The 52,782-nt window shown below is 67.6% G+C and carries 48 protein-coding genes, 2 rRNA genes and 2 pseudogenes (2 of these 52 cut by a window edge); 30 read left to right on the forward strand and 22 right to left on the reverse strand.

Annotation, left to right across the window (positions count from 1 at the left end; translation table 11 throughout):
* Positions 1–500 carry the 5' portion of a GntR family transcriptional regulator gene (locus FBY21_RS09990; protein ID WP_074967623.1) on the reverse strand. It extends 160 nt beyond the left edge of the window, so 500 of the gene's 660 nt are visible here — the first part of the coding sequence; the start codon lies at positions 498–500; its stop codon lies off the left edge, out of view.
* 259 nt (positions 501–759) lie between these two features.
* Here FBY21_RS09990 and FBY21_RS09995 point away from each other — a divergent pair, with 259 nt between their 5' ends.
* The 6 genes from FBY21_RS09995 to guaD all read left to right on the forward strand — a co-directional run bounded on the left by FBY21_RS09995 (position 760) and on the right by guaD (position 8,367).
* Positions 760–1,896, forward strand: a complete 1,137-nt coding sequence (locus FBY21_RS09995) for an alkane 1-monooxygenase (RefSeq protein ID WP_044412809.1) — start codon at positions 760–762, stop codon at positions 1,894–1,896.
* A gap of 223 nt (positions 1,897–2,119) precedes the next feature.
* A complete protein-coding gene (gene xdhA / locus FBY21_RS10000) occupies positions 2,120–3,574 on the forward strand; it encodes a xanthine dehydrogenase small subunit (protein WP_044409069.1) in 1,455 nt (484 codons plus the stop codon).
* Positions 3,567–5,960, forward strand: coding sequence for a xanthine dehydrogenase molybdopterin binding subunit (gene xdhB / locus FBY21_RS10005; protein WP_142010741.1), 2,394 nt, complete (start codon positions 3,567–3,569; stop codon positions 5,958–5,960). The genes xdhA and xdhB overlap by 8 nt, the downstream gene beginning before the upstream one ends.
* Before the next feature lie 20 nt (positions 5,961–5,980).
* Complete coding sequence (locus tag FBY21_RS29410) at positions 5,981–6,118, forward strand: hypothetical protein (protein WP_160158591.1); 138 nt, start codon at positions 5,981–5,983, stop codon at positions 6,116–6,118.
* Positions 6,115–6,963 (forward strand): xanthine dehydrogenase accessory protein XdhC, encoded by an 849-nt coding sequence (gene xdhC / locus FBY21_RS10010; RefSeq protein ID WP_142010743.1) that lies wholly within the window; start codon positions 6,115–6,117, stop codon positions 6,961–6,963. The genes FBY21_RS29410 and xdhC overlap by 4 nt, the downstream gene beginning before the upstream one ends.
* 102 nt (positions 6,964–7,065) lie before the next feature.
* Positions 7,066–8,367: a guanine deaminase gene (guaD, locus tag FBY21_RS10015; RefSeq protein ID WP_142010746.1), complete on the forward strand. Its 1,302-nt coding sequence runs from the start codon at positions 7,066–7,068 to the stop codon at positions 8,365–8,367.
* A 67-nt stretch (positions 8,368–8,434) separates the two neighbouring features.
* Here the strand turns inward: guaD and FBY21_RS10020 are convergent, their stop codons facing one another.
* On the reverse strand, positions 8,435–10,111 hold the full coding sequence (locus tag FBY21_RS10020) for a DEAD/DEAH box helicase (RefSeq protein ID WP_044409057.1): 1,677 nt from the start codon (positions 10,109–10,111) through the stop codon (positions 8,435–8,437).
* Between the two features lie 352 nt (positions 10,112–10,463).
* Here FBY21_RS10020 and FBY21_RS10025 point away from each other — a divergent pair, with 352 nt between their 5' ends.
* The 3 genes from FBY21_RS10025 to FBY21_RS10035 all read left to right on the forward strand — a co-directional run bounded on the left by FBY21_RS10025 (position 10,464) and on the right by FBY21_RS10035 (position 12,781).
* Complete coding sequence (locus FBY21_RS10025) at positions 10,464–11,255, forward strand: crotonase/enoyl-CoA hydratase family protein (RefSeq protein ID WP_044409054.1); 792 nt, start codon at positions 10,464–10,466, stop codon at positions 11,253–11,255.
* Positions 11,152–11,961 carry an alpha/beta fold hydrolase gene (locus FBY21_RS10030; protein ID WP_142010749.1) on the forward strand — a complete coding sequence of 270 codons (810 nt, stop codon included), beginning with the start codon at positions 11,152–11,154 and terminating at the stop codon, positions 11,959–11,961. The genes FBY21_RS10025 and FBY21_RS10030 overlap by 104 nt, the downstream gene beginning before the upstream one ends.
* Positions 11,962–12,046: 85 nt before the next feature.
* Positions 12,047–12,781: a substrate-binding periplasmic protein gene (locus tag FBY21_RS10035; protein ID WP_253543699.1), complete on the forward strand. Its 735-nt coding sequence runs from the start codon at positions 12,047–12,049 to the stop codon at positions 12,779–12,781.
* A 28-nt stretch (positions 12,782–12,809) separates the two neighbouring features.
* On the opposite strand, the gene FBY21_RS10040 is transcribed toward FBY21_RS10035, so the two are convergent.
* Complete coding sequence (locus tag FBY21_RS10040; protein ID WP_174244726.1) at positions 12,810–14,024, reverse strand: PilT/PilU family type 4a pilus ATPase; 1,215 nt, start codon at positions 14,022–14,024, stop codon at positions 12,810–12,812.
* 143 nt (positions 14,025–14,167) lie between these two features.
* On the opposite strand from FBY21_RS10040, the gene FBY21_RS10045 reads away from it, so the two are divergent.
* The 7 genes and pseudogenes from FBY21_RS10045 (at position 14,168) to FBY21_RS10070 (ending at position 19,696) form a co-directional block, all read left to right on the forward strand.
* Entirely contained in the window at positions 14,168–14,446 is a 279-nt protein-coding gene (locus tag FBY21_RS10045; protein ID WP_044409048.1) for a peptidylprolyl isomerase, read from the forward strand.
* Positions 14,447–14,648: 202 nt separating this feature from the next.
* Positions 14,649–15,308: pseudogene (locus FBY21_RS30250) on the forward strand (PAS domain-containing protein); the annotation flags it as partial.
* Positions 15,309–15,428: 120 nt separating this feature from the next.
* A pseudogene (locus FBY21_RS30255) lies at positions 15,429–15,869 on the forward strand (methyl-accepting chemotaxis protein); the annotation flags it as partial.
* A 147-nt stretch (positions 15,870–16,016) separates the two neighbouring features.
* On the forward strand, positions 16,017–17,510 hold the full coding sequence (locus FBY21_RS10055) for an ArnT family glycosyltransferase (RefSeq protein ID WP_142010753.1): 1,494 nt from the start codon (positions 16,017–16,019) through the stop codon (positions 17,508–17,510).
* On the forward strand, positions 17,503–18,504 hold the full coding sequence (locus FBY21_RS10060) for a glycosyltransferase family 2 protein (protein WP_142010755.1): 1,002 nt from the start codon (positions 17,503–17,505) through the stop codon (positions 18,502–18,504). Before FBY21_RS10055 ends, FBY21_RS10060 begins: the two co-directional genes overlap by 8 nt.
* Positions 18,501–18,890, forward strand: a complete 390-nt coding sequence (locus tag FBY21_RS10065; RefSeq protein WP_142010757.1) for a GtrA family protein — start codon at positions 18,501–18,503, stop codon at positions 18,888–18,890. Before FBY21_RS10060 ends, FBY21_RS10065 begins: the two co-directional genes overlap by 4 nt.
* Positions 18,887–19,696: a ChbG/HpnK family deacetylase gene (locus tag FBY21_RS10070; protein WP_142010759.1), complete on the forward strand. Its 810-nt coding sequence runs from the start codon at positions 18,887–18,889 to the stop codon at positions 19,694–19,696. Before FBY21_RS10065 ends, FBY21_RS10070 begins: the two co-directional genes overlap by 4 nt.
* A gap of 9 nt (positions 19,697–19,705) precedes the next feature.
* Here the strand turns inward: FBY21_RS10070 and FBY21_RS10075 are convergent, their stop codons facing one another.
* Positions 19,706–20,671: a FecR domain-containing protein gene (locus FBY21_RS10075; protein ID WP_142010761.1), complete on the reverse strand. Its 966-nt coding sequence runs from the start codon at positions 20,669–20,671 to the stop codon at positions 19,706–19,708.
* Positions 20,664–21,203 (reverse strand): sigma-70 family RNA polymerase sigma factor, encoded by a 540-nt coding sequence (locus tag FBY21_RS10080; RefSeq protein ID WP_107329571.1) that lies wholly within the window; start codon positions 21,201–21,203, stop codon positions 20,664–20,666. Before FBY21_RS10080 ends, FBY21_RS10075 begins: the two co-directional genes overlap by 8 nt.
* A gap of 177 nt (positions 21,204–21,380) precedes the next feature.
* Here FBY21_RS10080 and FBY21_RS10085 point away from each other — a divergent pair, with 177 nt between their 5' ends.
* Entirely contained in the window at positions 21,381–24,305 is a 2,925-nt protein-coding gene (locus FBY21_RS10085; protein WP_253543701.1) for a TonB-dependent receptor, read from the forward strand.
* Between the two features lie 14 nt (positions 24,306–24,319).
* Here FBY21_RS10085 and FBY21_RS10090 read toward each other — a convergent pair whose 3' ends face one another.
* Both FBY21_RS10090 and FBY21_RS10095 read right to left on the reverse strand, forming a co-directional pair.
* Positions 24,320–25,831, reverse strand: a complete 1,512-nt coding sequence (locus tag FBY21_RS10090) for a diguanylate cyclase (RefSeq protein ID WP_142010764.1) — start codon at positions 25,829–25,831, stop codon at positions 24,320–24,322.
* A gap of 161 nt (positions 25,832–25,992) precedes the next feature.
* On the reverse strand, positions 25,993–26,907 hold the full coding sequence (locus tag FBY21_RS10095; RefSeq protein WP_044409016.1) for a LysR family transcriptional regulator: 915 nt from the start codon (positions 26,905–26,907) through the stop codon (positions 25,993–25,995).
* Between the two features lie 96 nt (positions 26,908–27,003).
* On the opposite strand from FBY21_RS10095, the gene FBY21_RS10100 reads away from it, so the two are divergent.
* Positions 27,004–28,011 (forward strand): sodium-dependent bicarbonate transport family permease, encoded by a 1,008-nt coding sequence (locus FBY21_RS10100; protein ID WP_142010766.1) that lies wholly within the window; start codon positions 27,004–27,006, stop codon positions 28,009–28,011.
* A 63-nt stretch (positions 28,012–28,074) separates the two neighbouring features.
* Here the strand turns inward: FBY21_RS10100 and FBY21_RS10105 are convergent, their stop codons facing one another.
* The 3 genes from FBY21_RS10105 to FBY21_RS10115 form a co-directional block, all read right to left on the reverse strand.
* Positions 28,075–29,664 carry an ABC-F family ATPase gene (locus FBY21_RS10105; protein ID WP_044409009.1) on the reverse strand — a complete coding sequence of 530 codons (1,590 nt, stop codon included), beginning with the start codon at positions 29,662–29,664 and terminating at the stop codon, positions 28,075–28,077.
* 185 nt (positions 29,665–29,849) lie between these two features.
* Positions 29,850–30,458: an FMN-dependent NADH-azoreductase gene (locus FBY21_RS10110; RefSeq protein WP_107329567.1), complete on the reverse strand. Its 609-nt coding sequence runs from the start codon at positions 30,456–30,458 to the stop codon at positions 29,850–29,852.
* A 121-nt stretch (positions 30,459–30,579) separates the two neighbouring features.
* Positions 30,580–31,593 (reverse strand): alpha/beta hydrolase family protein, encoded by a 1,014-nt coding sequence (locus FBY21_RS10115; protein ID WP_044409076.1) that lies wholly within the window; start codon positions 31,591–31,593, stop codon positions 30,580–30,582.
* Positions 31,594–31,865: 272 nt separating this feature from the next.
* Between FBY21_RS10115 and FBY21_RS10120 the strand changes: the two genes are divergently transcribed.
* The 4 genes from FBY21_RS10120 to FBY21_RS10135 all read left to right on the forward strand — a co-directional run bounded on the left by FBY21_RS10120 (position 31,866) and on the right by FBY21_RS10135 (position 34,805).
* Entirely contained in the window at positions 31,866–32,774 is a 909-nt protein-coding gene (locus FBY21_RS10120; RefSeq protein WP_044409004.1) for a LysR substrate-binding domain-containing protein, read from the forward strand.
* An 82-nt stretch (positions 32,775–32,856) separates the two neighbouring features.
* A complete protein-coding gene (locus FBY21_RS10125; protein WP_142010771.1) occupies positions 32,857–34,044 on the forward strand; it encodes an MFS transporter in 1,188 nt (395 codons plus the stop codon).
* 18 nt (positions 34,045–34,062) lie between these two features.
* Positions 34,063–34,410 (forward strand): MmcQ/YjbR family DNA-binding protein, encoded by a 348-nt coding sequence (locus FBY21_RS10130; RefSeq protein WP_142010773.1) that lies wholly within the window; start codon positions 34,063–34,065, stop codon positions 34,408–34,410.
* Between the two features lie 86 nt (positions 34,411–34,496).
* A complete protein-coding gene (locus FBY21_RS10135; RefSeq protein WP_142010776.1) occupies positions 34,497–34,805 on the forward strand; it encodes a DUF2834 domain-containing protein in 309 nt (102 codons plus the stop codon).
* On the opposite strand, the gene FBY21_RS10140 is transcribed toward FBY21_RS10135, so the two are convergent.
* Complete coding sequence (locus FBY21_RS10140; protein WP_142010779.1) at positions 34,796–35,761, reverse strand: alpha/beta fold hydrolase; 966 nt, start codon at positions 35,759–35,761, stop codon at positions 34,796–34,798. The two genes, FBY21_RS10135 and FBY21_RS10140, sit on opposite strands and share 10 nt — an antisense overlap.
* 89 nt (positions 35,762–35,850) lie before the next feature.
* Complete coding sequence (locus FBY21_RS10145) at positions 35,851–36,681, reverse strand: undecaprenyl-diphosphate phosphatase (RefSeq protein WP_142010781.1); 831 nt, start codon at positions 36,679–36,681, stop codon at positions 35,851–35,853.
* 235 nt (positions 36,682–36,916) lie between these two features.
* On the opposite strand from FBY21_RS10145, the gene FBY21_RS10150 reads away from it, so the two are divergent.
* The 3 genes from FBY21_RS10150 (at position 36,917) to FBY21_RS10160 (ending at position 39,715) form a co-directional block, all read left to right on the forward strand.
* Positions 36,917–38,548 (forward strand): methyl-accepting chemotaxis protein, encoded by a 1,632-nt coding sequence (locus FBY21_RS10150; protein WP_142010783.1) that lies wholly within the window; start codon positions 36,917–36,919, stop codon positions 38,546–38,548.
* Between the two features lie 82 nt (positions 38,549–38,630).
* A complete protein-coding gene (gene pnuC / locus FBY21_RS10155; RefSeq protein ID WP_044408981.1) occupies positions 38,631–39,194 on the forward strand; it encodes a nicotinamide riboside transporter PnuC in 564 nt (187 codons plus the stop codon).
* The gene (locus FBY21_RS10160; RefSeq protein WP_142010786.1) at positions 39,191–39,715 is read left to right on the forward strand and encodes an AAA family ATPase; all 525 of its coding nucleotides are present in this window, start codon (positions 39,191–39,193) and stop codon (positions 39,713–39,715) included. The genes pnuC and FBY21_RS10160 overlap by 4 nt, the downstream gene beginning before the upstream one ends.
* On the opposite strand, the gene FBY21_RS10165 is transcribed toward FBY21_RS10160, so the two are convergent.
* The 5 genes from FBY21_RS10165 to FBY21_RS10185 all read right to left on the reverse strand — a co-directional run bounded on the left by FBY21_RS10165 (position 39,695) and on the right by FBY21_RS10185 (position 42,843).
* Positions 39,695–40,171, reverse strand: a complete 477-nt coding sequence (locus FBY21_RS10165; protein WP_044408976.1) for a DUF3429 domain-containing protein — start codon at positions 40,169–40,171, stop codon at positions 39,695–39,697. The two genes, FBY21_RS10160 and FBY21_RS10165, sit on opposite strands and share 21 nt — an antisense overlap.
* Before the next feature lie 65 nt (positions 40,172–40,236).
* The gene (locus tag FBY21_RS10170; RefSeq protein WP_142010788.1) at positions 40,237–41,556 is read right to left on the reverse strand and encodes a sensor histidine kinase; all 1,320 of its coding nucleotides are present in this window, start codon (positions 41,554–41,556) and stop codon (positions 40,237–40,239) included.
* Positions 41,553–42,221 carry a response regulator transcription factor gene (locus FBY21_RS10175; RefSeq protein WP_044408967.1) on the reverse strand — a complete coding sequence of 223 codons (669 nt, stop codon included), beginning with the start codon at positions 42,219–42,221 and terminating at the stop codon, positions 41,553–41,555. The genes FBY21_RS10170 and FBY21_RS10175 overlap by 4 nt, the downstream gene beginning before the upstream one ends.
* Positions 42,221–42,535, reverse strand: coding sequence for a PepSY domain-containing protein (locus FBY21_RS10180; protein ID WP_044408964.1), 315 nt, complete (start codon positions 42,533–42,535; stop codon positions 42,221–42,223). Before FBY21_RS10180 ends, FBY21_RS10175 begins: the two co-directional genes overlap by 1 nt.
* A complete protein-coding gene (locus tag FBY21_RS10185; RefSeq protein WP_069562585.1) occupies positions 42,535–42,843 on the reverse strand; it encodes a PepSY domain-containing protein in 309 nt (102 codons plus the stop codon). The genes FBY21_RS10180 and FBY21_RS10185 overlap by 1 nt, the downstream gene beginning before the upstream one ends.
* A 201-nt stretch (positions 42,844–43,044) precedes the next feature.
* Here FBY21_RS10185 and FBY21_RS10190 point away from each other — a divergent pair, with 201 nt between their 5' ends.
* Genes FBY21_RS10190 through FBY21_RS10200 form a run of 3 tightly spaced genes read left to right on the forward strand, consistent with a single transcriptional unit; the run spans position 43,045 to position 45,293 of the window.
* On the forward strand, positions 43,045–44,124 hold the full coding sequence (locus FBY21_RS10190) for a patatin-like phospholipase family protein (RefSeq protein ID WP_142010791.1): 1,080 nt from the start codon (positions 43,045–43,047) through the stop codon (positions 44,122–44,124).
* Between the two features lie 25 nt (positions 44,125–44,149).
* Positions 44,150–45,076: a hypothetical protein gene (locus FBY21_RS10195; RefSeq protein WP_044408956.1), complete on the forward strand. Its 927-nt coding sequence runs from the start codon at positions 44,150–44,152 to the stop codon at positions 45,074–45,076.
* The gene (locus tag FBY21_RS10200) at positions 45,036–45,293 is read left to right on the forward strand and encodes a DUF5329 family protein (protein ID WP_253543703.1); all 258 of its coding nucleotides are present in this window, start codon (positions 45,036–45,038) and stop codon (positions 45,291–45,293) included. The genes FBY21_RS10195 and FBY21_RS10200 overlap by 41 nt, the downstream gene beginning before the upstream one ends.
* 11 nt (positions 45,294–45,304) lie before the next feature.
* Here FBY21_RS10200 and FBY21_RS10205 read toward each other — a convergent pair whose 3' ends face one another.
* Genes FBY21_RS10205 through hmpA form a run of 3 tightly spaced genes read right to left on the reverse strand, consistent with a single transcriptional unit; the run spans position 45,305 to position 47,957 of the window.
* The gene (locus FBY21_RS10205) at positions 45,305–46,495 is read right to left on the reverse strand and encodes an NnrS family protein (protein WP_142010793.1); all 1,191 of its coding nucleotides are present in this window, start codon (positions 46,493–46,495) and stop codon (positions 45,305–45,307) included.
* Positions 46,482–46,727 (reverse strand): transmembrane sensor/regulator PpyR, encoded by a 246-nt coding sequence (locus FBY21_RS10210; protein WP_142010795.1) that lies wholly within the window; start codon positions 46,725–46,727, stop codon positions 46,482–46,484. The genes FBY21_RS10205 and FBY21_RS10210 overlap by 14 nt, the downstream gene beginning before the upstream one ends.
* Positions 46,728–46,775: 48 nt before the next feature.
* Positions 46,776–47,957: an NO-inducible flavohemoprotein gene (gene hmpA, locus FBY21_RS10215; RefSeq protein WP_142010797.1), complete on the reverse strand. Its 1,182-nt coding sequence runs from the start codon at positions 47,955–47,957 to the stop codon at positions 46,776–46,778.
* A gap of 148 nt (positions 47,958–48,105) precedes the next feature.
* On the opposite strand from hmpA, the gene norR reads away from it, so the two are divergent.
* Together norR and queD are read left to right on the forward strand one after the other, a co-directional pair.
* The gene (norR, locus tag FBY21_RS10220; protein WP_142010801.1) at positions 48,106–49,662 is read left to right on the forward strand and encodes a nitric oxide reductase transcriptional regulator NorR; all 1,557 of its coding nucleotides are present in this window, start codon (positions 48,106–48,108) and stop codon (positions 49,660–49,662) included.
* Positions 49,663–49,751: 89 nt separating this feature from the next.
* Positions 49,752–50,108: a 6-carboxytetrahydropterin synthase QueD gene (queD, locus tag FBY21_RS10225; protein WP_044408942.1), complete on the forward strand. Its 357-nt coding sequence runs from the start codon at positions 49,752–49,754 to the stop codon at positions 50,106–50,108.
* Positions 50,109–50,365: 257 nt separating this feature from the next.
* Here the strand turns inward: queD and rrf are convergent.
* Both rrf and FBY21_RS10235 read right to left on the reverse strand, forming a co-directional pair.
* Positions 50,366–50,481: ribosomal RNA gene (gene rrf, locus FBY21_RS10230) — 5S ribosomal RNA — on the reverse strand.
* A gap of 122 nt (positions 50,482–50,603) precedes the next feature.
* A 23S ribosomal RNA gene (locus tag FBY21_RS10235) occupies positions 50,604–52,782 on the reverse strand (it continues 713 nt past the right edge of the window).

A 52,782-nucleotide genomic window follows, 5' to 3' on the forward strand; every position in this document is an offset into this window, starting at 1 on the left:
GCCAGGTGGTAGGTGCGGCTGATGGCCGGCAGCAGGTTCTCCACCGTCTCCTCCAGGTAGGGGTTGTCGGCGAAGGCATAGGCCGCGCGCATGATGCTGAAGCTGGAATCGACGAAGCCGCTGATGTCGTGGTCCTGCAGGTTCTGTTCCAGGCGCTGCTGGATGGCCAGGAAAGGCGCGAGGTCCTCTTCGCTCTTCCAGCGCTGGGCAACGGCACAGCCCAGCAGGATGTACATCTCCATCATCAGTGCGTAGAGGCTCTGCACATGGTGCGGGGTGAGCTCGGACACCTGGGCGCCACGGTGCGGCAGGATGGTGATCAGGTGGCGGCGCTGGAGGATCAGCAGCGCTTCGCGCACCGACCCGCGGCTGACGTTGAGGGCCTGGGTGACCTTCTGCTCCTGGATGCGTTCGCGGGCCTTCAGGTCCCCTCGGATGATGCGTTCGGCGAGGTGGTGGGCGATCTGTTCGGCGAGGCTGTCCGGTGCCTTGAACGTCATGGTTTTCCTTCGGTCTTGGCTGTGGGGGTCGATCAGGCGCCCTCGGGGTCCGGCGCAGCGGGCTGGTCGGAAGGGATCATGCACGAGGGATCTGCGCAGGACGCGGCAGGGGGCGAAGTGTAACACAGGGTGTTACCCGTCGAAGGTGACAGACGGCGGGCATTCAGACCTAAAGGTCGGTCGCTCTGCACCGGGTTGGGGCGCAGGATTGTCTGACAATCCTGGAATAACCCACCCACCTGCACGGACGGAGCCCACCATGTTCGAACGCCTGCCCTCCAACTGGATGATCGCCCTGAAGAAGGTCGGCTACTGGATCTGGCTGATCCCCGTGGCCGGCATTCCCATGAGCTACTACTGGTCGCTGGGCAGCGACCACCCCAATGCCTGGCCCTGGCTGGTGATCACCATCGTCTTCGGGGTGATTCCGTTCCTCGACTTCATCGTCGGCCGCGACCCGGCCAACCCCGACGAGTCAGACGACGTGCCGTTCATGGAGGGCCAGGGCTACTACCGCTTCCTCAGCCTGATGACCCTGCCGCTGCTGCTGCTGATGCTGGCCTGGAGCGGCTGGGTGTTCGTCCACCACCCGGACTGGAACTGGGTGGGCAAGCTCGGCTGGGTGCTCTCGGTGGGCACGGTGATGGGCGCCATCGGCATCACCGTCTCCCACGAACTGATCCACAAGGACCCGCTACTGGAGCAGAGCGCTGGCGGCATCCTGCTGGCGGCGGTGTGCTACGCCGGTTTCAAGGTGGAGCACGTGCGCGGCCACCACGTGAACGTCTCCACCCCGGAGGATGCTTCCTCCGCCCGCTTCGGCCAGAGCCTCTACCAGTTCCTGCCCCACGCCTATAAGCACAACTTCCTCAACGCCTGGAACCTGGAGGCCCAGCGCCTCAAGCGCAAGGGGCTGCCGGCGCTGCACTGGCGCAACGAGCTGGTGTGGTGGTACGCCCTGAGCGCCGCGATGCTGGTGGGTTTCACCCTCGCCCTGGGTTGGCTGGGCGGGGTGTTCTTCCTGGTGCAGGCGGCGATGGCCTTTACACTGCTGGAGATCGTCAACTACGTGGAGCACTACGGCCTGCACCGCCGCAAACTGGACAACGGCCGCTATGAACGCACCAGTCCGGCGCATTCCTGGAACAGCAACTTCCTGCTCACCAACCTGTTCCTCTTCCACCTGCAGCGCCATTCGGACCACCACGCCTACGCCAAGCGCCGCTACCAGGTGCTGCGCCATTTCGACGACAGCCCGCAGCTGCCCAACGGCTATGCCGGGATGATCGTCCTGGCGCTGTTCCCGCCGCTGTGGCGCGCCGTGATGGACAAGCGGGTGCGCGCCTATTACGCCGGTGAAGAACACCAGCTGACCGACCAGCAACAGGTCGCCTGACCCCGCCCTTACCCCCTCGTCACCCCCAAGCGCCCCGCCCCAGAGCGGGGCGTTTGCATTCCGGTCTACCCTTGTTCCAGCGCCCCGGCACGGCACTTGCAGTACAGCCCGCATGATTTTCTGACTTTCAGGTCAGAAAAATATTGACCGAAAAGTCAACGGACTCTAAATTCGCGGCCATACGAGCCCTCGTAAACAACAATAAAGTGCCTGGAGGTCTTCCTTGATCCAGTTTCTACTCAACCGGGAGCTGCGCACCGAACATGCGCTCGACCCCAACGTCACGGTGCTGAACTACTTGCGTGAGCACCTGGGCAAGACAGGAACCAAGGAGGGCTGCGCCTCCGGTGATTGCGGCGCCTGCACCGTGGTGGTGGGCGAGGTGGTCGACGACCGCATCCGCTACCGCACCCTCAATGCCTGCCTGACGTTCGTCTCCTCGCTGCACGGCAAGCAGCTCATCACCGTCGAAGACCTCAAGCACAAGGGCCAGCTGCACAGCGTCCAGCAGGCCATGGTGGACTGCCATGGCTCCCAGTGCGGCTTCTGCACACCCGGCTTCGTCATGTCGCTGTTCGCCCTGCAGAAGAGCCGGGCCGCCTCCGGCAGCACCGGCTACGACAAGGCACAGACCCTGGAAGCCCTGGCCGGCAACCTGTGCCGCTGCACCGGCTACCGCCCGATCCTCGATGCCGCCGAGCAGGCCTGCTGCCAGGCACAGCCCGACCAGTTCGACGCCGCCGAAGCCGAGACCCTCGCCCAGCTCAAGGCGATTGCCCCGCGCGACACCGCCGAGCTGAACAGCGGCGACAAGCGCTGCCTGGTGCCGCTGACCATCGGCGACCTGGCCGAACTCTACGTTTCCAACCCGCAGGCCCGCCTGCTGGCCGGCGGCACCGACCTGGCCCTGGAAGTCACCCAGTTCCACCGCGAGCTGCCGGTAATGATCTACGTCGGCCACATCGACGCCATGAAGCGCATCGAGACGGATGCCGACTTCATCGAGATCGGCGCCGCCACCCCGCTGTCCGACTGCTACGAGACCCTGTCCCGCGAGTACCCGGATTTCGGCGAACTGCTGCACCGCTTCGCCTCCCTGCAGATCCGCAACCAGGGCACCCTCGGCGGCAACATCGGCAACGCCTCGCCCATCGGCGACGCGCCGCCGCTGCTGATCGCCCTCGGCGCCGAGATCGTCCTGCGCAAGGGCAACCAGACCCGTACCCTGCCGCTGGACGAATACTTCCTGGACTACAAGGTCACCGCCCGCCAGGAGTCCGAGTTCATCGAGAAGGTGCGCGTGCCCCGCGCCCGCAAGAACCAGGTGTTCCGCGCCTACAAGGTCTCCAAGCGCCTGGACGACGACATCTCTGCCGTCTGCGCCGCCTTCAACCTGGTGATCGAGGACGGCGTGGTGCGCCGCGCCCGCGTCGCCTTCGGCGGCATGGCCGGCATCCCCAAGCGCGCCAGCGCCTGCGAACAGGCCCTGGTCGGCTCCGCCTGGTACCCGGGCACCGTCGAGCGCGCCTGTGAAGCCCTGGCCCAGGACTTCAGCCCCCTCACCGACTTCCGCGCCAGCAAGGAATACCGCCTGCTGGCGGCCCAGAACCTGCTGCGCAAGTGCTTCCTCGAACAGCAATCCCCAGCCGTCGAAACCCGGGTGACCGCCTATGTCTAAGCACCATTTCAAGACCCAGGAAGAACTGGCGGCGCTGTTCCGTGCCGACATCACCACCGGCGTCGGCAAGAGCGTCAAGCACGAGAGCGCGCCCAAGCACGTCACCGGCGAAGCGGTGTACGTCGACGACCGCCTGGAGTTCCCCAACCAGCTGCACGTCTATGCCCGCATGAGCGACCGCGCCCACGCGCGCATCGTCCGCATCGACACCCGCCCCTGCTACGCAATCCCCGGCGTGGCCATCGCCATTACCGCCGAGGACGTGCCCGGGCAACTGGACATCGGCCCGGTGGTAGCCGGTGACCCGCTGCTGGCGGACGGCAAGGTGGAATACGTCGGCCAGGTGGTGCTCGCCGTGGCTGCCGACAGCCTGGAAACCGCACGCAAGGCCGCCATGGCCGCCCTCATCGAGTACGAAGACCTGGAGCCCGTGCTCGACGTGGTCGATGCCTACCGGAAGAAGCACTACGTGCTCGACCCGCACCAGCACAAGCGCGGCGACTCCGCCACCGCCCTGGCCGCTTCGAAACACCGTCTGCAGGGCCACCTGCACATCGGCGGGCAGGAGCACTTCTACCTGGAGACCCAGATCTCCTCGGTGATGCCCGGCGAAGACGGCGGCATGATCGTCTACACCTCCACCCAGAACCCCACCGAAGTGCAGAAGCTGGCGGCCGAAGTGCTGGGCGTGCCGATGAACAAGATCGTCATCGACATGCGCCGCATGGGCGGCGGCTTCGGCGGCAAGGAAACCCAGGCCGCCGGCCCGGCCTGCCTCTGCGCGGTGATCGCCCACCTCACCGGCAGGCCCACCAAGATGCGCCTGCCGCGCATGGAAGACATGAGCATCACCGGCAAGCGCCACCCCTTCTACGTCGAGTACGACATCGGCTTCGACGACCAGGGCCTGCTCACCGGCATCGAACTGCAACTGGCGGGCAACTGCGGCTATTCGCCGGACCTCTCCGGCTCCATCGTCGACCGCGCGATGTTCCACTCGGACAACGCCTACTTCCTCGAACACGCCACCATCAACGGCCTGCGCTGCAAGACCAACACCGCCTCCAACACCGCATACCGCGGCTTCGGCGGCCCCCAGGGGATGGTCGCCATCGAAGAGATCATGGACGTCATCGCCCACCACCTGGGCAAGGACCCGCTGGCGGTGCGCAAGCTCAACTACTACGGCAAGGACGAACGCAACGTCACCCACTACTACCAGACCGTCGAGCACAACCTGCTCGCCGAGATGACCGCCGAGCTGGAAGCCAGCGCCGAGTACGCCCAGCGCCGCGACGCCATCCGCGCCTTCAACGCCCAGAGCCCGGTGCTGAAGAAAGGCCTGGCGATGACGCCGGTGAAGTTCGGCATCAGCTTCACCGCCACCTTCCTCAACCAGGCTGGCGCGCTGATCCACGTCTACACCGACGGCAGCATCCACCTGAACCACGGCGGCACCGAGATGGGCCAGGGCCTCAACACCAAGGTCGCCCAGGTGGTGGCCGAAGTGTTCCAGGTGGACATCGCGCGCATCCAGATCACCGCCACCAACACCGACAAGGTGCCCAACACCTCGCCGACGGCCGCCTCCAGCGGCACCGACCTGAACGGCAAGGCCGCGCAGAACGCCGCCGAGACCATCAAGGGTCGCCTGGTGGACTTCCTCGTCGGGCACTTCAAGGTCACCCCCGAGGACGTGGAGTTCAAGAACAGCCAGGTGCGCGTGCGCGACCAGTACCTCGCCTTCGAAGAGGTCATCCAGCTGGCCTACTTCAACCAGGTCTCGCTCTCCAGCACCGGCTTCTACCGCACGCCGAAGATCTACTACGACCGCGACAAGGCCGCCGGCCGCCCCTTCTACTACTTCGCCTACGGCATGGCCTGCTGCGAAGTGCTGGTGGACACCCTCACCGGCGAGTACAAGATGCTGCGCACCGACATCCTCCACGACGTCGGCGCCTCGCTGAACCCGGCCATCGACATCGGCCAGGTGGAAGGGGCCTTCGTCCAGGGCATGGGCTGGCTGACCACCGAAGAGCTGGTGTGGAACGCCAAAGGCAAGCTGATGACCAGCGGCCCGGCCAGCTACAAGATCCCGGCCATCGCCGACATGCCCATCGACCTGCGGGTGAAGCTGGTGGAGAACCGCAAGAACCCCGAGCAGACGGTGTTCCACTCCAAGGCCGTGGGCGAGCCACCCTTCATGCTCGGCATCGCCGCCTGGTGCGCCATCAAGGACGCCGTGGCCAGCCTCGCCGACTACAAGGCCCACCCGCAGATCGACGCACCGGCCACCCCCGAGCGCGTGCTCTGGGGCGTCGAGCAGATGAAAGCGCTGCAACGCAAGGCCGAGGCCCCCAGCAACGCCCACGTGGAGCCTGCCTGAGGGCAGCCGGGAGGCGACCGATGAACCCACGTCCGACCCTGCACGACACCCCGGCCCGGCCGGCAGCCGCCACCGACACGCCTCGCCCCGGCGAGCGTGACGACTGGCGCCTGTCCCGCTCGCGCCGCCCGCTGCGCAACTGGAGGCTGAGCCGATGAGCTGGATCAACGCCCTTGCCGAGCTGCAGCAGCGCGGCGAACCCAGCGTGCTGGTGACCATCATCGAAGAGCGGGGCTCCACGCCTCGCAACGCCGGCTCGAAGATGGTGGTCACCGCCGAGCGCATCTACGAAACCATCGGCGGCGGCCACCTGGAGTTCAAGGCCATGGCCATCGCCCGGGAGATGCTCGCGAGCGGCAGCCGCGACACCCGCCTGGAGCGCTTCAGCCTGGGCGCCAGCCTCGGCCAGTGCTGCGGCGGCGCCACCGTGCTGCTGTTCGAGCCGATGGACCAGCCCCAGGCGCAGATCGCCCTGTTCGGCGCCGGCCACGTCGGCCGCGCCCTGGCCCCACTGCTCGCCAGCCTGCCGTGCAAGGTGCGCTGGATCGACTCGCGGGAAAGCGAATTCCCCGAGCAGATTCCCACCGGCGTGGAGAAGGTGGTGAACGACGAGGTGGTCGACGAAGTCGACGCCCTGCCCTCCGGCAGCTACTTCATCGTCATGACCCACAACCACCAGCTGGACCTGGAACTGACCACCGCGATCCTCAAGCGCAACGACTTCGCCTACTTCGGCCTCATCGGCTCGCGCACCAAGCGGGTCAAGTTCGAGCACCGCCTGCGCGAGCGCGGCTTCGCCAGCGAAACCGTGCAGCGCATGCGCTGTCCCATGGGGCTGGCAGAGGTCAAGGGCAAGCTGCCGGTGGAGATTGCCATCTCCATCGCCGGTGAGATCATCGCCACCTACAACGCCACCTTCGGACAGAAGGACAATGGCCAGGACGTGAAGAAGGGAGAAACGGTCGCCCGGCTGGTGCCCAGCTCCCGCCGCGAACAGGCCTGACCAGACCACATAACGGAAAGCGGGCGGCCACCCCGGCGCCCGCTTTTCCACGCCCGCGCGAAACGCGGGCCCTCAAGTACCGCATTGACCGACGAGACTGCCATGACCCGCTTGACCGCCTACCGCTCCGCCCTCCTCCACAGCATCGCCGACCCCGCCGAGGTGGGCGTCGAGGCCTCCTACGAATACTTCGAGGACGGCATCCTGCTGGTGGAGGATGGCCGCATCGCCCGCATCGGCCACGCCCGCGACCTGCTGCCCCAGCTCGACGGCGTGGAGATCCGCGAATACCCCGACGCGCTGATCACCCCCGGCTTCATCGACACCCACATCCACTACCCGCAGACCGGCATGATCGCCTCCTACGGCGAGCAGCTGCTGGACTGGCTGAACACCTACACCTTCCCCACCGAGCGCGCCTTCGCCGACCCGGCCCACGCCCGCGAAGTGGCCGACCTGTTCCTCGGCGAGCTGCTGCGCAACGGCACCACCACCGCCCTGGTGTTCGGCACCGTGCACGCCACCTCCGTTGATGCGTTCTTCGAAGCCGCCCAGGCGCTGGACCTGCGCATGATCGCCGGCAAGGTGCTGATGGACCGCAACGCCCCGGACTACCTCACCGATACCGCCGAATCCGGCTATGCCGACAGCAAGGCGCTGATCGAGCGCTGGCACGGCAAGGGCCGCCTGCACTACGCGGTGACCCCGCGCTTCGCCCCCACCAGCACCCCCGAGCAACTGGAGCTGGCCGGCAAGCTCTACGGCGAATACCACGGCCTGTACATGCACACCCACCTCTCCGAGAACAAGGCGGAGATCGAATGGGTCAAGTCGCTGTTCCCCGAGCGCAAGGGCTACCTGGACGTCTACGACCACTACCGGCTGATCGGCGAGCGCTCGGTGTTCGCCCACGGCGTGCACCTGTGCGACGAGGAGTGCCAGCGCCTGGCCGAAACCGGCTCTGCCGTGGCCTTCTGCCCCACCTCCAACCTGTTCCTCGGCAGCGGCCTGTTCGACCTGCAGAAGCTGGAACAGCATGGCGTGCGCGTGGGCCTGGGCACGGACGTCGGCGCCGGCACCAGCTTCTCCCAGCTGCAGTCGCTGAACGAGGCCTACAAGGTCATGCAGTTGCAGGGCAAGAAGCTCGACCCGTTCAAGTCCCTCTACCTCGCCACCCTGGGCGGCGCCCGCGCGCTGTACCTGGACGACCACATCGGCAACTTCCAGGCCGGCAAGGACGCCGACTTCGTCGTCCTCGACTACCAGGCCACCCCGCTCATGGCCTACCGCATGCAGCAGGCCCGCAGCCTGGCGGAGAAGCTGTTCGCACTGACCATCCTCGGCGACGACCGCACCGTGAAGGAAACCTTCGCCGCCGGCCGCTCGGTGCACCAGCGCGCCTGAGGTTTTCGCACACGCAGAAACGCAACGGGGGGCCAAATGGCCCCCCGTTGCGTTGCAGCAGTGCGGATCAGTCTTCGCGGTAGCGACGCAGCTTCAGCGACTTGCCCGCCACGCGGGTGTCCTTCAGCTTGCCCAGCAGGCGATCCAGGCCCTCTTCGGGCAGCTCGATCAGGCTGAAGGTCTCGCGGATCTGGATACGACCGATGGCTTCGCGCGCCAGGCCACCCTCGTTGAGGATGGCGCCCAGCAGGTTCTTCGCGGCGATGCCGTCGCGGGTCCCCAGGGCGGTGCGGCAACGCACGCGGCCTTCGCCGACCGGCAGCGGCGCACGACGCTCGCGGTACTCACCGCGCTCGCCACGCTCACCGTCACGCTCACGGCGCTCGCGGGGCTGGGGAGCACCCGGCACCAGCGGCTGCTCGCGCTCCACGTCCGCCAGGTTCAGCGACTGGCCGTTGGTGGCCTTGCGCAGCAGCGCAGCGGCCAGGGCACGCGGGCTGCAGCCGATGTCGGCGATCAGGCGGTCGAGCAGTTCGCCATGACTGGCCTCGGCGTCGGCCACCAGGGGGGCCAGGCTGTTGGTCAGCTTCCGGATCCGTGCATCCAGTACCTGGGGTGCGGTGGGCAGGCGGACTTCGGCGACCTTCTGGTTGGTCACGCGCTCGATCACCTGCAGCATGCGGCGCTCGCGCGGGGTGACCAGCAGCAGGGCACGGCCCTCACGACCGGCACGGCCGGTACGGCCGATACGGTGCACGTAGGACTCGGGGTCGTACGGCATGTCCACGTTCACCACGTGGGTGATGCGCGGTACGTCGATGCCGCGGGCGGCGACGTCGGTGGCGACAACGATGTCCAGGCGACCGTCCTTGAGGGACTCGATCACGCGCTCACGCTGGTTCTGGGCGATGTCGCCGTTCAGCGCAGCGGCCTTGTAGCCCTTGGCTTCCAGGGCGGAGGCCAGGTCCAGGGTGGCCTGCTTGGTGCGCACGAAGGCGATCAGCGCGTCGAACTCCTCGACTTCCAGCAGGCGCAGCACGGCACCGACCTTCTGGTCGGCGTGGACCATCAGGTGGGCCTGCTCGATGCGGGCCACGGTCTGGGTCTTGGCAGCGATCTTGACGTGCTGCGGCTCTTTCAGATGACGCTCGGCGATCGAACGGATCGACGGCGGCAGGGTGGCGGAGAACAGCACGCTCTGACGGCTTTCCGGCAGGGCCTCGAAGATCACTTCGAGGTCTTCCATGAAGCCGAGCTTGAGCATCTCGTCCGCTTCGTCCAGCACCATCTGCTGCACGGTGGCGAGCATCTTCTCGTCACGGCGCAGGTGGTCGCACAGGCGGCCGGGGGTGGCCACGATCACCTGGGCGCCTTGGCGCAGGGCCTTGAGCTGCGGGCCCATGGGCGCGCCGCCGTAGACGGCCACGACGTTCAGGCCGGGCATCTGCTTGGCATAGGTTTCGAAAGCGGTGGCGACTTGCAGTGCGAGCTCGCGGGTCGGTGCCAGGATCAGCGCCTGCGGCTCACGTTTGGCCGGATCGATACGGGAAAGGATCGGCAGCGCGAAGGCTGCAGTCTTGCCGGTACCGGTCTGGGCCTGGCCGATCATGTCGTGCCCGGCGAGGATCACCGGAATCGACTGGGCCTGGATGGGGGAAGGCTCTTCGTAGCCCACTGCAGCGATGGCAGCGAGAACATTGGGGTGAAGGCCGAGCGCGGCGAATCCGCCGATATCCTGGGTCATGGGTATGCCTCATGTGCATCCGCAAAGACCCAAACCCAAAGCTGCATATGCCGAAAGACCTTGTGGGTCACCCTGGCAGCCTGGGAGAGAATTTGCGAGTTGCTTATTGGTTGGAGTGTTACGTCTAGGGTAGTCCGCGATGCGGACGGTGCAGCTGAAGGCGAATGCCCCGAAAGATGCAGTTCCTGAACGGGGCCCGGTTTAGGGCCGGCGCGCATCATACAGTAAAAGCTGACAAGCGCGCAGCGTTTTTCTCACGCAAAGCGCCAGACGGCTCTGGTCGCATGGACAACGCCACACACAGCGGCTATATCCTCCGAGCCCCCGCCCCTTCCCTCCGAGGACCGCCTCCATGTCCCACGCCCAAACCGGCCGCGTGACCCGCGAACAGCGCGGCCACATTCTGCTGCTCGGCCTCGACCGCCCCGCCAAGCGCAACGCCTTCGACCAGGCGATGCTCGACGACCTGGTGCTGGCCCTGGGGGACTATGAGCGGGACGACGAGGCGCGCTGCGCGCTGGTGTTCGCCCACGGTGAGCACTTCACCGCCGGCCTCGACCTGGCCAACGTGGCCGAGACCTTCCGCAACGGCTGGCAACTGCCCGAGGGCGCCGTCGACCCCTGGGGCACCTTCGGCGGCCCGCGCCTGAGCAAGCCGCTGCTGGTGGCCGTGCAAGGCTACTGCTTCACCATCGGCATCGAACTGATGCTCGCCGCCGATATCAACCTCTGCGCCAGTAACACCCGCTTCGCCCAGATGGAAGTCCAGCGCGGCATCTTCCCCTTCGCCGGTGCCACCCTGCGCCTGCCCCAGGTGGCCGGCTGGGGCAACGCCATGCGCTGGCTGCTCACCGGCGACGAATTCGACGCCCACGAAGCCCTGCGCCTGGGCCTGGTGCAGGAGGTGCTGGCCAGCGAAGAGCTGATGCCCCGCGCCCTCTGGCTGGCCGAGCGGATCGCCGCACAGGCGCCGCTGGGCATCCGCGCCACCCTCGCCTCCGCACGGCAGGTGGTGAACGAGGGCGAACTCGCCGCCGCCCGTGCCCTGCCGGCAGTCGCCCAGCGCCTGCTGGCCTCGGAGGACGCCCAGGAAGGCCTGCAGGCCATGCTGGAACGGCGCCCCGGCGCCTTCAAGGGACGCTAAGGCCATCGCACCGCTGCTGATCCTGCTGCCGGGCCTGGACGGCAGCGGCCTGCTGTTAGAGCCCCTGCTCCAGGCACTCGACGGGCGCCTGGACTGCCAGGTGCTCGGCTACCCGACGGTGGCGCCCCAGGACTACGACAGCCTCGCCGAATGGGCAGAACACCAACTGCCGAAAGACCGGCCCTTCATCCTGCTCGGTGAGTCCTTCTCCGGCCCCGTCGCGTTGAAGCTGGCCCTGCGCCGCCCACCCGGCCTGAGGGCTCTGGTGCTGGCCTGCAGCTTCGCTCATCGCCCTCGTCCGGGCATCGCCCTTCTTTTACCGCTGATCCGCCGGATGCCCCTCGACGCCGTGCCGGGTTGGCTGCTGCGCTTCGCCCTGCTGCGTGCCAACGCGCCCACATCGACCCTGGCGGCCCTGCGCCACAGCCTGTCCCTGGCACCGCCGGCCTGCCTTGCCTCGCGCCTGCACGCCGTCGCCACGGTGGACCTGCGTGCGCGCCTGGGCGAGCTGCAGGTTCCGCTGCTGTACTTGCAGGCCCGGCAGGACCGGTTGGTGCCGGCACGGGCCGCACGGGCAGTAGCCCAGCGCACCCGAGTCTTCGGCCTGGTCCGCCTGGACGGCCCCCATGCGCTGCTGCAAGCCCACCCCCTGGCCTCGGCGGAAGCCATCGTGGCGTTCTCCCGGCTGCACCTGGGTGTGAACTGATCGCTGGGAAGAGATGACCGCCGTCACCCTCCACCCTCCCGGAGCTTTTCTATACTCGCTGCACCACCTCGGACCGGACCGCCCTGTGCCCGCCAAAGCGCCCTGGATCATCGCCCTGCTCTGCCTCGCATTCGGCCTCCAGGCACAGCCACGCCAGGTGGAGCTGTACCTGCCCGATGCACCACCGCTGACCCTGGTCCAGGACGCCAAGGGCCACGGCATCGTCGGCGACGCCACGCTCCTCGCGCTCAAGCGCGCCGGCTACCGGGTGCGCATCCGCGTCGAGCCCTGGGCCCGGGCGCAGAAAACCGTCATGGACGGCCGCGACCTGCTGATCATTCCCCTCTCCCGTACGCCCGAGCGCGAAGCCCATTACACCTGGGTGGCCCCGGTCATGGCGCTGGACCGGGTGTTCTTCAGCCTCGACGAGCCGGTGAAGAGCTTCGAGGAAGCGCGCCAGCGCTACCGGCAGATCGGTGTGGGGCTGGGCACCGCCCAGAGCGACATCCTCCACCGCGAAGGCTTCGCCGACGAACAGATCCGCCACCTTGTGCTGGGCGACAAGCCCGCCCAGCTGTTGCTGATGGGGCGCATCGACGCCTGGTTCACCGGCGTGACCGAAGGGCTCTACATCTGGCCCCAGGTCACCGACCGCAAGCTGCACATGAGCCCGCCCCTGGCCACCACCGACCTCTACATCGCCTGCTCGCGCCAGTGCGACCCGCAGCTGACCGACGCCGTCGCCCACGCCATGCAGGCCCTGCGCGACGAAGGCCGGGTGCAGCGCATCCAGAAGCACTACCTGCCTGGGGTGCAGTGAACGGGAACGCCCTGCCCGCGAGCAGGTGTCAGAAATGCTTGCCCGGATCTTCCGGCGGCGTTTCCTCGGGCAGCTCCTCCAGCTTCAGCTCCAGGCCCCAGCTGGCTGCGTCCTGGGTACGGGTCGCGGCCGGTGGCGGGGTGGGTGCGGCGGCGGGAGCGGGCGTCGGTGCGGGAGCCGGGCCGTCGCGGTAGAGCTTCAGCTTGAGGCGCAGGTTGTTGGCGGAGTCGGCATTCTTGATCGCCTCGTCCTCGCTGATGGCACCTTCCACCACCAGGTCGAACAGCGCCTGGTCGAAGGTCTGCATCCCCAGGGCCTTGGACTTTTCCATGATCTCCTTGATGGAGCTGAAGTCACCGCGCTTGATCAGGTCGCTGATGGTGGAAGTGCCCAGCAGCACCTCCACCGCCGCACGGCGCTTGCCGTCGGAGGTGCGCACCAGGCGCTGGGAGACGAAGGCCTTGAGGTTGTTGCCCAGGTCGTTGAGCAGCTGCGGCCGGCGCTCCTCGGGGAAGAAGTTGATGATGCGGTCCAGCGCCTGGTTGGCGTTGTTCGCATGCAGGGTGGAAATGGCCAGGTGGCCGGTGTCGGCGAAGGCCAGGGCGTGCTCCATGGTCTCGCGGTCGCGGATCTCGCCGATGAGGATCACGTCCGGCGCCTGGCGCAGGGTGTTCTTCAACGCCGCGTGGAAGCTGCGGGTGTCCACCCCCACCTCGCGCTGGTTGATGATGGATTTCTTGTGCCGGTGCACGTACTCCACCGGGTCCTCGATGGTGATGATGTGCCCGCCGCTGTTGCGGTTGCGGTAGTCGATCAGCGCCGCCAGGGAGGTGGACTTGCCGGAGCCGGTGCCGCCGACGAAGAGCACCAGGCCGCGCTTCTCCATCACCACCTTGAGCAGCACCTCGGGCAGCTTGAGGTCCTCGAAGCGGGGGATGTCCAGCTTGATGTTGCGCGCGACGATGGAGACCTCGTTGCGCTGCTTGAAGATGTTGATGCGGAAGCGCCCCACGTTGGGCACCGAGATCGCCAGGTTCATCTCCAGCTCATGGTTGAATTCGACGCGTTGCTCCGGGTCCATGATCGACTCGGCGATACGCGCCACGTCCCCCGGCTTGAGCGGGTCGGCGCTCAGCGGCTTGAGCACGCCGTTGAACTTGGCGCAGGGCGGCGCGCCGGTGGACAGGTAGAGGTCCGAGCCATCCTGGGAGGCAAGGACCTTCAGCATCGAAGGGAGATCCATGGGGCGTGTATCCGTGGGGCGGGACAAGGTAACGGTAGGCGAATTTCGCCAGTGGGCACGGCGCGTGCCGTGAAGGCGACGAACTGTATGGCCCGGCCCGTGGCTGGCACAATGAACGGCTCCACAAACCAAGAGGAAATCCCATGGCCAAGGCCCTTGCCCGCCACATCCTGGTCAAGACCGAGGCGGAAGCCGAACAGATCAAGCAGCGCCTGGCCAAGGGCGAGGACTTCGCCGTGCTGGCGAAGAAGCACTCCATCTGCCCGTCCGGCAAGCGCGGCGGCGACCTGGGCGAAGTGCGCCCCGGACAGATGGTGCGGGTGATCGACCAGGTGATCTTCAAAAAGCCGGTGCGCACCATCCACGGCCCGGTGAAGAGCCAGTTCGGCTATCACCTGGTGCAGGTGTTCTTCAGGGACTGAAACAGTCCTACGCGCACCGTCGAGGCATTCCCCCTCCTCCATCGGCCAGCCCCTCCGGAAGCACCGATGGCCTTCCGCTACCGTGGGCGGCTTTCGAATCTGATAGAGGAAGCCGACCATGTGGTTTGCCAGGAAGAAGCCGGCCGCGCCGCCCGTATCGCTGGGAGAGCTCGAGCTGCGGGCCATCCGCAACGCCATGGCGATGATCGAGTTCAGCCCGGACGGCACTATCCTCGACGCCAACGCCGCGTTCCTCGGTGTCGTGGACTACCAGCTGGACAACGTACTGGGGCGCAACCACAGCCTGTTCTGCACCCCGGAACTGGTGCGCAGCCCGGCCTACGAGGAGTTCTGGCGCCGCCTGCGGGCCGGCGAACACTTCAGCGACCGCTTCATGCGCCTGACCCGCAGCGGTCGCCAGGTGTGGCTGGAGGCCACCTACATGCCGGTGCTGGATGAAGCCGGCCAGACCATCCGCATCCTCAAGGTCGCCACCGACATCACCCGCCAGCTGGAAGCCGAGCACGTCCACGAGAGCTACGTGAACGCCATCAACCACGCCATGGCGGCCATCGAATTCGACCTCGAAGGCAGGGTGGTGGGCGCCAACGCCAACTTCCTCGGCCTGATGGGCTACAGCCTCGACGAGGTGCAGGGCAAGCACCACAGCCTGTTCTGCTGCCCGGACGAAGCCAGCGGCAGCGACTACCAGCACTTCTGGGACCGCCTGCGCCACGGCGAGTACATCTCCGACCGTTTCCGCCGGCTCACCCGCTCCGGCAGCACCATCTGGCTACGCGCCACCTACAGCCCGCTGTACGACTCCACCGGCCGCCCCTACGGCGTGGTCAAGTTCGCCACCGACATCACCCCGCAGATGCTGCGGCGCGACACCGAGGCCGCCGCCGCGCAGCTGGCCCAGGACATCGCCCGGGAAACCGACATCACCGCCGACCGGGGCACCCGCACCGTCGCCGAGACGGTCCAGGTGGTCACCGAGATCGCCGACGACCTGGCCGCCGTGGCCGGGCAGATCGAAGGCCTCAACCAGCAGTCGGAGCAGATCACCAATATCGTCCAGGTGATCCGCTCCATTGCCGACCAGACCAACCTGCTGGCGCTCAACGCCGCCATCGAGGCCGCTCGCGCCGGCGACCAGGGGCGCGGCTTCGCGGTGGTGGCCGACGAGGTCCGCCAACTGGCCTTCCGCACCAGCCAGGCCACGGTGGAGATCAAGGCCGTGGTGCAGCAGAACCAGAGCCTGGCGCACGATGCCGTGACCGGCATGGCCACCACCCAGAGCCGCGCACAGCGTGGCGTGGAGCTGGCCAACCAGGCCGGCACGGTGATCAATGAAATCCGCTCCGAAGCCCAGCGCGTGGTCGACGCCGTGGCCCAGATCGCCCTCTCCTACACCGACTGACAGCCACCTGCGGAGCCCCTCCGGACGGCGCCCGTCAACCCGGGGGGACTCCGATTGTTCGTACAGCAGCCGTACAGCCAATCTCATCTACGCTTGGCTTCGAGCCTGGACGGCTCCAACGGCACCACAGGGAGCGTATCGACCCTCATGCAGACCTCACCGACCATGCGCTGGCAGCGACTCGCGATCCCCGTTCTTCTTCTCCTGTTGCTCCTGCGTCTCATCGCCGCCTGGGCACTCCCCCTCACCGACAAGACCGAAGCCCGCTACGGCGAGATCGCCCGCAAGATGTGGGAGACCGGCGACTGGGTCACCCTGTGGCACGACTACGGCGTGCCCTTCTGGGCCAAGCCGCCGCTGTCCACCTGGCTCTCCGCCGGCAGCATGGACCTGCTCGGCGCCACGGAGCTGGCGGCACGGCTGCCCTCGCTGCTGCTGGCCGTGGCCACCCTGCTGCTGGCGTGCAGCCTGATCCGCCAGCGCAGCGGCCGTGACGCCGCCCTCGCCTGCGCGCTGATCCTCGGCAGCGGGCTGCTGTTCCTCGGCACCGCCGGCACGGTGATGACCGACTCCGCCCTGCTGTTCTGCGTCACCTTCAGCCTGGTGGCCGTCTGGCGTGCCGTGGTCCTCGGCAGCCGGGCCTGGGGCTACCTGCTGTTCGTCGGGCTCGGGCTCGGCCTGCTGGCCAAGGGCCCGCTCGCCGGCGTGCTGGTGGGCATGCCGGTGTTCTTCTGGGTGCTGCTGGGCAACCGCTGGCGTGCCCTCTGGCAGCGCCTTCCCTGGCTTACCGGCCTCCCCCTGATGCTGGCCATCGCACTGCCCTGGTACCTGCTGGCGGAACACCGCACCCCGGGCTTCCTGAACTACTTCATCGTCGGCGAGCACCTCAGCCGCTTCCTCGATGCCGGCTGGAAGGGCGACAAGTACGGCTTCGCCCATGCCACCCCGCGCGGCATGATCTGGCCCTACACCTTCGCCGCGCTGCTGCCCTGGTCGCTGGTCATGCTGGCCTGGCTGGCCCGTCATGGTCGCCAGTTGCCGCGCCTGGTGCGAGACGAGGACGGCTGGGTGCTCTACCTGGCGCTCTGGACGCTGATGACGCCGCTGTTCTTCACCCTCTCCGGCAACATCATCTTCCCCTACCCAATGCCCATGCTGCCGGGCTGCGCCCTGCTGTTCGCCGAGCTCTGGCTGCGCGCCCGGCGCAACCCCGACAGTGGCATCGCCCTGCCCCTGATCGCCGCCATCGGCGCCCTGCTGCTGGCCGCCGTGCTGGCCGTGAACCATTTCCAGGGGGACCGTTACCTGCGCACCCAGAAGGACGTGATCGCTGCCTGGCGTACCCAGCATCCGTCGCCGGCCAGCGCGCTGGTGTACTGGAGCGACAGCCGCGCCTTCTCCGCCGAGTTCTATTCCCACGGCCGCGCCCGTACCACCGAGGACCCGGAGCAGCTGCGCGCCTGGCTGAGCGGCCGCCCCGGCAGCTTCATCGTCTGCGAGGACAAGGACCTGCGCCAGCTGCCGGCGGACATCCGCGCCCGCTTCGAACCCGTGGCGCAGGTGCGCAACGTCGGCAACACCTTCCTGCTGCTGGGCGAAGCCGCCCCCATCCCGGACGCCGAGGACCATCGCCATGACTGATTACCAGGTGCCCCCCTACCTGCTGTCGCTGCGTGCCCAGGAGCGGCCGGCCGATCCGCTGGTCAGCTGCATCCTGCCGGCCTACAACGAGGCGGCCAACATCGTGCCGATGCTGCAGACCCTGCACGCCCTGCTCGACGCCGCCGGCTACCGCCACGAACTGGTGGTGGTGGACGACGGCAGCCGCGACGACACCGTGCAGCAGGTACTCGGCCAACTGGATGCCCTGCCCGTGACGCTGATCCAGCTGTCGCGCAACTTCGGCAAGGAGATCGCTCTGAGTGCCGGCATCGACCAGGCCCGGGGCGACGTGGCGGTGCTGATCGACTGCGACTTCCAGCACCCGCCGGAGCGCGTCCCGGACTTCCTCGAGCAATGGCGCCAGGGCTACGACATGGTCTACAGCGTGCGCGAACACCGCCGTGGCGAGCCCTGGATCAAGCGCCTGTGCACCCACGCCTTCTACCGCCTGACCAACAGCGGCTGCCGGCACAAGATGCCGCCGGACACCCAGGACTTCCGCGTGCTCGACCGCTGCGTGCTGGAGGCCCTGCGCCAGATGCCCGAGCGCAACCGCTTCATGAAGGGCCTGTACCACTGGGTCGGCTTCACCCAGCGGCCGATGATCACCCGCGTGGACGAACGCCGCGCCGGCCAGAGCAGCTTCAACTACCGGCGCCTGCTGGACCTGGGCATCACCGGGCTCACCGCCTTCTCCAACCTGCCCCTGCGCATCTGGACCCTGGTGGGCTGCGCGATCTCGCTGCTCGCCATCGGTTACGCCTTCTGGGAGCTGATCCGCACCCTGCTGTTCGGCAACCCGATCCAGGGCTGGCCGACCCTGGCCGTGGCGGTGTGCTTCCTCGGCGGGGTCCAACTGCTGTCCATCGGCATCCTCGGCGAATACATCGGGCGCATCTTCGACGAGGTCAAGCAGCGCCCCAACTACCTGATCAGCCGCATCAGCGGCCGCGACCGGGAGCCCCGTCCTTGAGCCGCGAGCTGTTCTGGTTCGGCGTGGTCGGCATCAGTGCCCTGCTGGTGCACTTCGCCAGCGTGGCCTGGGTGCTGGTGCCCCTGGGGCTGGCGCCGCTGCTGGCCAACGTGCTGGGCTTCCTGCTGGCCTTCCAGGTCAGCTACTGGGGGCACCGGGTGCAGACCTTTCGCGCCACCGGCGTGCCCCATCGCCAGGCCCTGCCACGCTTCTTCGCCGTCGCCTGCCTGAGCTTCGCGGTCAACGAAGGGCTCTACGCCCTGCTGCTGCAGCACACGGCCCTCGGCTACCGCCCGGCCCTGCTGCTGGTCCTGGTCCTGGTGGCCGGGATGACCTTCGTGCTCGGCAAGCTCTGGGCCTTCCGCCTGCCGGGGCGTGCCGGATGAACAGCCACGCCCGCCCACCCCGCCGGCTGACCCTGTGCGCCGACGACTTCGCCCAGACCGACGCCACCAGCGGCGCCATCCTCGCGCTGCTGGGCGCCGGACGCCTGTCGGCCACCAGCGTGATGAGCCAGTCGCCGCTGTGGCCCGAGCACGCCCGAGCACTCAAGGCCTTCGACGGCCAGGCGGACATCGGCCTGCACTTCAACCTGACCCATCCGTTCGAGCACGGAACCCGTCCACTGCCCTACTGGCTGCTGCTGAGCCAGCTCCGCGCCTTGCCCCGTGCACGGCTGCAGGACCTGGCGCTGGCGCAGATCGACCGCTTCACCGAGCACTTCGGCCGCCTGCCGGACTTCATCGACGGGCACCAGCACGTGCACGCCTTCCCGGTGATCCGCGAGGCGCTGCTGGCGGCCATCGAACAGCGCTGGGAAACCATCGCACCGCCCTACCTGCGCGCGCCGGACCGGCTCGCCCACCCCGGCGACAGCGGGCTCAAGGCGCGGGTGCTGGCCAACGCCTGCCGGGGTTTCCAGCAGCGGGCCAAGGCCCAGGGGCTGCGTACGCCGCCCTGGTTCGCCGGCCTCTATGCCCTGACAGCGGAGGCCGACTTCCCGGGGCTCATGCAGGCCTGGCTGGACGCCTGCCCCGACCGTGGCCTGCTGATGTGCCACCCCGGCCACGGCCCGCGCGCCGCTGACGACCCGATTGCAGACGCCCGGGAACGGGAATACGCCTTCCTCGCCAGCGACGCCTTCATGGAGGCCTGCGCTCAGCGGGACATCCTCCTCACGCGCTTCGGCTGATCCAGCCGCTCAGCGCTGGATGCGCATCCCCTCGCCGACGGCCTCGACCCGTACCCCGTGGCTCTGCGCCAGCATGGCCAGCGCCAGGGGCAGGTCGTCGACGGGGAAGGTGCCGGACACTCGCAGACTCGCCACGGCGGGTGACCAGGCCAGGGGCCGGTCGCTGTAGCGCATCAGCTCCTGCGCCCATTGCGCCAACGGCATGTCCTCCGCCACCAGCAGCCCCTTGCGCCAGGCCAGGGCGGACTCGCGCGCGGCCTCGACGGCACCGAACCGCTCACGGCTGAAACGCACCTGCTGCCCGGCCTGCAGGACCGCCTCGTGCGGCACGGCACCCGGGTGGTCGAGGGTCACCTTCACCGCTCCCTGGTACACGGCGAGCAGGGTCGCGTCCGGGAAGGTGCGGACGCTGAAGCGCGTGCCCAGCGCCTGCATCAGCCCCTGCCCGGTGCGTACCCGCAGCGGCCGGGGCGGCACCTGTCGGTCCACCGCCGTGGTCACGTACAGCTCGCCGCGCTGCAGGTGCAGCAGGCGCTGGTCGGCGCTGAAGCGCACCTGCAGATCCGTGTCGCTGTTCAGCGCCACCTGGGTGCCGTCCTCCAGCCACAGCTCGCGGCGTTCACCCCGGGCCGTGAGGTAGTCGACGCCCGCCCGGCTGCGCTGCCACAGCCACCACCCCAGCGGCGCCGAGCAGGTGGCCAGCAGCAGGCTGCGCAGCACCGTGCGGCGGCTGCTGCCAAGCGGGCGGTCCAGGGCCTGCCGGGCCAGGCCCGGCGGCAACGTGCCCAGGCAATCCAGCAGCCGCTGGGCACGCTCCCAGGCGCGCGCGTGCTCGGGACCGGCGTGCTGCCAGTGCACCAGCTCGGCCTGTTCGGCGGGTGTCAGCGGCCGTTCCTGCATCAGCAGCAGCCAGGACGCGGCCTGTTCCAGCACGGTGGCAGCGATGGGGTCGCCAGGGGGGCGCAGGTCAGGCATCGGGCATCCGGCTCAGGCAGACCAGGTAGCCCTGGTGGATGTACTTCTTCACGGTGGGCAGGGCGATGTTCAGGGCCTCGGCGATGGCCTTCTGCTTCATGCCGTCCAGGGTCGCCATGAGGAACGCCTGGCGCACGGGCGGGCGCAAGGTGTCGAGCAGCGCGTCCACCTCATGCAGCGTTTCCAGGATGACGCTCTGCTGCTCCGGCGAAGGGTGCTCCAGCTCCGGCAGCTGCGACAGCGCCTCCAGCCAGGCCTGCTCCAGGGAATGGCGTCGCCGCCAGCTGACCAGCACGCACTGGGCGATGCGGGTCAGGTAGGCGCGGGGCTGCTGGATGGCACCACTCTGGCTGGCATCGCGGCTCACCAGTACCCGCAGGAACACGTCCTGGGCCAGGTCATCGGCGACACCCCGGCCCCAGGAGCGCAACCGGTAGCTCAGCCAGCTGCGCAGCCAGCCGTGGTGCTCGGTGTACAGCGTGGTCACGGGGCAGCGCTCGGCGCGCAGGATCGGGGATTCGGGGGAAGTCATCGCGGAGGGATCGGCACGGCAGGTCGCAAATGAAAACAATTATCACTAAAATCCGAGCCGCCACAAGCACGGATGAAAACAAGAACGATCCGCATATACCTTTTCCAATCTCGTGCGACAGAGGGAATGACAGCCCGCAGCGAGTGGCGGGCCACACACCCTACGAGCGAGAGAACCATGCCTGCAGTCCACCGGCACCCCGCCGCTTCGCCCATGCCCATCCGCCTCTCCCCGATCAGCCTGGCCGTCGGCTGGGCGTTGATCGGCTGCCTGCTGGCCGGTGTCACTGCCCCGACCGTGCAGGCCACGGAGGCGACCGCGACCCACGACCGGCCGGACAGCGCCCACGACTACGACATCCCGCGCGGGCCGCTGGGTGCCGCGCTGGGTCTGTTCGCCAGCCAGTCCGGGCTGCTGCTGTCCTACGATGCCGACCTGACGCGGGGCCGCACCGCCCCCGCACTCAAGGGGCGCTACAGCGTGGCGGACGCCGCGCGGCGCCTGCTGGCCGGCACGGAGCTGGACCTGCTGCCCGGAGCCGCCGGCACCTATGTCCTGCTGCCCCGGAGCACGCCGCCCGAGGCCGGGCTCGAACTGAACCCGACGATGGTCGGCGCCACCGCCCTGCTCGACGACCCGCAGGAGGCCTATCGGGCGCCACGTTCCTCCGTGCACCTGACGCGGGAGGACCTGGACCGCTTCGGCACCGTCTCGGTGGGCGACATGCTCAAGGGCGTGGCCGGCGTACAGGTGGGCGACAGCCGCAACGGCGGCGCGCTGGACGTCAACATCCGCGGCATCCAGGGGCAGAGCCGGATCGCGGTGCGGGTGGACGGCTCGGAGCAGGCGCTGGATGTCTACCGCGGCTACGGCGGCACCCAGCAGCGCAGCTACATCGACCCGGACCTGCTCAGCAGCGTGACCGTGAACAAGGGCCCCAGCCTGCGCTCCGGGGCCATCGGCGGCGCAGTGGAGATGACCACCCTCGGCGTCGACGACATCCTCGTCGACGGCCAGGACGTGGGCCTGCGCGTGACCGGCAACCTCTGGAACAACGGCGTCGAGCCCGCCGACCGCGATGCCCACTCGCGGACCGAGGACCTCAGCGCCGTCCCCCGCACACAGCGCGGCAACCTGTTCAACTCGGCGGCCGAATCCGGCAGCGCGGCCTTCGCCTTCCACCACGAGCGGGTGGACCTGGTGGCCGCCTACGCCCACCGCAACCAGGGCAACTACTTCGCCGGCAAGCACGGCCAGGACCGCTACCGCCTGTTCGACCGCGAGGGCGACGAGCAGCCCAGCGTGGCCAGCACCTACAACGCCGGTGAAGAGGTGCTCAACTCCTCGGCAGAGACCGAGTCCTACCTGCTCAAAACCACCTGGCGGCTGGACGACGAACAGACCCTGGACCTGGGCTACCGCCGCTTCGACGGGCACATGGGCGAGATCATGCCCTCGGACATCTTCCGTTTCGGCACCGCCGGCATCTACCAGTACCCCACCAGCGACGTGGCAATCGACACCTACACCGCGCGCTACCACTACCTGCCCGCCGACAACCCGCTGCTGGACCTCAACGCCGGCCTGTGGCTGACCGACTCGCAGACCAGCTCCCTCAGCGCCGCCTGGATGGCGCCCGCCTCCCAGCTATACCGCACCGACCGCGCCTGGGCACGGCAGGACGACCGGCGCATCGGCGGCGACCTGAGCAACGTGTCGCGCTTCAGCACCGACCACGGCGACTTCACCCTGGAGCTGGGTGGCGCCTTCCAGGTGGAGGACCTGAAGCCGCAGAAAAGCGTGGTCGTCACCCAGCACGACATCAACGCCAACCGCATGCTGCGGGACGCCTCGCGCCAGGAGTTCAGCTTCAACGGCAAGCTGGAGTACCAGCCCATCGAGGAAGTCACCCTGTGGGGCGGCGGCCGCTACAGCCACTACCGCACCCGCGACAACACCGTGCTCGCCGAGGCCCGCCGGGCAGACCGCGCCATGCGCTGGATCACGGTGGAAAGCCCCACGGGCTGGGGCAGCATGATGTGGTTCCCCGACCAGAACGGGCAGTACACCGCCGCCACCGACCCGCGCCTGAACAACGGCATCGTCTTCGGCAACAGCAACGAGCCGTTCAACGGCGTGCCCTTCGACAGCTTCGGCGCCACCCAGGTGACGGTTTCCCCCGAGGAGGTCAGCAACGTCGTCACCGGCTACGCCTACACCCCGCAGCGCGACAGCCACGGCGGCGGCTTCGCCCCGGCCTTCGGCGTCAACGTCGAGTTCCTGCCGGACACCTTCGCCTACCTCACCTACACCGAAGGCCTGCGCCAGCCCTCGCTGTTCGAGACCAGCCAGGGCACCCAGCAGGTCACCCCGGGCAAGCACCTCAAGCCCGAGCGCTCGCGCAGCTGGGAGCTGGGCCTGAGCGCCCTGCGCAGCGACCTGCTGGCATCAGGCGACACCGCGTCCGCCAAGCTGGCGTTCTTCGACAACGAGATCCGCCACTACATCACCCGCTACTACGACCCGAGCCCGGGCCTCTGGGGGCAGATGACCTTCAGCAACACCGACCGCTACAGCACCCGTGGCCTGGAACTGCAGTCGCACTACGACGCCGGGCGCGTGTTCGCCGACCTCTCGGCCACCTACTACCTGAAGACCGAAACCTGCGACGCCGCCTTCGCCGCCAAGCTGCGCGCCGCCGCCAGCCCCTACCAGCGCACCCAGGACACGCCGGACTGTACCCCGGGCAGCTACATGGGCTCGTACACCAACACCCAGAATCCGCCCAGGTTCTCCACCAACCTGCTGGCCGGCCTGCGCTTCTTCGACGAGACACTGACCCTGGGCGGTCGCATGACCCACACCTCCGGCCCCACCGCGCAGCTGGACAAGCCCTGGCAGACCGGCGCCACCACGCCGCAGATCGACTACCGCGCCGTGACGCTGTACGACCTGTTCCTCACCTACAAGGTGCTGGAGCACGCCGAACTGAACCTGTCGGTGCAGAACCTCAGCGACCGCTACTACCTGGACCCGCTGGCGCAGAGCTTCATGCCGGCCCCGGGGCGCACCTGGCGGCTCGGCGTGCAGGCGCGGTTCTGACACGCGACCCGATGCTAGGCCGGCCCGGCCAGCTCCACGCGGTTGCGGCCAGCGTCCTTGGCCCGGTACAGCGCCTGGTCGGCCGCCTCCACCAGCGCCAGCTCGCCCCCCAGCAACGCCGGGCCCTGCAGGGTCGCCACGCCGATGCTGGCGCTGACCCGGCCCAGCGGGCTGGCACTGTGGGGAATCGCCAGCTCCGCCAGGCGCTCCAGGATGGCCTCGCCCACGGCCTGTGCGCCGGCCAGGTCGGTGCCGGGCAGGATCACCGCCATTTCCTCCCCGCCGTAGCGGGCGGCCTGGTCGCTCGGGCGCCGCACGCACCCCTGCAGGGCCTCGCCCACCGCCTTCAGGCACTCGTCCCCGGCGATGTGCCCGTAGGCGTCGTTGAAGCGCTTGAAGTGATCGATGTCCAGCAACAGCAACGACAGCGGCGTCCGCTCCCGGTAGGCACGCCGCGCCTCGGTGGTGAGGGTCATGTCGAAGCCGCGCCGGTTGGCCAGCCCGGTGAGCGGGTCGCGGGAGGCCAGGGCCTCCAGCCGGGCATTGCTCAGCAGCAGGTCCTCGCGGGTCGCCATGAGCAGCCGCTCGGTGCGGATGCGCCGGCGGATGTCGCGGATCAGCAGGTGCCCGACGATGCCGATGCCCCCCAGCATCGCCGTGGCCACACCCACGGTGAACTGCGTTTCGGTGCGCCAGGCCTGCAGGGTCTCGCCCTTGCCGACGGCCACGGTGGTGACCAGGGGCAGGTGTTCGTTCTTGCGGAAGGCATACAGGCGGTCCACCCCGTCCAGGCTCGACGTGAGTGCCGCCGTGCCCACCGAGTGCCCCACCAGGTACTGGGTGTAGATGGGCGACCCGGAGAAATCGTGGGTCATGTCCTGCTCACGGAACGGGTAGCGCACCAGCATCTGCCCGTTGGTGAAGGTGAGCGCGATGGCCCCCTCGGTGCCCACGTCGATCTTGCCGAACAGCCGGAGGAAGTTCTCCACCCCCAGCGTGACCGCCACCACGCCGGCGAAATGGCCGGGGGCGTCCTCGAAGCGCCGGCTGACGGTGATCACCCAGGCACCGGTGGCGCGGCTGCGGATCGGCGGGCCGATGTGCACCTCGCGGGTCGGGTTGTCGCGGTGGAAGCGGAAGAAGGCCCGGTCACCACTGTTGGCATTGGCCGGGACCTCGCCATTGGAGGACATCAGCCAGTTGCCCGCCGCGTCGTAGATGACGATGCCGTTGAGCTGGCTCATCAGCAGCTGCTGCTGGTCCGCCAGGGCATGCAGGCGCTTCATCTGCTCCGGCCCGGTGCCCTCCGCCTCCAGACGCTCCATGAAACCCAGCAGCAGCGTCGAACTCTGCCGGACGATGCCTTCGGCGTAGGTGTCCAGCGCCTGGGTCAGGTTTAGGCTGTGCACGTAGGCTTCATGCAGGGTGCGCTCGCGCGAGGCCCAGACCTTCCAGCCGACCAGGGCGATGAGCGAGACCACGATGATGGCCAGGAGCAGAGCGGTAAGACGGATATCACGTTTCACAAATGCACCACGCAGACTTCCATTTCAGGCGATGCGACGCTGCAAACCCTCGGCAAGTCGCATCGCACCCCTGACAACCTGGAAAAACAGACGACCGGCCACCCGCTCGCCCCGTATCAAACACCCGAACCGATGACAGCATCGGGGGGCCTGGAGGCGCCCTACTGCGACTGGCGCTGCCGGTACCAGGCCTGGGCCATGTCATCGAGGTGGGTGAGGAACACCGTCGCCAGGGGCGACAGGCGCTTGCCCCGAGGGTAGAGCGTCCACCAGTTCGATTGCAGCGGGAATCCCTGAACATCCAGCACGGCCAGTTGCTCGTGCTCGACGATGGGTGCCAGGGCATGGCGGGAAATGACCGACAGCCCCATTTCAGACGCCACCGTCTGCTTGATCGCCTCGTTGCTGCCCAGCTCCACCCAGACCTGGGGCACGAAGCCGACCTGCTGGAAATGCGCATCGCAGGCCAGCCGCGTACCGGAGCCACGCTCGCGGAGGATGAAGCGCTGCTCCGCCAGGTCCGCCAGGGTCAGCCCCTGCCGGCCAGCCAGGGGGTGCGACTGGCTGGCGATCACCACCAGCGGGTTGGGCAGGAAGGCGTGGGTCTCCAGCTCCAGGTCGGCCGGCGGCATGGAGAGGATGTAGAGGTCATCGCGGTTGTCCCGCAGGCGCGCCAGCACCGCATCGCGGTTGAGCAGCTCCAGGGCGATGTCGATCTGCGGGTGGCTGGCGCAGAAGCGCCCGAGCAGGCTGGGCACGAAGTACTGCGCGGTGCTCGCCACCGCCAGGCGCAGGCGCCCCCGGGTCAACCCGCGCATGCCGTCGATGCGCTGCTCAAACGAGCCCCACTCCTCCACCATCGCCTGGGCCGTCTCGGCCAGCGCCTCGCCGGCCTCGGTGAGGTACAGGCGCCGGCCGATCTGCTCGTACAGCGGCATGCCCACCGCCTCGGACAGCTCCTTGAGCTGCATCGACACAGTGGGCTGCGTCACGTGGCAGGCCCGGGCGGCAGCGGTGATGCTGCGGTGCTCGGCCAGGGCGAGGAACAGGCGCAATTGCCGGAACGTCGCATTCATAACCTTTTCTCTAATCTTTGCATCGTAATTATTGATTTTTGATTATGCATCTTGCGCACTAGCCTATGGCCATCCCTGCTCCCCTGGAAACCGACGATGGCCAACTTCCTCGACCCCGCGATCCTCTTCTTCCTCTTCGGCATCTTCGCCGGCCTGCTGAAGTCCAACCTGGAGATCCCCGCACCGATCTCCCGCTTCCTCTCGCTCTACCTGCTGATGGCCCTGGGCCTGAAGGGCGGCTTCGCCCTCGCCGCCTCCGGCTTCACCCCGGAAGTGGCGCGCTCCCTGGGCCTGGCCGTGGTGCTCGCGCTGCTGGTGCCGGCGCTGGCCTACCAGCTGCTGCGCCGCCTGCTCAACGGCTTCGACGCCGCAGCCTTGGCCGCCACCTACGGCTCGGTCAGCGCGGTGACCTTCATCACCGCCATCCAGTACCTGGAGAACCAGGGCCTGCCATACGGCGGGCACATGGCTGCGGCCATGGCGCTGATGGAGTCGCCGGCGATCATCATCGCCGTGGTGCTGGCCAACACCCTGCGCCACCGTGCGCCCGCCCCGGCGGCGCTGGCCACGCCTTCGGGCACCCTGACGGTGGGCGGTGCCCCGAGCGGCGGCGTCGGCCTGGGCAAGGTGCTGCACGAGTCCCTCACCGACGGGGCCCAGTTGCTGCTGCTCGGCGCCATGCTGGTGGGCCTGGTGACCGGCGCCAAGGGCCAGGCCGCCCTGGCACCGTTCTCGGTGGACCTGTTCAAGGGCATGCTCGCCTTCTTCCTGCTGGACATGGGCCTGCTGGCCGCACGCAACCTGGGGGACCTCAAGGGCCGTTCGCCCTGGCTGCTGCTCTACGCGCTGGCCGCCCCGCCGGTGCATGCCTGCCTGGCCCTGGGCCTGTGCGTGCTGGTCGGGGTCGAGGCCGGCAACGCCGCGCTGCTGATGGTGCTGGCTGCCAGCGCCTCCTACATCGCCGTGCCGGCGGCCCTGCGCTTCGCCATCCCCGAGGCGAGCCCCTCGCTGTACTTCGGCATGTCCCTGGGGATCACCTTCCCCTTCAACATCCTGCTGGGCATCCCGCTGTACGTCGGCCTGGCCCACCGGGTGCTGGGCTGAAGCCGGCCCACCTGCGGAAACGAAAAACCCCGCCTGAGCGGGGTTTTTCCTGTCCGGTCGTGATCAGACGATCACGCCCTGGCTGCGCAGGTAGTCATCGTAGGTGCCACTGAAGTCGGTCACGCCGTTCTCCGACAGCTCGATGATGCGGGTGGCCAGGGAGCCGACGAACTCACGGTCATGGCTGACGAAGATCAGCGTGCCCGGGTAGTTCTCCAGCGCCAGGTTGAGCGCCTCGATGGATTCCATGTCCAGGTGGTTGGTGGGTTCGTCCATCACCAGCACGTTGGGCTTCTTCAGGATCAGCTTGCCGAACAGCATGCGGCCCTGCTCACCCCCGGAGATGACCTTGACCGACTTCTTGATGTCGTCGTTGGAGAACAGCATGCGGCCGAGGGTGCCGCGCACCAACTGCTCGCCGCCCTGGGTCCACTGGGCCATCCAGTCGAACAGGGTCATGTCGTCCTCGAAGTCCTCGGCGTGGTCCTGGGCGAAGTAGCCCACGTCGGCGCTCTCGGTCCACTTCACCTCGCCGGCCATGGGCGCCATCTCGCCCACCAGGGTGCGCAGCAGGGTGGTCTTGCCGATGCCGTTGGGGCCGATGATGGCGACGCGCTCGCCGGCCTCGATCTGCATGGACAGGTTCTTGAACAGCGGCGTGCCGTCGAAGCCCTGGCTGACCCGCTCAAGGGTCACCGCCTGGCGGTGCAGCTTCTTGTACTGCTCGAAGCGGATGAAGGGGCTGACGCGGCTGGACGGCTTGACCTCTTCCAGCTGGATCTTGTCGATCTGGCGGGCACGGCTGGTGGCCTGCTTGGCCTTGGAGGCGTTGGCCGAGAAGCGGCTGACGAACTGCTGCAGTTCGGCGATCTGCGCCTTCTTCTTGGCGTTGTCCGAGAGCAGGCGCTCGCGGGCCTGCTCGGCGGCGGTCATGTACTCGTCGTAGTTGCCCGGGAACAGGCGCAGCTCGCCGTAGTCCAGGTCGGCCATGTGGGTGCAGACGCTGTTCAGGAAGTGACGGTCGTGGGAAATGATGATCATGGTGCTGTTGCGCGCGGTGAGCACGCCTTCCAGCCAGCGGATGGTGTTGATGTCCAGGTGGTTGGTCGGTTCGTCCAGCAGCAGCACGTCCGGATCGGAGAACAGCGCCTGGGCCAGCAGCACGCGCAGCTTCCAGCCCGGGGCCACGGCGCTCATCGGGCCGAAGTGCTGGTCCAGGGGAATGCCCAGGCCCAGCAGCAGTTCACCGGCGCGGGATTCGGCGGTGTAGCCGTCCATCTCGGCGAACAGCACTTCCAGCTCGGCCACGGCCATGCCGTCGTCCTCGCTCATCTCCGGCAGGCTGTAGATGCGGTCGCGCTCGGCCTTCACCTTCCACAGCTCGGCGTGGCCCATGATCACCGTGTCGATGACAGTGAAGTCCTCGTAGGCGAACTGGTCCTGGCGCAGCTTGCCCAGGCGGGTGTTGGGTTCGAGCATCACCTGCCCGCCGGACGGCTCCAGCTCGCCGCCGAGGATCTTCATGAAGGTCGACTTGCCGCAGCCGTTGGCGCCGATCAGGCCGTAGCGGTTGCCGTTGCCGAACTTGACGGAAACGTTTTCGAACAGCGGCTTGGGGCCGAACTGCATGGTGATGTTGGCGGTGGAGATCACGGGCGGAATCCTGGGCTGGGCGTGCTGGCACGCAAAAAAGGGCGCGATTGTAGCCGTTTAGGGCCCCCAGCGGGGAGCCGCCTGGCGAGCAGGACGGGTGAGGCCGCGACATTGCCCCTTCAGAAGGCCGAGCACAGCCATGAAAAAGCCCCGCCGAAGCGGGGCTCGTTCATCCTGCCTGCCGATCAGGCAGCCGCGAACAGCTCGCCGATGCGCGACTGGGCGGCCTTGAAGGCGTTGGCGCGGGGTTCCTCGCCGTAGGCCAGGCCTTCGGCACGGACGATCTCGATGTCGGTGATGCCGAGGAAGTTCAGCACCTGCACCAGGTAGGCCTCGTGGGCCTGGCCGCTGGGCTGGCCGGCGTGGATGCCGCCAGCGGTGGAGACGATCACCACCTTCTTGCCACCGGCCAGGCCCTGGGGACCGGCTTCGGTGTACTTGAAGGTCTTGCCGGCGACGGCGATGCGGTCGATCCAGGCCTTGAGCTGGGTGGGCACGGTGAAGTTGTACATCGGCGCGCCGATGACGATGGCGTCGGCACCGAGGAATTCGTCCAGCGAGGCTTCGGACAGGGCGACCTCGGCCTTCTGCGCGGCGTCGCGCAGCTCGGCGGGGGTGGCACCGGCCATCAGGCTGGTGGCGGAGAGGTGGGCGTAGGCGTCCTGGGCAAGGTCACGGTAGGTGACCTGCACGGCCGGCTCGGCGGCCTGCCAGGCTTCGACCACGGCGCGGCTGAGTTGGCGGGAGGCGGACGCGTCACCGAGGATGCTGGAGTCGAGGTGCAGAAGTTTCATGGGAAGGCCCCTGTGTCTGGCGATCGGCGGAGTGCGATCGGAATGGTGGCCATCCTACCCATGCAGCCAAACGACGATTAGTCGGTGCATTTGCGATGCAGCGTCCCATCCATGAGGCGAATCAGCGCAGCGATGTTTGCAGGTCCGCCAGGGTGCGGGTGAAGAAGCGCACGGCCTCGGCATCCAGCTCGCGGTGCACCTCCACCCGGTCGACCCCGTCGGCATCCTCGCAGACCTGGGGCACCAGGGCGTCCATCTCCTCGGAACAGGGCGCCATGAACACGAAATGGCCGGCGCCCGGCACCAGGCGGAAGTCCGGCGGGTTGGGCAGCTTGCGCAGCAGCGCGCGGGCGTTCTGCTCCAGCGGCACCACGCGGTCCTCGTCCCCGCTGTAGAGCAGCACCGGCACCTGCACCGGCTCCAGCCCCTTGCGCCCGAACAGCACGCCAGGGGGCGCCATCAGCATCACGGCGCTGACACGCTCGTCGGCGAAGGGGTCGAGGTCGTCGCGGTCGGGCACCAGCTCGCCCTGGGTGCCGCAGGTGTCGTGGTCGGCCGGCTGCTGCTGGCAGTAGGCACGCAGGCGATCCGGGTCGGGTTGGGCGCCGGCCAGGATCAGCGCGGTCTCGCTGCCGGCGGAGTAGCCGATGACACCGACCCGCTCGGTGTCGAGGCCGCCCGCCAGCAGCGCATCGGACTCCGCCGCATCGATGGCGGCGGACAGCTGCAACGGGCGGCCATAGAGGTTGCTCAGGGTGCCGGTGCGGCTCTGGTCCTTGTAGTTGTCGCCGGTGTGCAGCACGGCGAGCACCACGAAGCCGCGCCGGGCCAGGGCGGTGGCGAGGTCATGGTGGGCCAGCGGCGACCCGCCGTTGCCGTGGGAGAGCAGCACCAGCGGGAAGCGCCCGGCGGCCATCGGCGCATCCTCACCGGCGGCGACGTGGTAGAAGCCCAGGTCGCTGCTCTGCGGCTCGCCCCGGGCCGGGTAGAAGGCCACGGCGCTGAGGCTGGCGCTGTCGTCGAGGGGGTCGCTGAGCACCAGACGGTGCACGCCGACGGCCTGGGCGGCCAGGGCATCGAGGGGAGCCAGGGCGGCCAGCAGGGCCAGGCCGAGAATGGCTGAAAGACGAACCAACATGGTGCTCACCTTCCGTTCCGGGTTCAGGGATCGGGCGCTCCGCCCCGCATTCGGGCCAGGCTCGCCTCCCTGAGCCGGCGCCACCGCCGATGGACCGGCAGTGAGCCTGAGGTGTTGCAGGTATCGCGCCAGTCTTGACCTGGCATTCACCGATACGCGGAGCATTCAAGATACACCGCTCCGACAACTGCGTAGGCAAAGGATTCATCAAGTCGACGAAATCCGCCCCCGAGTGCCATAGTGCGCCCTCTTCCGAGCGGTAGCGCAGCATGCAGGACCTCAACGACCTCTTCTATTTCGCCAAGGTGGTGGAGCACGGCGGCTTTGCGGCGGCCGGGCGCCTGCTAGGCATTCCCAAGTCCCGCCTGTCGCGTCGCATCGCCGAGCTGGAGACCCGACTCGGTGCGCGCCTGCTGCAGCGCACCACCCGCAAGCTGGCCCTGACCGACGTGGGCGAGCGCTTCCTGCGGCACTGCCAGGCGATGCTGCTGGAGGCGGAACAGGCCGAGGAAGCGGTGGCCAGCCTGACCAGCGAGCCGCGCGGGCGCATTCGCGTCACCTGCCCCACCGAGGTCGCCCGCACCCGGCTGCGCGGGGTGTTCAGCGACTTCCTCGAACGCTACCCGCTGGTGCAACTGGAGGTGGCGCTGGTGAACCACCGGGTCGACCTGCTGGCGGAAGGGGTGGACGTGGCCCTGCGGGTACGCGACCAGGAGGACGAGGAGCCCTCGCTGATCTGCCGCCGCCTGGCGCCCGCCCGCGCCTACCTGGTGGCGGCCCCGGCCCTGCTCCAGGCCGGAGCCCCTCAAACCCCGGACGACCTGGCCCGGTTGCCGGTACTCGGCGCGCTGGAGCGGGACCGCAAGCTGCACTACCTGCTGCGCGACGCCCAGGGCAACCGCCGCGACATCGTGCTGGAGCCCCGGCTGGCCATCGAGGATTTCGAGGTGCGCAAGCAGGCGGCCCTGCGTGGCCTGGGCATCACCATGCTGCCGGCGATGCATTGCAACCGGGAGCTGGAAGACGGCCGCCTGGTACGGGTCCTGCCGGACTGGGAGCTGCCGGGTGGCCACCTGCAGGTGGTCTACACCCACCGGCGCGGCCTGCTGCCAGCGGTGCGGGCGTGGATCGACCACCTCGTCGACGCCTGCCGCGGCGAAGCGCTGGAGCCCCTCTGAGCAATCGTTAGCTGGCTTTCCTTTGGCCCGCCGGCTGGAGGATGATGGGCGCCTCCCGCACCGAGCCGAACCAGGTCCATCCATGCGCAGCGTCGAGCAGTCTGCCTCCATCACCCTGCAGATCGTCTCCATCGTCTTCTTCACCTTCATCAGCTTCCTCTGCATCGGCCTGCCGCTGGCGGTCCTGCCCGGCTACGTGCACAACGACCTGGGCTACGGCTCGGTGCTGGCCGGCGTGGTGATCAGCACCCAGTACGCCGCCACCCTGCTCTCGCGCCCCTTCTCCGGCGCGGTGGCCGACCGCCGCGGTGCCAAGCACGCGGTGCTGCTGGGCCTGGCGGGCTGCGCGCTGAGCGGCCTGCTGACGCTGGCCTCCACCTCCCTGCAGGGCCTGCCGAGCCTGAGCCTGGGCCTGCTGCTGGCCGGCCGCGTGGCGCTGGGGGTGTCCCAGGGGCTGGTGGGCACCGGCTCTATCAGTTGGGGCATCGGCCGGGTCGGTGCGGAAAACACCGCGCGGGTGATCTCCTGGAACGGCATCGCCTCCTATGGCGCGGTGGCCATCGGCGCGCCCCTGGGGGTGCTGCTGGTGAGCGGCCTGGGGCTGTGGAGCATGGGCGCGCTGATCGCCCTGCTGGGCACCGGAGCGCTGCTGGTGGCGCGGGGCAAGGCGCCGGCGCCCATCGTCGCCGGCGTGCGCCTGCCGTTTCGCAACGTGTTCCTGCGCATCGCCCCCAACGGCGTGGCGCTGGCCCTGGGCTCCATCGGCTTCGGCACCCTGGCCACCTTCGTCACGCTGTACTACGCCAGCCGTGGCTGGAGCGGCGCGGCCTGGTGCCTGACGGCCTTCGGTTGCGCCTTCATCGGCGCGCGCCTGCTGTTCGCCGGCACCATCAACCGGCTCGGCGGCTACCGGGTGGCCATCGCCTGCCTGGGCATCGAGAGCCTGGGCCTGCTCCTGCTGTGGCTGGCACCGCAGCCCTGGCTGACCCTGTGCGGCGCCGCGCTGACCGGCTTCGGCCTGTCGCTGGTGTACCCGGCCCTCGGCGTGGAGGCCATCTCGCGCATTCCCGCCTCCAGCCGCAGCTCGGCGCTGGGGGCCTACGCGGTGTTCTTCGACCTGGCCCTGGGCCTGGCCGGCCCGTTGATGGGCCTGGTGGCCAACGCCCAGGGCTTTGCCGCGATCTTCCTGGTAGCCGCCGGGCTGGCCCTGGCCGGCATGCTGCTGGGTCTCGTGCTGTTGCGCAGCGATGCGCGCCAGCGACCTCTCTAGACCTGCAAGGAGCTGCCCATGACCGCTGACGAGATCGCCGCGTTCTGCCTGCAATTGCCCGGCGCCCGGGAAGACCTCAAGTGGGGCTCGAACCGGGTGTTCTCGGTGGCCGGGAACAAGATGTTCGCCATCGTCGACTTCCTCGGCGAGGACATCGCCTTCAAGGTCGACCCCGACCTGTTCCTCGGCTACGTCGACCGCCCCGGCATCCGCCCGGCGCCCTACCTGGCCCGAGCCTTCTGGGTCAGCGTGGCGATGCCACCGGCCCTCGGCGATGCCGAGTTGAAAGCCCTGCTGACGCGCTCCCACCAACTGGTGGTGGCACGCCTGCCGAAGTACAAGCGGGTGGGGTTGCTGCTGGACTGAACCGCCTGGGGCGACCCGATGCCTCATTGCCGGCGCGGGGGCACTGCGGCAGATTCGGCGTCCATACCCATAACAAGGATGTCGCCATGCCTGCCCGCCCCCTCGCCCTCGCCGCTCTCCTCGCCTTTGGTGGCTACACCCTCTATGTGATGGCCATCAGCGAACAGTCGCTGCTGGCCTTCGGTGCTCAATTGATGAGCCGGCCGGACACCGCCCAGGTGGTGATCGACCTGTACCTGGCCTGCGCCCTGATCGCGGTCTGGATGTACCAGGACAACCGCCGCCAGGGCCGGAGCCTGGCCTACCTGTTGCCCTTCTACCTGCTGACGGCGGTTTTCGCCTCCATCGGCCCGCTGCTTTACCTGGTGCTGCGCCGCCCAGCCCCTCAGCGGTAGTGCCGCCCCAGGAACCCCAGCAGGCGCTCATTCACCGCCTCGGGCTGCTCGCTCTGCAGCCAATGCCCGCAGGCCTCGATCCGATGGGCCTCCAGGGCTGGCACCACCTCCGGCATCTGCTTCAGCGTGTGGGCCTCCAGCAGGCCCACCGGGTCGTGGTCGCCGATGAGGAACAGCGCCGGCTGCAGCACCCGCTGCCCTTGCAAGGGCTCGGTCAGCGCCCAGTTGCGCTCGAAGTTGCGGTACCAGTTGAGCGCACCGCGAAAGCCGTGGCGCTCGAAGGCCTTGCAGTAGCCGGCGAAGGCTTCCGGCTCGCACCACACCGGCGGCTGGCCGGGGTCTTCGAGGCCATCGAAGAGCCGCGAGCCGGCGGGGCGCTCCTGGAGGAAATGCCCCAGCGGCACGGCAGCGGAACAGTGGTGCAGCATCATGCGCAGGGTGCAGGGGATGTCGGCATCCAGCTCCTGCTCGGCCAGGCCGACCTGCTGGAAGTAGAGGATGTAGTTGAAGCGATCCGCGAAGTGGCGGCGCATAGCCTCGGTGGCCGGCTGCCGGGGCCGGCCGCCAAAGGGTACGGCCATGCCCACCACCGCCTGGACGCGCTGGGGCTCCAGCAGCGCCAGGTGCCAGGCGATGGGCGCGCCCCAGTCGTGCCCGACGACGCAGACGCGGGCCTGGCCGAGGGCGTCCATGGCGGCGCGGATGTCGGCGCAGAGGGTCAGCAGGTCGTAGGCGGCCGGGTCGGCAGGAGCGCTGCTGGCGCCATAGCCGCGCATGTCGGGCACCAGCACGCGGTAGCCGGCACGGGCCAGGGGTTCGATCTGGTGGCGCCAGGCCAGCCAGCACTCAGGGAAGCCGTGCAGCAGCCAGACCGGCGGACCATCCTCCGGCCCGGCCAGGTGCAGGGCGAGCTGGATGCCGTTGACGGCCAGCAGGCGGTGTTCGAGCGGAACCATGGTGAGCCTCCGGGCAATGGCGGGGGCCCACTATGACAAAGGCGCGCCCGTGGCGCGCCTTCATCGATGCGGCGAATACCTCGGCCTCGTCAGGCCTGGACGGTGCTCCAGTCCACCACGCCGAAGACCCAGGTGGCGAGGATCAACAGGCCGAAGCCGATGCGGTACCAGGCGAACACGGCGTAGCTGTGGCTGGCGATGAACTTCAGCAGCGCACGCACGGCGAGCATGGCGAAGACGAAGGACACCACGAAGCCCAGGGCGAACACAGGCAGGTCGGCGGGCTGGAACAGGTCGCGGTACTTGTAGCCCGAGTAGACGGCCGCGCCGACCATGGTGGGCATGGCGAGGAAGAAGGAGAACTCGGTGGCGGCCTTGCGCGAGAGGCCGAAGACCAACCCGCCGATGATGGTGGCGCCGGAACGGGAGGTGCCGGGCACCAGCGCCAGGCACTGGGCACAGCCGACCTTGAGCGCGTGCTTCCAGGTCATCTCGTCCACCGTGTCGACCTCGATGGTGTGCTGGCGGCGCTCGGCCCAGAGCATGATCACGCCGCCGATCACCAGGGCGGTGGCCACGGTGATGGGATTGAACAGGTAGTGGTGGATCAGGTCGGCGAAGGCCACCCCCAGCACCACGGCAGGGAGGAAGGCCACCAGCAGGTTGAGGGTGAAGCGCTGGGCGCTGCGCTGGCGCGGCAGGCCGACCACGATGTCGAGGACCTTGCGCCGGTATTCCCAGACCACCGCGAGGATGGCACCAAGCTGGATGATGATGTTGAAGGCTTCGAAGCGCTCGCCGCCGAAGCCGATCAGATCCGCGACGATGATCTGGTGACCGGTGCTGGAGATCGGCAGGAACTCCGTCAGGCCCTCGACGATACCCAGCAACAGGGCCTGGAAGGCGGTCCACAAATCCATCGAATCTCCCCAGGGCACACGCGGTCGTGGCCCGACTAAATTTAAGTGCGTTGGTGTGTCTGCCGGCACGGCTGACGGGCGGCTCTATGACCGACCTTGGTCGACTGGGTTCCCGGGCGTCCTGCGGTGCATGCTCAGGTTTCGGGCGAAAGGGCCGAAATGCTATCAGACAAAACCTGCAGCGTGCCTCTGTCGCCTTAGGGAAAAACAACAATATCGCGGGAGTATTTCATTCATGAATCTGCGCAGCCTGCCCATCAGCCAGCGACTCTGGCTGATCCTCGTCGTCGCCGTGTCGATGCTGCTGATCCTCGGGGTGCTGATGCTCCGCCAGATCCATGAGGACCTGCTCGTCGGCAAGGAATTGAAGACCCAGCACGTGGTGCAGACCGCCATGGGCACCCTGCAGTACTTCCAGGGCCTGGAAGCCGCGGGCACGCTGACCCGCGAGGCGGCGCAGAAGCAGGCGATGGAGACCATCCGCGGCATGCGCTACGACAAGGCCGACTACTTCTGGATCAACGACCTGGGCCCGCGCATGGTCATGCACCCGACCAACCCGAAGCTGGAGGGCCAGGACCTCTCCGGCTACAAGGACCCGGACGGCAAGCCGCTGTTCAACCTGATGGTGGAGGTGGCCAAGGCCAAGGGCGCGGGCTTCGTCCACTACCGCTGGCCCAAGCCGGGTGCCTCCGACCCGGTGCCGAAGGTGTCCTACGTGCAGCTGTTCCAGCCCTGGGGCTGGGTGCTCGGCTCGGGCATCTACATCGACGACATGGAGGGCGAGTTCCGCAACCAGGCGCTCGAAGCCTCGGCCATCGGCCTGGTCATCGCCCTGCTGATGGCCGCGCTGGTGATGCTCATCGCCCGCAGCATCACCCGCCCGTTGAAGGACGTGGTGGGTGCCATGGCCGACATTGCGAGCGGCGAGGGGGACCTCACCAGCCAGCTGGACACCCACGGCCGGGATGAAGTGACCGCGCTGGCCAGCCACTTCAACGCCTTCACCGGCAAGCTGCGGGGGGTGATCCGCCAATCCCTGGAGGCAGCCGGTGCGCTGGACCAGTCGGCCAGCGCCCTGGGCGGGATCGCCCAGGACGGCCACGCCCACAGCGAGCAGCAGTCCCAGCGCATGGAGCTGGTGGCCACCGCCATCAACCAGGTGACCTACGGCGTGCAGGACGTGGCCAAGAACGCCGAGCACGCCGCCGAGGAGGTACGCACCGCCGAGGACCAGGCGCGCCTGGCCCAGACCAGCATCGATGCCAGCATCCAGCAGATCAGCGACCTGGCGAGCACCATCGGCCAGGCGGTGGAGGTGATCCGCTCCCTGGCAGCGGAAAGTTCGCAGATCGGTAGCGTGCTGGAGGTGATCCGCTCCATCGCCGAGCAGACCAACCTGCTGGCGCTCAACGCAGCCATCGAGGCCGCCCGTGCCGGGGAACAGGGCCGTGGCTTCGCCGTGGTGGCCGACGAGGTGCGCCTGCTGGCCCAGCGGACGCAGAAATCCACGGCGGAGATCCAGAGCATGATCGAGCGCCTGCAGGCCAACTCCGAGGCGGCGGTGAAGGTCATCGACGAGAGCAGCCGGGCCACCCAGGCAACGGTGGAACGCGCCAGCCAGGCCGGCGAGAGCCTGGGACAGATCGGTCAGTCGCTGCGCAACCTCACGGGCCTCAATGCCTCCATCGCCAGCGCCACCCTGGAGCAGTCCCACGTGGTGGAGGACGTCAACCAGAACGTCACCCAGGCCGCCAGCCTGGCCCACGACACGGCCATGGCCGCCGAGCAGACCCGCAGCGCCAGCCACCAGCTGAACGAGCTGGCCGAACGCCTCGGCCACCTGCTGCGCCAGTTCCGCATCTGAGCCCTCCCCTGCCCCACCTGCCGCCGCTGGCGCGGCAGGTGGGAGCCGCTACAATCGCCCCTCCATCGAACGAGGGTCGCCCGTGTCACCGCTTGAACTCTTCGCCGCCGCGCTCGGCGTGCTGGCCGTCTGGCTCACCGCCCGGCAGAACATCTGGTGCTGGCCCATCGGCCTGGTGATGGTGCTGATCTACGTCTGGATCTTCTTCGAGGTGAAGCTCTATTCCGACATGCTGCTGCAGGGCATCTACGCCGTGCTGCAAGGCTACGGCTGGTGGCAATGGACCCGGGGCGGCGCCCGCCATGACGGCCGCGAGGTCAGCCGCCTGGCGCCGGCGCAGCTGGCGACGGGCCTGGGCCTGGGGGCCGCCGGCAGCCTGGCGCTGGGCTACGTGATGGCCACCCACACCGATGCCGCCGCCCCCTGGCTGGACGCGGCGCTGACCGGGTTCAGCCTGGTGGCCCAGGTGTGGATGGCGCAGAAGCGCCTGGAGTGCTGGGCGCTGTGGATCGTGGTGGATGTGATCTTCGTCGGGCTGTTCACCTACAAGGGGCTCTACCTCACCGCCGCGCTCTATGCGCTGTTCACCCTGCTGGCGGTGCATGGCTGGCGGCAGTGGCGCCAACCCCTGGCGGCCTCGGCATGAAGGTGCTGGTACTGGCCGGCCCCGAGTCCAGCGGCAAGAGCTGGCTGGCCGGCGAGATCGCCGTGCGCTTCGGCGGCCGGGTGGTGGGCGAGTACGTGCGCGAGTTCATCGACGAGCAGCAGCGCGACACCTGCTACGCCGACATTCCCCTGATCGCCCGGGGGCAGTTGCAGCGCGAGGACGCGGCACGGGCCGAGCGCCCGGCGCTGCTGGTGCTGGATACCCACCTGCTGAGCAACATCCTCTGGAGCCGCACGCTGTTTGGCGACTGCCCGGCCTGGCTGGAGACGGCCCTGGACGAGCGCCGCTACGACCTGCACCTGCTGCTGAGCCCGGAGGGCGTGCCCTGGGTGGGCGATGGGCAGCGCTGCCAGCCGGCACTGGCCGAACGCCTGGCATTCTTCCACGCCAGCGAGGCGTGGCTGAAGGCCCGGGGGCAGCGCTACGTGGTACTTGAGGGGGATTGGGCCGAGCGCCGCGAGGCGGCGCTGGCCACGGTGTCAGCCTGGCTGGCCGAGTAGCAGGCCGCCCCAGGCCACCAGCAAGCTGGTGACCACGCCGATGGTCAGCGGGCGGCGCAGCGCCGGGTACCAGCCCGGTGCCAGGCCCAGGCGCACGGCACGCAGGTCGGCCAGATAAAGGCCGATGAACGCCGGAATGAACACGGCCACCGCCAGGCCAGCGGGCAACCCGGCGGAGATGGCGACCCAGCCGAACAATGCGGGAATCACCGAGAAGCCCAGCTGCAGGCGCGCGCGGGTGTCCTCCTGGCCGGCGCGCATGGCCAACCCCCAGTGAATGGCCCCCATGAACGCGAGGATGACGGCGGCGTAGTCCAGCAACGCCGCCAGCACCAGGGGGCGCCAGCCGATCGGGGTCAGCCAGATGCCGAGTGCGCCCGTGACGAAGGGCACCAGCCCGGCAAAACCGAGCAGCCGGGCCAGTTGCGGCGGATGGGGAGCATCGAATGCATGCATGGGGCGGGTCCTTGTTGGGTTGCCTACAGACTAGACAGGCCTGATACCAACCGCACTGCGTGCCGTCAACGGCGAGGCGCGGGCAGGTCGATACGCACCCGCAGGCCGCCGAGGGGGCTGCTGTCCAGGGCGAGGCGGCCGCCCCAGGCGTCGACGATGTCACGCACGATGCCCAGGCCGAGTCCATGCCCGGCCACCTGTTCGTCGAGGCGGGTGCCACGCTCGAGCACGGCCTGGCGCTGGTCCTCGGCGATGCCGGGGCCGTCATCGTCGACGCACAGCCGGTAGCCGTCGCCCTCTCGGGCAATGCCCAGCAGGACCTGGGTCTCGGCCCATTTGCAGGCGTTGTCCAGCAGGTTGCCCAGCAGTTCCAGCAGGTCTTCCCGGTCCCAAGGCAGGCGCAGACCGGGCTCGACGCTCCAGTCGAGGTCGAGTGCGCTGTCGTGGATCATGGCCAGGGTGTTGAACAGGGTCGGCAGCTCCGCGTCGCAATCGAAGTGCGCGCCGGGCAGCACTTCGCCGGCCAGCCGGGCGCGCCCCAGTTCGCGGGCGAGGCGTTGCTGGATCTGCTCCAGCTGCTCGGTGAGGGTGGCGCGCAGTTCGGGATGCTCGCGCAGCTCCTCCCGGTCCTGCAGGTTGACCAGCACGGCAAGCGGGGTCTTGAGGGCGTGGCCAAGGTTGCCCAGGGCATTGCGCGAGCGGCGCAGGGTGTCTTCGGTATGGGCCAACAGGTGGTTGACCTGGCCCACCAGCGGCTCCAGCTCCTGGGGCACCCGGGTGTCCAGGTCGCTGCGCTGGCCCTGCTGCAACTGGGCGATCTGCTGTCGCACCCGCTCCAGGGGTTGCAGGGCGCGGCGGACGGTGTAGCGCTGCAGGCCGAGGATCAGCAGCAGCGCGGCCAGGCCGAGGGCGACGCCGGTCCATTGCACGCGGCGGAAGTCTTCCAGCACGGGGGTGTAGTCCTGGGCGACGACGATGACCACCTGGCGGCCAAAGCGCCGGTAGTCGCCCCGGTAGGTGAGCAGGCGCTGCTCGCGGGGGCCGGGCAGCAGGTCGGCGGCCAGGCCGGCGCGCTCGGGCAGTTGCAGCTCGCTGTCCCAGAGCGAGCGGGAGCGCCAGGGGCGGTCGTCGATGCGGATCACGAAGTAACGCCCGGAGAAGGGCTGCTGGTGGGCGGGGTTGAGCTTCTGCTCGTCCAGCTGGATGCCGTTGGGGCCGCGCACCAGGGCGGCGAGCAGGCCTTCCGCTTCGCTGCGCAGGTTGTTCTCCAGGTAACGCCGCAGGCCATCGTCGAACAACCACAGGCTGAGCTGGGCCAGGGGCAGGCCAACCACCAGCAGCAGGGCGACCAGGCCGAGGGAAAGCTGGCGCTGGATGGACCTCACCCGGTGACTCCGGTGAAGCGGTAGCCCTGGCCACGCCGGGTCTCGATGACGCTGCGGCCGAGCTTGCGGCGCAGGTGGTTGACGTGGACCTCGATGACGTTGGAGTCGCGCTCGGTCTCGCCGTCGTAGAGGTGCTCGGCCAGGTGGCTCTTGGAGAGCAACTGCCCGGGGTGGAGCATGAAGTAGCGCAGCAGGCGGAACTCGGCGGCGGTCAGGGTCACCTCTTCGCCGTCACGCAGCACGCACTGGCGGGCTTCGTCCAGTTGCAGGCCGGCGGCCTCCAGGTGCGGCTGGTTGGCCAGGCCCTTGGCGCGGCGAAGGAGGGACTGGATGCGCAGGGCCAGTTCCTCGGGGTGGAACGGCTTGGTCAGGTAGTCATCGGCACCGGCCTTGAGGCCTTCGATGCGCTCGGCCCAGGAGTCCCGCGCGGTGAGCACCAGCACGGGGGTGGCGAGGCCATTGGCGCGCCACTCCTGCAGCACTTCGAGGCCGGGGCGGCCCGGCAGGCCGAGGTCCAGCACGATCAGGTCGTAGGGTTCGCTGGCGCCCTGGTAGGCGGCGTCGCGGCCGTCGGCCAGCCAGTCCACGGCGTAGCCCTGGCGGGTCAGGCCGGCCAGGAGTTCATCGGCCAGGGGGACATGGTCCTCCACCAACAACAGGCGCATCAGTCGTCTTCCTCGTCCTTCAGGATGCGACCGTCGCGGGCATCCAGTTCCAGCTCGCGAACCACGCCATCGGTGGTCAGCAGTTCCACTTCGTACACGTAGATATCGTCCTCTTCCTCCAGCTCCGCTTCCAACAGACGCGCCCCGGGGTAGAGCCCCAGGGCGCGGTCGAGGAGTTGTTCGAGGGGCATGATCACCCCTCGTTCGCGGAGCTTGAGGGCTTCGTCCTGGTCCAGGTCGCGGGCCATGGCCTGCAGGGTGCAGGTGGCCAGGACCAGGGCGACGATGCCGCTGTAGCGAATGATCAGGCGCATCAGTCGTCCTGGTGGTTCTTCAGAACCTGGCCGTTGGTGGCGTCCAGCTCCAGGTCCCACTGCACGCCCTTGGCGTCACGCAGTTCCACCTGGTAGACGTAGCGGCCGTACTCTTCTTCCAGTTCGGTCTCGTTGATGGTGCCACCGGGGTGCTGAGCCAGGGCGGCGGCGTTGAGCTTCTCGAAGGACTGGATGGTGCCGGCGTCACGCAGACGGAGCGCTTCGTCTGGCCCCAGGTCGCGGGCCAGGGCGAGGCTGGAGGTGGTGGCGAGAACGGCAGTGGCGAACAGAGCGGTAAGGGTTTTCATCGTGGCTTCTCCTTGTGAGGGGCGCTGTCTTTAGATGGGTCCACTGTAGCCAGTCGCCATTAATTCAAGCTGAATTCGCCGGGCTCCCCGTTGCTGGGGCGTCATCGTGCTACAGGCGGAGGCATCATTCACGCGCTGAAAGCACTTGGTCCGCAGGCGCGGGCCACTATAATCGCTGCCTCGCTTTTTTCGGAGGCCCCCATGAGCGCCATTCACATCAAGTCGCCCGCCCTTACACTGCGCGCCGGCAAGCGGGCCCTGGCCCGTATCCGCGAGCGTGGCCTGCAACCGGCGGATGTGAAGATCCTCCCGGGCGCGGCGGGCGGGCCGAAGGCGCTGGGCATCCAGGGCCTGGACCTGGCGCTGTTCGGCGAATGGCTGCCCCGTGCGCCCCAGGAGCGCTCGCTGATCGGCGCCTCGATCGGCTCCTGGCGCTTCGCCAGTGCCTGCCTGCCGGACGCCGCGGAAGGCCTCCGTCGCCTCGGCGAGCTGTACACCTCGCAGCGCTTCCCCAAGGGCGTGAGCATGGCGGACGTGAGCCGCCGCTGCACGGCGATGCTGGACCAGTTGCTCGACGACCAGGACCAGCAGGTGCTGAGCAACCCGCATTACCGCCTGAACGTGGTGGTGGTGAAGAGCCACGGCCTGCTCGCCCACGACCGTCGGGGGGCACTGGGCCTGGGATTGTCTTCGGTGATCGGCGCCAACCTGCTGGGCCGCCCGCGCCTGGCACGCCACTTCGAGCGGGTGATCCTGCATGACAGCCGCCTGGCACCGCCGCTGGCGCCGCTGAACGACTTCCCCTCGCGCTGCCTGCCCCTGGACGGTGCCAACCTGCGCCATGCACTGCTGGCCTCCGGCTCCATTCCCATGGTGATGGAGGGGGTGCGCGACATCCCCGGCGTCGGCCCCGGCACCTACCGCGACGGCGGCCTGCTGGACTACCACCTGGACCTGCCCTACCAGGGCGACGGGGTGGTGCTCTACCCGCACTTCACCGACAAGGTCATCCCCGGCTGGTTCGACAAGGGCCTGCCCTGGCGCCGTGGCGATGCCGAGCGCCTGCAGGACGTGCTGCTGCTGGCACCGTCGAGGGACTACCTGGCCACCCTGCCCCACGGCAAGCTGCCGGACCGCAAGGACTTCACCCGCTACCTGGGCGACGACGACGGCCGCGAGCGCTATTGGCGCAAGGCCATGGCGGAAAGCCAGCGGCTGGGCGACGAGTTCCTCGAACTGGCCGACAGCGGCCGCCTCGCCGAGCGCCTGCTGCCCCTCTGACCCCATCTGTTCCAAGGAAGGATTCATGAAACTCGCCGTCGCCATCCTGCATGGCATTGGCAGCCAGCCCGACCAGCGCGATGCCGAGGGCCAGTACAGCTATGCCCAGGGTCTTATCGGCGGGTTGCGCCGGGAGCTGGGTGTGGAGGCCGACGCCATCGCCTTCCAGAGCCTGTACTGGGCCAGCGTGCTGGACCGCCGCGAGCGGGCCTACCTCGACCGCCTGGAGCACGAACCGGTGACCTGGCGCTGGCTGCGCGAAGCAGTGACGCTGTTCCTCGGTGATGCCAGCGGCTACCGCAAGGTGAGCCAAGCCTACGACACCACCTATGAAGAAGTGCACCAGTGCCTGCGCAACGGCCTCACCGCCCTGCGGGCCAAGGTGGCACCGACCACGCCGCTGGTGGTGCTGGCCCACTCGCTGGGCGGGCACATCTTCTCCAACTTCGTCTGGGACCAGCAGAAGCTGAACACCACGCCCAGCTGTCCGCGCGATCCCTTTCTCGCGCTGGAAACCCTGGCGGGCCTGGTGACCTTCGGCTGCAACATCCCGCTCTTCACCTTCGCCTACGACCCGGTGCGGCCGATCCGCTTTCCCGGCCATTGCCTGCCGGCGGGCCTTGAGCACGCCGCGCGCTGGCTGAATGTGTATGCGCCGGCCGATCCGCTGGGCTATCCGCTGCGACCGCTGCAGAACTATGCCGAAGTCGTGACGGAGGACGTCGCCCTGCCGGTCGGCCCCTGGTACAAACGCCACACCCCTTTGAGCCACATGGAGTATTGGAACGATGCGCGCTTCCACCGTTACCTGGCGGGCCATCTGCGCCAGCTGCTTGCTGCTTGCGACCACCCCGAGCCAGGCCCAGCTGGACGCGCGGAGCCAGCAGGAGATCAACGCCCTGCTGGGGTTCGTGGAGAGCAGTGGCTGCCTGTTCATCCGCAACGGCAGTGAATACCCCGCCGCCGAAGCACGGCAGCACCTGCAGAAGAAGCTGGACTACCTGGAAAACAAGGGCCTGGTGGACAACGCCGAGGGCTTCATCGCCCGGGCCGCCACGGAAAGCAGCATGAGCGGCAAGCCCTACAAGGTGAACTGCGCCGGTCAGGAGCAGCTCTCCGCAGACTGGCTGAAGCAGGAACTGGCCCGCCTGCGCGCCGCCCGTCCCTGACCCTCTGCCCTTCAGCCCGGCTGGCCATCCACCCGGGCCCGCCAGAACATCGGCCCGTAGTGCCCAAGGAACAGGGCGAAGGCCAGGATCCAGCAGGCCCCGGCCAGCAGCAGGCTGGCCAGTGGCCAAATCCCGATGCCGAAGACCCGCAGCACCGCCCCCAGGTTGAGCAGGCCGAAGGCCCAGCCCATCGCCGCTGGTGCCACCAGCGCGCGCCCGGTGTGCCCCAGGCTGACCCTCGCCAGCATCCCCAGGATCAACCCACCCATGGCCCCCACCGCCAAGGCGTGGAGGGCCGGACTGCTGCCCGCCAGCCAGCCCAGGTGCCAGGCCGCCAGGCCGAGCGGCGCCACCACCAGCCAGGCGAATGCCAGGTGCAGTGACCAGAGCAGTGGCACCCGCCAGATGCCCCGGTGATACCAGCGCACCAGGCGCAGCAGGTGCCCCGCCCCGAGCACGGCGAACGGCAGCGCCAGGAACGGAACAGGCCGGTTGGCGGCGCCCATGAGCGTCGACAGCGCCACGCCCAGCGACAGCCCCAGGGTGCCCCACTCCAGCCAGGGCCAGGCCTTGACCTGGCTGGGCAGGCCAAACCCGCGCTGGGTGAAGAACGGGATCACCCGCCCGCCGATCAAGCCCATCAGCGCGGCCACCAGCCAGAGCGCACCCTGCACACCCTGGCGCTGCCAGGCGTCGTTGCCCGCGAGCATGCCCAGCACCACGAGCCCATCGGCCACTGCCAACAGCAGAAGCATCAGCACCACCGGGTAGTTGTTGCGCTGTCGCACCCGCCACAGGCGACGGCCGATCACCCAGGCCAGCACGGGCAGGAAGACCAGTTGCAGGGGCGCCGCCATCACCAGGGGCACACCGGCCAGCCAGGCCAGGCGCGCCAGCAGCCACACCACGAACAGGCCGACCAGGGGGCGACCGGCAAGGCCCGGCTGGCCGGTCCAGTTCTGCACGGCGGTGAGCAGGAAGCCGGCAATGATTGCTATGGCGAAGCCGAAGGGCATCTCGTGACGGTGCCAGGCGAGCCAGCCTCCGGTGGGCTGCCAACCCTGAAGCAGCCCGCTCAGCACGCCCAGCCAGGCCGCTACCGCGAGCAACGCAAAGGCACTGCCGGCCAGGAAGAAGGGGCGGAACCCCAGGCGCCAGAGCGGTGCAATGGCCAGTTCGCGGCGACGGTCACGCAGTTGCATGGCAGGCCTCCCGATGCAGCCGCTGCAGTGCGGTAAGACGGATGACATAGCCGACCTTGATCAGCGTGGGCCCCAGGATGACCAGTCCATGGGCCAGCACCTGGGCGGGCAGCGCGAGGTAACGATCCAGCCCATAGGCGCCAACGACGCCAACCAGCAGCAGCGCGAGGCCGGCAGCCAGCAGGCGGTGGGCCAGGCTCAGCAAGGGGTAACGGCAAGGGACAGGGCGCATGGCGAACTCCTCCAGGAAAGGCCCGGCACCGGGGTGCCGGGCGGCGGTTCAGGCATCCAGTTCGGCAGCCGGGCCGAAGAACTCGTAGTGGCACTGTGCAGCCGGCACGCCCAACGCGGCGAGGTGTTTCTTGACCATGGCCATGAAGGGCTTGGGACCGAGGAAGTACGCCTCGACATCACGGGAGGCGGGCAGCCACTGGGCGAGTTGGTCGCGGCTCAGCAGGCCGATGGCATCGGCCCGGTCACCGGCGTTCGGTTCGCTGAGGCAGGTGTGGAGTCGCAGGTTGGGCGTGCGCGCGGTCATCTCTTCCAGCCAGGGGCGGAAAGCCTGCACGGATGCATTGCGGGCGCAGTGGATGAAGTGGATCGGTCGACCGCTTCCGTTGGCGGCTTCGAGCATGGCCAGGGCGGGGGTGATACCGACGCCGGCGCTGATCAGCACCAGGGGCTTGCGGCCAGGGCGCAGGATGAAGTCGCCGGCGGGGGCGAACAGTTCGAGGGCGTCGCCCTCCCCGACCCGGTCGTGCAGGTGGTTGGAAACCTTGCCGTTCGGCTCACGCTTGACGCTGATGCGGTAGTCGCGGCCATTGGGTGCGGCGGACAGGGAATAGTTGCGGCGCACCTCCTGCCCATCGATGTCCAGCCGCAGGCCGATGAACTGCCCGGGGATGAACGCCTGGACGGGGCCGCCATCGGCGGGAGCCAGGTAGAACGAGGTGATCTCTTCGCTCTCCACCACCTTCTGCCGGACCAGGAAGCGACGACCGCCCCGCCACCCGCCTTCGGACTCGGCGTTGGCAGCGTACACCTCCTCCTCGGCAGCGATCAGCAGGCTGGAAAGCTGCTGGTAGGCGTCGGCCCAGGCGGCGATCACCTCGTCGGTGGCGATCTCCTCGCCCAGTACCTCGCGAATCGCCCGCAGCAGGCAGGCGCCGACGATGGGGTAGTGCTCGGGCAGGATCTGCAGGGCAACGTGCTTGGCGACGATGCGCCCGACCATCGGCCCCAGGGCGTCGAGGCGATCAAGGTGGCGGGCATACATGAGGATGCCGTTGGCCAGAGCGCGAGCCTGGTCGCCACTGGCCTGGTGGGCCTGGTTGAAGAGCGGGCGAACCTCGGGATACTCGGTCAGCATGATGCGGTAGAAGTGGGTGGTCAGCGCTTCGCCGCCGGTTTCCAGCAGCGGGATGGTGGAAGTGACGATTGCACGGGCTTGGCTGGACAGCATGGGGGTTTCCCTTGTGGTGTGATGGGTCACCTTGGCTATTCCAGTTTTCGTGCCAGAAAATTTTCCCTTTATATTCAGTGAGTTGTATTTATTCGGGTTAATTTGACTACACTTGACACCATGTCTTAACGACACACATGGAGTCATTATGACTGCGCCCTCCTTGCTGCAGACCTTGCTTCCCCTGGTCAGCGACCTCTCCCGCGACCTGCCCGAACGCGAGCGCTATCGTCGCTTGCTGGAAGCCCTCCGCGGGTTGCTGCCGTGCGATGCCACGGCACTTCTTCGCCTGGAGGATGAGCACCTGGTGCCATTGGCAGTGGATGGACTGAGCCTCGATACCCTGGGCAGGCGCTTCCGCGTGGCCGATCACCCCCGTCTCGCGGCCTTGCTGGAACAGCGATCCCCTACGCACTTTCCTGCGGACTGTGACCTGCCCGATCCCTACGACGGGTTGGTGGAGGGCCATCACGCGCACCTGGAGGTGCATGACTGCCTGGGGTGCCCGCTCTACCTCGATGAGCGCCCATGGGGTTTGCTGACGCTGGACGCCCTGGATCCATCGCGCTTTTCACAGCAGGACCTGCAGACACTGGAACAGTTCGCCAGCCTGGCTTCCGCCACGGTGAAGGCTGCGGAGCGCATGCATGATCTGGAGCGTCGCGCACAGGACGAACGGCAACGGGCGGATGCTTACCGCCAGGCCGCCGGCGAGCCGGCGCCTCGTGAACTGATCGGCCAGAGTGCTGCGCACAAGGCGCTGCTGGCGGAGATCGCAACGGTGGCGGACAGCGAGCTGACGGTGCTGGTGACCGGGGAAACGGGGGTTGGCAAGGAGCTGGTGGCCCAGGCGATCCATGCCCGCTCGCCCCGGCACGGGATGCCGATGGTCAGCCTGAACTGCGCGGCGCTCCCGGACACGCTGGTGGAGAGCGAGCTGTTCGGTCACGTACGCGGGGCGTTCTCGGGCGCGGTGAATGATCGTCGAGGCAAGTTCGAGCTGGCCGACGGGGGAACGCTGTTCCTCGATGAAGTGGGCGAGCTGCCCATGGCCGTCCAGGCGAAGCTCCTGCGGGTGCTGCAGAGCGGGCAACTGCAGCGCGTCGGTTCGGATCGGGAGCACCGGGTGGATGTGCGGGTCATCGCAGCCACCAACCGGGACTTGGCCGAGGAGGTCAGGCAAGGCCGTTTTCGCGCCGATCTGTACCACCGGCTGAGTGTGTATCCGCTGCTGGTCCCGCCATTGCGGGAGCGTGGGCGGGATGTGCTGCTGCTGGCGGGCTTCTTCCTCGAACGCAACCGGGCCCAGCTCGGGCTACGCAGCCTGCGCCTGGCGGCAGACGCACAGGCCGCCCTCCTCCGCTATGACTGGCCAGGGAACGTGCGGGAGCTGGAGCACTTGATCGGTAGGGCGGGACTCAAGGCGCTGGCCGCTGTACGCCCCCAGCGACCACGTATCCTGACGATCGACGCCTCCGACCTGGCGCTGCCCATGCTCCAGGAGGGCGTGACTGCGACATCCGGTGCAATCGAAGCAGGTGCCGGCGAGGTCCGTGACCTGAGGGAAGCCGTCGATGATTACCAGCGACGCCTGATCGAGGCCGGGCTGCAGCATCATCAGGGCAACTGGGCAGCGGCGGCACGCGATCTGGGACTGGATCGCGCCAACCTTCTACGCCTGGCAAAGCGCCTGGGCCTTCGCTGAAGCCAGGCTAGCGCCGGACGGCACGAAAACACACAGCGCACCTGATACACTCGCGCCCCCGAAATCCCTTTCAGCCAGGGCGCAGCAGATTGGAAATCTTCAAGGAATTCATCTTCGAGGCAGCCCATCGCCTCCCCCACGTACCGGCCGGGCACAAGTGCGGTCGTCTTCATGGCCATTCGTTCCGAGTCGCCCTGTATATCGAAGGGGACGTTGACCCCCATACCGGCTGGATTCGGGACTTCTCGGAGATCAAGGCACTGTTCAGGCCCATCTACGAGCAACTGGACCACAACTACCTGAACGACATCCCCGGCCTGGAAAACCCCACCAGTGAAGTGCTGGCCAAGTGGATCTGGCAGCAGGTCAAGCCGCTGATCCCGGAACTGAGCCGAGTACGGATACACGAGACGTGCACAAGCGGATGTGAATACCGGGGGGATTAACTCTCCACCACAGCGAAAGCCGCCAATAGGCGGCTTTTTTGTGTCTGCGAAATGGCGAACGCCAGGAGGTGAGCGGTCGACGGATGGGAGCGGAAGACAGTCATCCCGCTGTGACTGGGACATCCTTTCACAGGGATAAACAAGACTCAGCGGAAAGCTCGCAGACTCGAATGATCAGGGGTCGCTCTTGCGCGATTTTCATCCGCGCAAAGTCAAACCCCCGACCATCTTTCGATGATCGGGGGTTTGGTATAGGTGCTTGACGATGACCTACTCTCACATGGGGAAACCCCACACTACCATCGGCGATGCATCGTTTCACTACTGAGTTCGGGATGGGATCAGGTGGTTCCAACGCTCTATGGTCGTCAAGCAATTCTTTAGGGTGATCGTCGAGACGCTCACCCGAATTCGGGTATGTGACAGTACTTTGCGGTTCAATCGAACTTTCGGTTTGTCGACTTCACCAACAACACCAGATTGTTTGGGTGTTATATGGTCAAGCCTCACGGGCAATTAGTATTGGTTAGCTCAACGCCTCACAGCGCTTACACACCCAACCTATCAACGTCGTAGTCTTCGACGGCCCTTTAGGGGATTCAAGATCCCAGTGAGATCTCATCTTGAGGCGAGTTTCCCGCTTAGATGCTTTCAGCGGTTATCTCTTCCGAACATAGCTACCCGGCAGTGCCACTGGCGTGACAACCGGAACACCAGAGGTTCGTCCACTCCGGTCCTCTCGTACTAGGAGCAGCCCCTCTCAAATCTCAAACGTCCACGGCAGATAGGGACCGAACTGTCTCACGACGTTCTAAACCCAGCTCGCGTACCACTTTAAATGGCGAACAGCCATACCCTTGGGACCGGCTTCAGCCCCAGGATGTGATGAGCCGACATCGAGGTGCCAAACACCGCCGTCGATATGAACTCTTGGGCGGTATCAGCCTGTTATCCCCGGAGTACCTTTTATCCGTTGAGCGATGGCCCTTCCATACAGAACCACCGGATCACTAAGACCTACTTTCGTACCTGCTCGACGTGTCTGTCTCGCAGTCAAGCGCGCTTTTGCCTTTATACTCTGCGACCGATTTCCGACCGGTCTGAGCGCACCTTCGTACTCCTCCGTTACTCTTTGGGAGGAGACCGCCCCAGTCAAACTGCCCACCATACACTGTCCTCGATCCGGATGACGGACCAGAGTTAGAACCTCAAGCATGCCAGGGTGGTATTTCAAGGATGGCTCCACGAGAACTGGCGTCCTCGCTTCAAAGCCTCCCACCTATCCTACACAAGCAGGCTCAAAGTCCAGTGCAAAGCTACAGTAAAGGTTCACGGGGTCTTTCCGTCTAGCCGCGGATACACTGCATCTTCACAGCGATTTCAATTTCACTGAGTCTCGGGTGGAGACAGCGCCGCCATCGTTACGCCATTCGTGCAGGTCGGAACTTACCCGACAAGGAATTTCGCTACCTTAGGACCGTTATAGTTACGGCCGCCGTTTACCGGGGCTTCGATCAAGAGCTTCGCTTGCGCTAACCCCATCAATTAACCTTCCGGCACCGGGCAGGCGTCACACCCTATACGTCCACTTTCGTGTTTGCAGAGTGCTGTGTTTTTAATAAACAGTCGCAGCGGCCTGGTATCTTCGACCGGCATGGGCTTACGGAGTAAATCCTTCACCCTCACCGGCGCACCTTCTCCCGAAGTTACGGTGCCATTTTGCCTAGTTCCTTCACCCGAGTTCTCTCAAGCGCCTTGGTATTCTCTACCCAACCACCTGTGTCGGTTTGGGGTACGGTTCCTAGTTACCTGAAGCTTAGAAGCTTTTCCTGGAAGCATGGCATCAACCACTTCGTCATCTAAAAGATAACTCGTCATCAGCTCTCGGCATTGAGCGCCCGGATTTTCCTAAGCACCCTGCCTACCACCTTAAACTTGGACAACCAACGCCAAGCTGGCCTAGCCTTCTCCGTCCCTCCATCGCAGTAACTAGAAGTACGGGAATATTAACCCGTTTCCCATCGACTACGCTTTTCAGCCTCGCCTTAGGGGCCGACTCACCCTGCGTCGATTAACGTTGCGCAGGAACCCTTGGTCTTTCGGCGTGGGTGTTTTTCACACCCATTGTCGTTACTCATGTCAGCATTCGCACTTCTGATACCTCCAGCGAGCTTCTCAACTCACCTTCACAGGCTTACAGAACGCTCCTCTACCGCGTCACTTACGTGACACCCGCAGCTTCGGTGTGTGGTTTGAGCCCCGTTACATCTTCCGCGCAGGCCGACTCGACTAGTGAGCTATTACGCTTTCTTTAAAGGATGGCTGCTTCTAAGCCAACCTCCTAGCTGTCTAAGCCTTCCCACATCGTTTCCCACTTAACCACAACTTTGGGACCTTAGCTGGCGGTCTGGGTTGTTTCCCTTTTCACGACGGACGTTAGCACCCGCCGTGTGTCTCCCACGCTCGGCACTTCCAGGTATTCGGAGTTTGCATCGGTTTGGTAAGTCGGGATGACCCCCTAGCCGAAACAGTGCTCTACCCCCTGGAGTGATACGTGAGGCGCTACCTAAATAGCTTTCGAGGAGAACCAGCTATCTCCGAGCTTGATTAGCCTTTCACTCCGATCCACAAGTCATCCGCTACCTTTTCAACGGGAGTCGGTTCGGTCCTCCAG

Origin of the sequence: Pseudomonas sp. SLBN-26 (genome assembly GCF_006715895.1) — a bacterium.
Lineage (GTDB): Bacteria > Pseudomonadota > Gammaproteobacteria > Pseudomonadales > Pseudomonadaceae > Metapseudomonas > Metapseudomonas otitidis.

What these genes read in the sequence shown, in the direction of transcription:
- FBY21_RS10180 (WP_044408964.1), bottom strand. Translation starts at nt 42,535, where the DNA reads ATGCGCCTGATCATTCGCTACAGCGGCATCGTCGCCCTGGTCCTGGCC.
- FBY21_RS10080 (WP_107329571.1), bottom strand. Translation starts at nt 21,203, where the DNA reads ATGACTTCCCCCGAATCCCCGATCCTGCGCGCCGAGCGCTGCCCCGTG.
- FBY21_RS10175 (WP_044408967.1), bottom strand. Translation starts at nt 42,221, where the DNA reads ATGCGCCTGTTGTTGGTGGAGGACCATGTCCCCCTGGCCGATGAACTC.
- FBY21_RS10055 (WP_142010753.1), top strand. Translation starts at nt 16,017, where the DNA reads ATGCAGACCTCACCGACCATGCGCTGGCAGCGACTCGCGATCCCCGTT.
- FBY21_RS10075 (WP_142010761.1), bottom strand. Translation starts at nt 20,671, where the DNA reads ATGCCTGACCTGCGCCCCCCTGGCGACCCCATCGCTGCCACCGTGCTG.
- FBY21_RS10095 (WP_044409016.1), bottom strand. Translation starts at nt 26,907, where the DNA reads ATGAATGCGACGTTCCGGCAATTGCGCCTGTTCCTCGCCCTGGCCGAG.
- FBY21_RS10025 (WP_044409054.1), top strand. Translation starts at nt 10,464, where the DNA reads ATGTCCCACGCCCAAACCGGCCGCGTGACCCGCGAACAGCGCGGCCAC.
- FBY21_RS10070 (WP_142010759.1), top strand. Translation starts at nt 18,887, where the DNA reads ATGAACAGCCACGCCCGCCCACCCCGCCGGCTGACCCTGTGCGCCGAC.
- FBY21_RS10210 (WP_142010795.1), bottom strand. Translation starts at nt 46,727, where the DNA reads ATGCGCCCTGTCCCTTGCCGTTACCCCTTGCTGAGCCTGGCCCACCGC.
- hmpA (WP_142010797.1), bottom strand. Translation starts at nt 47,957, where the DNA reads ATGCTGTCCAGCCAAGCCCGTGCAATCGTCACTTCCACCATCCCGCTG.
- FBY21_RS10185 (WP_069562585.1), bottom strand. Translation starts at nt 42,843, where the DNA reads ATGAAAACCCTTACCGCTCTGTTCGCCACTGCCGTTCTCGCCACCACC.
- FBY21_RS10120 (WP_044409004.1), top strand. Translation starts at nt 31,866, where the DNA reads ATGCAGGACCTCAACGACCTCTTCTATTTCGCCAAGGTGGTGGAGCAC.
- FBY21_RS10140 (WP_142010779.1), bottom strand. Translation starts at nt 35,761, where the DNA reads ATGGTTCCGCTCGAACACCGCCTGCTGGCCGTCAACGGCATCCAGCTC.
- FBY21_RS10130 (WP_142010773.1), top strand. Translation starts at nt 34,063, where the DNA reads ATGACCGCTGACGAGATCGCCGCGTTCTGCCTGCAATTGCCCGGCGCC.
- FBY21_RS10145 (WP_142010781.1), bottom strand. Translation starts at nt 36,681, where the DNA reads ATGGATTTGTGGACCGCCTTCCAGGCCCTGTTGCTGGGTATCGTCGAG.
- FBY21_RS10205 (WP_142010793.1), bottom strand. Translation starts at nt 46,495, where the DNA reads ATGCAACTGCGTGACCGTCGCCGCGAACTGGCCATTGCACCGCTCTGG.
- FBY21_RS10125 (WP_142010771.1), top strand. Translation starts at nt 32,857, where the DNA reads ATGCGCAGCGTCGAGCAGTCTGCCTCCATCACCCTGCAGATCGTCTCC.
- norR (WP_142010801.1), top strand. Translation starts at nt 48,106, where the DNA reads ATGACTGCGCCCTCCTTGCTGCAGACCTTGCTTCCCCTGGTCAGCGAC.
- FBY21_RS29410 (WP_160158591.1), top strand. Translation starts at nt 5,981, where the DNA reads ATGAACCCACGTCCGACCCTGCACGACACCCCGGCCCGGCCGGCAGCC.
- FBY21_RS10150 (WP_142010783.1), top strand. Translation starts at nt 36,917, where the DNA reads ATGAATCTGCGCAGCCTGCCCATCAGCCAGCGACTCTGGCTGATCCTC.
- FBY21_RS10085 (WP_253543701.1), top strand. Translation starts at nt 21,381, where the DNA reads ATGCCTGCAGTCCACCGGCACCCCGCCGCTTCGCCCATGCCCATCCGC.
- FBY21_RS10135 (WP_142010776.1), top strand. Translation starts at nt 34,497, where the DNA reads ATGCCTGCCCGCCCCCTCGCCCTCGCCGCTCTCCTCGCCTTTGGTGGC.
- FBY21_RS09995 (WP_044412809.1), top strand. Translation starts at nt 760, where the DNA reads ATGTTCGAACGCCTGCCCTCCAACTGGATGATCGCCCTGAAGAAGGTC.
- FBY21_RS10195 (WP_044408956.1), top strand. Translation starts at nt 44,150, where the DNA reads ATGAAACTCGCCGTCGCCATCCTGCATGGCATTGGCAGCCAGCCCGAC.
- FBY21_RS10020 (WP_044409057.1), bottom strand. Translation starts at nt 10,111, where the DNA reads ATGACCCAGGATATCGGCGGATTCGCCGCGCTCGGCCTTCACCCCAAT.
- FBY21_RS10190 (WP_142010791.1), top strand. Translation starts at nt 43,045, where the DNA reads ATGAGCGCCATTCACATCAAGTCGCCCGCCCTTACACTGCGCGCCGGC.
- guaD (WP_142010746.1), top strand. Translation starts at nt 7,066, where the DNA reads ATGACCCGCTTGACCGCCTACCGCTCCGCCCTCCTCCACAGCATCGCC.
- FBY21_RS10045 (WP_044409048.1), top strand. Translation starts at nt 14,168, where the DNA reads ATGGCCAAGGCCCTTGCCCGCCACATCCTGGTCAAGACCGAGGCGGAA.
- FBY21_RS10100 (WP_142010766.1), top strand. Translation starts at nt 27,004, where the DNA reads ATGGCCAACTTCCTCGACCCCGCGATCCTCTTCTTCCTCTTCGGCATC.
- FBY21_RS10040 (WP_174244726.1), bottom strand. Translation starts at nt 14,024, where the DNA reads ATGGATCTCCCTTCGATGCTGAAGGTCCTTGCCTCCCAGGATGGCTCG.
- FBY21_RS10160 (WP_142010786.1), top strand. Translation starts at nt 39,191, where the DNA reads ATGAAGGTGCTGGTACTGGCCGGCCCCGAGTCCAGCGGCAAGAGCTGG.
- FBY21_RS10060 (WP_142010755.1), top strand. Translation starts at nt 17,503, where the DNA reads ATGACTGATTACCAGGTGCCCCCCTACCTGCTGTCGCTGCGTGCCCAG.
- xdhB (WP_142010741.1), top strand. Translation starts at nt 3,567, where the DNA reads ATGTCTAAGCACCATTTCAAGACCCAGGAAGAACTGGCGGCGCTGTTC.
- FBY21_RS10110 (WP_107329567.1), bottom strand. Translation starts at nt 30,458, where the DNA reads ATGAAACTTCTGCACCTCGACTCCAGCATCCTCGGTGACGCGTCCGCC.
- FBY21_RS10165 (WP_044408976.1), bottom strand. Translation starts at nt 40,171, where the DNA reads ATGCATGCATTCGATGCTCCCCATCCGCCGCAACTGGCCCGGCTGCTC.
- xdhC (WP_142010743.1), top strand. Translation starts at nt 6,115, where the DNA reads ATGAGCTGGATCAACGCCCTTGCCGAGCTGCAGCAGCGCGGCGAACCC.